Here is a 40,737-nt window from a genome sequence, read left to right as displayed (position 1 = left end):
TCTACTCAAACGGAACAAAACCTGGGGCACTTCACAGCGAAGCGTTGCTGTCGTCGATAGCGGCAAACCTCGCAATCGGTTTAGCTCGCATGCGCACGGAATTATGGGGCTCGACGGTGTGAACCCGGTGGAGTACTTGGAAAAGGGGCAAAGCGAGTTTCGTGCTTTCGGCGGCAATTACATAAAAGGCACTGTTGCCAAGCTTGAACCTGCCGAGGGCGGCGCATTGGGCTGGCGAGCTTTTACTGTTGAAGGTGATGAAATCCGTGCCAAACATGTCTTGGTCAGCACGGGTATTACGGATGAATTGCCAGATGTTCCCGGTGTAGAGGAGCTGTGGGGCCAACGAATTTTCCATTGCCCGTATTGCCATGGTTATGAAGTGCGTAATCGTCGAATCGCGGTTATCGGCGGCCTCAATCCGGGATTTACTGTGCGGATGGTGCACTTGCTGCGAAAGTGGAGCCCGAACATTACTTTCTTCCCGAATGGTCTTTCTCTTGGCGAAACAGACCTCAAGCAATTCGCCGCGCGTGGCATCGAGGTAAATAACAAGCCTGTGCAGCAGGTTGCCGCCGATCCTGATTTCTCTGAGGGGCTTATCCTCAGCGTGGATGGGGAAAAGATCCGGTTTGAGTCTTGTTTTGTGGGGCCGGCTTTCCACCCGAACCACCAGCTTTTGATTGAAGCAGGCTGTCAGTACGACGAGGACGGATGGGTTCAGCAATCCAACGGACGTACTTCCCAACAAAATCTGTGGGCTGCAGGCAATGTAACCAGTTCACCAGACCAAGTCCCACAAGCTATGGGAGCCGGAGCTGCCACCGCAATTGCGATCGACCAAGCAATGCTGACCGCTGAATTAAGCGAGCTGGTTTAAGTCAATCTTGCTGGTAGCCAGCTTTCGCTACGCGCTTCATGGCGGGGAAGCCGACCGGCGGGCGGCGGCGGAAAAAGAAAAAGGTCGCTGCTCTGTGTGAAGCAGCGACCATTTCTGTCAGCTTGTGCTGATTGTATTGGTCGGGATAACAGGATTTGAACCTGCGACCTCTTCGTCCCGAACGAAGCGCGCTACCAAGCTGCGCCATATCCCGGAAACCGTCTTAAGCGGTACCCGAATACTTTAACGCAGCCTGAGGGTGAACAACAAAACGCCAGATGAGCGGGGACTCTAGCCTGTGGCCAGGATGCGGCGCTAGTTGGCTTCGGTGATGCGCAGCAGCGTCGCGGAAGGTCGGCAGAAGATGCGCACAGGGGCAAACTTCGAGGTGCCGAGGCCGTTGGAAACGTGCATCTTCATCGGGCCGAAGTCATGCAGACCCTGGACACGAGCGCGGTCGATTCCGCAGTTAGTGACCAGTGCGCGGGAGCCCGGCAGACAGATCTGGCCGCCATGGGTGTGGCCGGATAGGGAAAGCTGGTAGCCGTCGGCAGCGAATTGCTCAAGTACGCGCGGCTCAGGGGCGTGGAGCAGTGCCAATGCCAGGTCCGCATCCGGGTTGGGGGCGCCGGCGATCTCTGAATAGTCATCAAGGTCGTGGTGCGGATCATCCACGCCAGCGACGGCGAGCTTGACGTCGCCCACCTTGAATTCCACGCGAGCCTGGTTGGCGTCGTGCCAGCCACGCTCAATGAATGCCGCACGCATGCCCTTCCATGGCAGGTCAACGTAGGAAGGCTCACGCTTGCGGCCCAACAGGTACTTGAATGGGTTGACCGGACGCGGCGCCCAATAGTCGTTGGTGCCGAAGACGAACAGGCCTGGTCGGTTCAGCAGCGGGCCGAGGGCGCGCAGCGTATCGGGCACGCCGCCCTGGTCCGACAGGTTGTCGCCGGTGTTGACCACCAAATCGGGATTCAGCTTATCCAGCGCCGCAACCCACTCAATTTTTGCTTCTTGCCCCGGAATCATGTGCAGATCCGAGATATGGAGGATGCGGAACTCTTCCTCACCGCGCAAAGTGCCCGCAGGCAGCAGCGGCAGCGTGTACTCTTTCAGCTCAAACTTGGTCAGTTCGGTGTAACCCCACGCCAGGGTGCCAAGGCCAGCGGCGGCAATGCCGCCCATAATCGGGAGAATCTTCACCTAATCAAGCCTACCTGGCGTAGATTGAAGTACATGAGCCAGCTTAAAGAAACCATTCGTGGAGATCTGAAGACCGCAATGAAGGCCCGCGAGAAGGAACGCACCAGCGCTATCCGCGCCCTGCTCGCTGCAATTCAGGCAGAAGAAACCAATGGCGCACGCCATGAACTAACCGATGAAGACGTACTCAAGGTCATCGCACGCGAAATCAAGAAGCGCCGCGAGTCCGCTGAGGTATACGCAGAAAATGGCCGCCAGGAGCTGGCCGACGCCGAGCTTGCCGACGTCCCTTACTTCGAGGCCTACCAGCCAGAGCAGCTTGACGACGCCGAGCTGGACACCCTCGTCGGCGAGGCCATCGCTGAGGTAGAAGCAGAAACCGGTGAGACCGTAACCATCAAGCAGATGGGTAATGTGATGAAGGTTGCCACCGCGAAGGCCGCTGGCCGCGCTGATGGCAAGCGCCTTTCCGCGGCTGTAAAGGCAAAGCTGTCTTAAGCCCTAAAAACGCGTACCGCTCTATGCAAATAAGGCGTTCAATCTCCGCGATCGGAGTGCCTTAAATACATAGAGCGGTATTTTTTATGCCCTTCTAGCTTCTCTAGAAGCTAGAGGCCGAAGAAGCTGCGGATGTCGTTAGCGACGGCGTCGATGTCTTCCTGACGGATGAGCGGCTCCGGCGCGGGTTGCTGCTGTTGCTGATCGCCGGAAGGGGCCGAGTTGGCACCGCCGGTGCCGGTCCGTGCTGCTTCGGCGCCTTGGCCGCTACCGTTGGAGGAAGGTGGAGGTGCGGCAGAAGTGCCGTCGGAAAGCTGCAAAGTGACCTCCGCACCCTTCTTGAGGCCCCTTGGCCCAGTAATCGCGCGGACCACGCGGCCATAAGGCACGCCGTTGCCCTGTACTTGCGAGACCTTTACCTCATAGCCCTCGGCCTCTAGCTTGGAGCGAGCCTCGCTTTCGGACTTGCCGCGGATGCTGTCGAAGAGCGAATTGACCTTGCCCTCGTCATAAGCCTTGTTGTAATTCGGAACCGTGCCCTGTGCTGCGGCCGGAATGCTAGAGGCCATCGCGTAGAAGGAACGCGCGGGCTCAAGGCCGCCGAAGAGATCGCCGTAACCACACTGGCGCACCGGGCTGGTACACAGCGAGGAGGTGTTGGTGCCGTCGTTGTAGATATAAGGGGCGGCAGATATAGCGGAGTTAAAGCCCAGGAATGCGGAGGACTGATTGGACTCTGTAGTACCAGTCTTTGCCGCAGCCTTGCCGTTAAAGCCCATCATCTGTGCGGAGGAAGAGGCAGTGCCCTTTTCGGTATCGGCCGTCATGTTGTTGGTTAGCGCATTGGCAATGTCCTTGTTGACGGCGCGCTCGCAATTCGGAACCTTGAGGTAGACCTCGTTGCCGTCCTTGTCCGTGATCTTGCTGATCGGGTTAGGCTCACACCACATTCCCTCCGAGGCCAAGGTTGCGCCGACGTTAGCCAGCTCCAGCGGATCTACGGCAGTCGGTCCAAGCGTGTAAGAACCCAGGTTGGATTCCTTGATGTGTTGGGCGATCGAGGTGTCCTTGTCGTAGCTGCCCTTTTCGCCATAGGAGCGCAGGCCCAGTTTTACGGACATATCTACTACGTGCTCCACGCCGACCTGCTCGATGAGCTTGATGAAGGTCGTATTCGGCGAGAACGCCAAGGCATCCTGCATGGTCATGGTCGCGGCGTAGTTGCCGGCGTTTTCCACGCAATAGCGGTTAGGTGGGCAGCCCGCGGCACCGCCGGAGCCCAAGCCCTCTGCTTCGTAGCGAGTTGGGACATCGAGCTGATTTTTGATGCCATAACCAGACTCCAGAGCGGCAGCGGCGGTAAAGACCTTGAAGACCGAGCCGGCGCCGTTGCCCACTAGGGAGTGCGGCTGCGGGAGCATGGTTTCGTTCTTGTCGAGGTCCAGACCATAGGTGCGGGAGGAGACCATGGCGAGCACTGGGCGGTTGGACTTGCTGGGCTCGACCACGTTCATTACCTCGGCGACACCGGGTGTATTGGGGTCTGTCTGAGAGCGCACCGCATTGAGTGCTTGGTCTTGTACGTCCGGGTTCAGCGTGGTGCGGATGGTGTAGCCGCCGCGGGCGAGCTGCTCGCGGGAGATGCCCTTTTCTTCTAGGTATTCGATGACGTAATCGCAGAAGAAGCCACGATCCTTGGCGCTGATGCAACCGTTAGGAAGCAGGGAAGGCTTATCGAGTACGCCGAGATCTTGCTGGGCGTACTTATCGGCCTCTGCCTGGGTGATGGAACCGCTATCTGCCATGGACTGCAGCACGAGGTTGCGGCGCGAGAGCACCTCGTCCTTATTGGTAAAGGGGTTGAGGTACTCAGAGGATTGGACCATGCCGGCCAGCATCGCTGCCTGTGGCACGGTGAGCTCAGAAGCATGGGTGCCAAAATAGGTGCGCGCAGCGGCCTCGACGCCGTAGGCGTGATTGCCGAAGGGGACGAGGTTCAGGTAATTGCTGAGGATTTCTTCCTTGTCCAGCTTCTTATCGAGGTCCGTTGCCATGCGCATCTCACGCAGCTTGCGCGGTACCGATTGCTCGATGGCGGCGGCGCGTTCTTCCTCCGTTTTGGCATTGACCAGCAGCAGGTAGTTCTTTACATATTGCTGGTTCAAAGTTGAAGCGCCCTGGGAGACGCCGCCGGAAGCCAAGTTGCTCCAGAGGGCACGGAAATTGCCTTGGAAGTCAACGCCCTCGTGCTCGTAGAACCGGCGATCCTCGATGGCGACGATTGCCTGCTTCATCGGTTTGGAAATCTTCTCGGCGCTAACAGGGTGGCGACGCTGCTCATATATATAGGCCAGGCTGTTGCCTTTGGCGTCCAAAATCGTGGATACGCCCGGGGCGTCGCCAGCAGTGAGATCTTGCAGATCTGACTGCATGGTGTCGTTGGTACGGGCAATTGCCACACCAGAAAGACCCGCAAAGGGGGCAATTACTACGGCGATGAGCGCCCCCACGAGAACCGTGGAGAGGGCAATTTTTCCCAGGGATTTGATGACAGTCACGAGAAACACCCTACGTGGTGAAACTGTGAGCGGGGAAGAATGAACTCCCCCCTAAAGTGTGACGTGTTAGACAAGTGCTTACGCGTGTGAATACACTTACCGTTGTTACATAATATTCCGCACTATGAAACATCTTACAAGCGGCTGCGCTGCTTGCATGGGGTTTCATAAAAATTATTCCCAAAGCCGCGGAATAGGTAGTAGAGGAAGGAGCTACCCAGTCATGACCGTAAGCCTGAAGGTAACGGGAGCGTCTAAGTCTGCAAGTGCGACCGAGCGCGGTGAATGGGTAACTCAAGCAAAGTGCCGTAACGGTGACCCAGACGCATTGTTTGTCCGTGGAGCCGAGCAGCGTAAGGCTGCTGTAATTTGCCGCCACTGCCCGGTGCTCAATGAATGCCGTGCCGATGCCCTCGATAACCGCGTGGAATTTGGCGTATGGGGTGGCCTGACTGAGCGCCAGCGCCGTGCGCTGCTGCGCAAGAACCCGCACATCACCAGCTGGGCACACTACCTAGCTGAGGGCGGCGAACTCATCGGTATTTAACCAAATCGCAGGGTTGGTTAACGCGCCATTTTTGCCCTTAGGCCGGTAGAATATGGTCTATGACTAAATGGGAATACGCTACCGCGCCTGTACTGACTCACGCGACCAAGCAGATCCTCGATTCCTGGGGTGAAGATGGTTGGGAGCTGGTTACCATCACTCCCGGCATGAATCCGGAAAATGTCGTGGCTTACTTCAAGCGTGAGGTGGAGCAGTAATGAGCCATCTCACGCGCCTGGCTGATCTTGGATATTCACTGCCCGAGGTGGCAAAGCCGCTTGCTTCCTACGTGCCTGCAGTTCGCGTAGGAGATCAGGTGTGGACCTCCGGTCAGTTGCCTGTAATTGACGGCAATCTGCCTGCCACCGGCAAGGTGGGCGCAGAGGTATCTGTTGAAGATGCGCAAGAATACGCCCGGGTGGCAGCGCTGAATGCTCTCGCAGCTATCGATTCTGTTGTTGGCTTAGACAACGTCTCGCGCGTGGTCAAGGTTGTAGGTTTCGTGGCTTCGGCACCTGACTTTGTGGAGCAGGCTGCTGTTATCAACGGTGCTTCTGACTTCATCGGAGAGCTATTCGGAGAGGCTGGCACTCACGCTCGCTCGGCTGTGGGCGTGGCCGTTTTGCCGAAAAACTCGCCCGTCGAGGTTGAAGTTATCGTAGAAATTTCTAAGTGATCGGATAGGCTTAGTAATCATGGAGCATCCTGCATACAGCCAATTGCGTCCCGTGACTCAATCCGTGGGCGTTGTTCTTTGTGACAACCCAAGCTACACGGCACTTGAGGGAACCAACACGTGGATCATTCGCGCTAACGAAGATTCCAGGGCCATCGTTGTTGATCCGGGCCCAGAAGATGAAGGTCACCTCAACGTCGTCAGCGCTAACGCTGGCGAGGTGGCGCTGATTTTGGTTACCCACCGTCACGATGATCACGCATCGGGTGCGCAGCGTCTTCGCCAGCTCACCGGTGCACCGATCCGCGCTTTCGACCCGAACTACTGCAATGGAGCAGAGGCGCTTGTCGACGGCGAAATTATCACCGTCGACGGAATCACCCCGCAGCTAGAGGTGGTCCACACCCCAGGGCACACTGCGGATTCCACCTCTTTCTTTGTGTGGTCTGGAGTTGCCAAGGATTCTCAGCTCGAGGGAATCATGACCGGTGACACCATTGCCGGCCGCCACACCGTCTTGCTGTCTGAGACCGACGGTGACTTGGGCGAATACTTGAAGACCTTGGACATGCTGGAAGAGCGCGGCAAGGACATCCCGCTGCTGCCTGGCCACGGCCCAGATTTGGATGATGTTTCCCAGGTTGCGCGCAAGTACATTGACCGTCGCTACCACCGTCTTGAGCAGATCAAGGAAATCCACGGCCGCTTGGGCGAGGACATTGATCTCAAGACTTTGGTCGATGAGATGTATGACGACGTTGACCCAGTTCTGCGGCATGCAGCTGAGCAGTCCACTCGTACTACTTTGAAGTACTTAGCTGCGCGCAAGTAGGCGGGGCAAATAAACTGCCTGAACAAAACCGCTAAAACTAAAAATAATCTCCCGGCCTCCTGAATAGGGAAGCTGGGAGATTACTTTTAGTTTTAAGGCTATTAGCGAGCGCGCTTTGCCAGGTGCTCGGTATCCACGATGAGGACGGACTTGCCTTCGAGGCGGATCCAACCGCGGTGCGCGAAGGTAGCTAGAGCCTTGTTGACGGTCTCGCGGGAAGCGCCGACCAGCTGGGCGATCTCTTCCTGGGTGAGGTCGTGGTTGACGCGCAGTGCGCCACCTTCCTGCACGCCGAAGCGGTTAGCCAGCTGCAGCAGGGTCTTAGCAACGCGGCCCGGAACGTCGGTGAAGATGAGGTCCGCGAGGTTCGCGTTGGTGCGGCGCAGGCGGCGAGCCAGAACGCGCAGCAACTGCTGGGCGATGGCAGGGTGATCAGCGACCCACTGCTTGAGCATCTCGGAGTTCATGGTGGCTGCCTGCACCTCGGTGACGCAGACTGCGGAGGAGGTGCGTGGGCCTGGATCGAAGATGGAGAGCTCGCCGAACATATCGGAAGGGCCCATGACGGTCAGCAGGTTCTCGCGGCCATCCGGAGCGTGGCGGGCCAGCTTAATCTTGCCCGAGGTGATGATGTAGAGACGGTCACCGGGCTCGCCTTCATCAAAAATGGTGGTTCCGCGCGGGAATCGGACGGTTTCCATCTGCTCAATGAGGTTCTGTACCGCGACGGGATCAACGCCCTGGAAAATGCCAGCGCGAGAAAGAATGTCCTGTACGCCTTCCACGATTTACTCCTTGAAGTCAATGGGGGGTAGTGGTGTTGAAATGCTCAGAACTCTTCCAAGCATTTGACGCGTGTGTAACGAAAACCTAGATGTGTTCTAGCGATACAGGCGCGCGCCCCTATGTAACTCATCTCATCCTACAGTGTAATTTGTCACTTTATCTAACCTCGTGAAAAATTGTCACAGCTTAGAGGAGGTCAGGGGCGTATGCGAAGAAATTTCTTAGTTTCCGAGGACCTTCGCCTCAAGCTTTTCCATGAGGATTGCAAACAGTGCGAGGGCGACGGGCACGATGATAACCAGTGAGACCATGCCCGCCATTCTACTAAGGTAGGAAAGATGTCTGAGTCATCGCCCGCTAGCCGTGCATCGCGCATCAATGACCTGCTAGCAACGGAGTACCCCGACGCCGAATGCGAACTAGATTTTCGCAATCCCCTAGAGCTGCTCGTAGCCACGGTGCTCTCGGCACAATGCACCGATGCCAGGGTCAACCAGGTTACCCCGGAGCTTTTTGAAGAGTATCCCTCTGCCGCGCATTATGCCGCGGCCCGAAGGGCCGACCTGGAGGCTGTTTTGCGCCCGCTGGGCTTTCAGCGCGCGAAGGCGGGGCACTTGCTGGGCATCGGCGAGAAAATCATGGCCGATTTCGATGGGCAAGTCCCTACCGGGATTAAGGAGCTGACCTCTTTGCCCGGCGTGGGCCGCAAGACTGCGCTGGTGGTACGTGGCAATGCCTTTGGGCTGCCGGGGATTACTGTGGATACCCACTTCGGAAGGCTCATGCAGCGCATGGCTTTGAGCGAATCCAAGACGCCGCTGCAGATTGAAAAGGACATAGCCCAGCTGCTGCCGGAGGAAGAATGGACGATGTTTTCGCATCGCATCATCTTCCATGGCCGCCGTGTTTGCCATGCGCGTTCCCCGCAATGCGGTGCCTGTGTAGTGCGTCATTTGTGTCCTACGGGCGCCGCACCTCCTGATGTCCGGTAGGGGCAGTAAGGTATTGCGCATGAACAGGCCCAACGTTTATGTCATCGGTTCGCTCATCGCAGCAGTGCTTGTTGCCTTGGTGGCCTTTGTTGGAGCACGCAGCCTTTTGGGCGCAGGCCAGGATTCCGCAAACAGTGCCTCAAACAGTTCCCAGAATGCGGCCCAGAATGCGGCCCAAGGCGCGGACCAGAGCGCTACTGCGGGTGTTGGCGCGAACGCGGACGTCGCCAAGCGCCCGGCGTGTCCGGAAGGGCCGGTCGCCGGAGTAGAACTTGAGTGCTTGGGCGCGCAGGCCAAGGGGAAGGCAAAGGATGTGCAGGTCATCAACGTCTGGGCCTGGTGGTGCGAGCCTTGCCGAGCTGAGCTGCCGTATGTGCGCCAGATTGCGGATGAGCATCCCGAATGGTCCGTCGTGGGAGTGCATGCGGATAAGAATGCAGCAAATGGCGCGGCCTTTTTGGAAGACCTCGGCGTGAATCTCGCAAGCTACCAAGACTCCGATAATTCCTTCGCCGGCACCCTGGGTCTTCCCGGCGTCATCCCGGTCACCGTCGTGGCCTATAAGGGCGAGGTGAAAAAGCAGTACGTCAAGCCTTTTAAGTCGGAGGAAGAGCTGGAGAAGGCCGTGGAGGAGGCCCTGCGATGAGCACGCGGGAACGCACGGTCTTTCCAGAACGAGCGCCGGGGTGGCTGCGTCCTGCCTTAGGCGTGGATGCGCGGGCGGTGCAGGAGCGAATCGGCAACCGGGATGCGGATCGCTTTACCCAAACCACACCACCGGTGCGGCGTGAGTCTGCCGTTTTGGTCCTGTTCAAAGGCTCTAGTTTTAAGGATGGGGAAGTGCTGCTCACACACCGTTCGCCCACCATGCGCTCTCATTCAGGCCAAATTGCTTTCCCTGGCGGACGGCGGGACCCAGAAGACGCCACGCTTGTCGACGTTGCACTACGCGAGGCCTGGGAAGAAACCGGGCTGGAGCGCGCGAGTGTGACTGCCCTGGAAGTGTGGGAGCAGTTGCATATTCGTGCAACGGGTAACCCTGTAAGCCCGGTCTTGGCCTACTGGCACTCCCCGGGCGAGGTCTGGGCTGCCAGCCCGGAAGAGACCGATGACGTGTTTTGGTATCCATTGCGTGAGCTCGCGGAGCCGAAGAATCGTTTGTTGGTGGGCTTCGGTCCGTGGCATGGCCCGGCCTTTTATACGAATGACTACCTCGTGTGGGGGTTTACTGCCGGAATTCTGGCAACAATATTGGAGCACGCTGGGTGGGAGCGCACATGGGATAACAATTCCGTGCATGATCTGCACGGCGCACTAAGCCGCTCCCGGAATAATGAGAAGATGTTTTAGCTTTCGCAGGCTACTTACGGCTCTTCTTAGACAATAGAAAAAGAAAGATTTTCCTCCCGTGACCCTGACCCTCGCCCTAGACCTCCTGATCATGGTCGCCGTATTGCTCGCCTTGGTGGCGGGCTGGCGCCAAGGAGCTATCTCTGCCGTGCTTTCCTTCGTGGGCATCGTGGCAGGCGTTGTGTTGGGCACGGTGCTGGCCCCCGTTGCCATGCAGCTTACGGACCAAGCGGCTTTGCGCTTCCTGCTGGCCATCGGCGTGCTTATTCTGCTCGTGGGCGTCGGCCAGCTCATCGGCGCAAGCATCGGTGCGCGCTTGCGCGATAGAATGCGGACCCGGCAAAAGCAGCGCGTGGATTCTTTCATCGGTGCCGGCTTCCAGGCAGTGGCTGCGATCTTTGTGATTTGGTTGGTTTCGCTGCCCTTGGCCTCCAATGTGGGCGGTACCCCAGGCAAGGCCTTGCGCGAATCACGCATTCTGACGGCGCTTAATGGGGTGGCGCCTACGCAGCTGGCTGCGTTGCCGAATGGTGTCGCGGCGATGCTGAATGAATCCGGCCTGCCGCCGCTGGTCTCGCCGTGGCAGACTTCCGACTCAGCCGTCGAGGTGGCCGCGCCGCCACAGGACGTGAACGATCCTGCGCTGGTAGAGCAGCTGCGTCCATCAATTATTCACGTGCTTGGCGACGCAGAGGTTTGCTCCCGCCGCTTGATGGGTTCCGGCTTCGTCGCGGCCGATGATTACGTGATCACTAACGCCCACGTGGTAGCCGGCACTGAGAAGGTGCACCTCGATACCGTGTTGGGGCTGCGCGAAGCGCAGGTGGTTTATTACAACCCGGACGTCGATATTGCTGTGCTGCACAGCAAGAACCTGGGAATTGCTCCGCTTGAGTGGGCTGAACAACCGGCAGATACCGGCGATGACGTAATGGTCATGGGCTTCCCGCACTCCGGGCCGTTCGACGCCGGCATGGCGCGGGTGCGCGAGCGCATCACCATTGCTGGGCCGGATATCTATTCCAAGGGCCGCGTCGAGCGTGATGCTTATACGGTGCGCGGCACCATTCGCCAGGGAAATTCAGGTGGCCCGATAGTCAATGACATGGGCCAGGTGTTGGGCGTGGTCTTCGGCGCTTCCGTGGATGATGCGGAGACCGGCTACGCTCTTACCGCCGACGAGGTAAAAAACCACATCGGCGATATCACGCAGCTGCGGAGCCCGGCAGACACCGGCAGCTGCGTTGCTAGCTAGCTTTTGGTCAGCCCCAAGTTGCTGCCCGTGCCAATCTCCAAGTGCATGCCTGGAACCGAGTTGATGAGGTTGCGGGTGTATTCCTCTTGCGGGTTGTTGAAGATGGCCTCGGAGGTGCCAGCCTCCATGACCTTGCCTTTGCGCATAACCACGACGTCGTCGGCAGTCTGACGCACCACGGCTAGGTCGTGGGTGATGAACAGGTAAGACAGCTTGAGCTCGGACTGCAGCTGCGCCAAGAGCTTGATGATCTGGTCTTGGACCAGCACGTCGAGTGCGGAGACCGCCTCGTCGAGAACAATGACCTCTGGGTGCAGGGCCAAGGCACGAGCGATGGCGATACGCTGACGCTGACCACCGGAAAGCTCGTTCGGGTAGCGGCGCATTGCAGAACGCGGCATTGCCACCATGTCGAGCAACTCTGCAACGCGGGCCTCGCGCTCTTTGCGGTTACCCACCTTGTGTAGCGCGAGTGGTTCTTCGATGCACTTGTAAATGGAATACATCGGATCCAAGGAACCATATGGGTTCTGGAAGACCACCTGCATCTTGCGGCGCAGCTGGAAAAGCTCCTTCTTGGACAGCTTCGAGGTGTCCTTGCCCTCGAACTCGATGGTGCCGGAGGTCGGGGAGAGCAGGCCCAGCACCATGTTTGCCACGGTGGACTTGCCCGAACCAGACTCGCCCACGAGTGCCATGGTGGTGCCGCGACGGATATCAAAAGAGACGTCGTCGACTGCCTTGAGCAGTTTCTTCTCGCCGCGCTGACCGCGGATATCGAATTCCTTATTCAGGTTGCGCACGGAGATGACGGCTTCATCTTCGATGTTGGCGCTGTGCGAAGCCGCGGCCTTGAGCTCTGTGCTTTCCACGCCTGCCTCTTGGGCAGCGCGGATGCGCGAGGAAGCCAAGGAAGGCGCTGCGGTAACCAGACGCTGGGTATATGGGTGCTCCGGATCGCGCAGAATCTCGCGCGAAGGGCCAGACTCCACGATGCGGCCGCGGTGCATCACGATGAGGTGCTCGGCGCGTTCTGCCGCCAAGCCCAGGTCGTGGGTAATAAATAGCACGGCGTTGCCCAGCTCTTCAGCGAGGTGACCCAGGTGATCCAGGATGGTCTTCTGCACGGTCACGTCCAGCGCCGAGGTGGGCTCGTCGGCAATCAGCAGCTTTGGGCGCGCAGCCAGGCCGATGCCGATGAGTGCGCGCTGGCGCATGCCGCCAGAAAACTCGTGTGGATACTGCTTGGCGCGACGCGCGGCGTCGGGAAGCCCTGCTTCCTCCAGGATCTGCACGACGCGCTTTTCGCGCTCGGAGCCCTCCAGCACGTTGTTGGCCTTCAGCGACTCTTCGACCTGGGTGCCGATACGCCAGACCGGGTTCAAGTTGGACATTGGATCCTGCGGAACCAAGCCGATCTTGTTTCCGCGCAGGGCCTCGAACTGCTTGTCGTTGTAGTGGGTGATGTCCTCACCCTCGAAGAGGATTTGTCCCTTCGTCACCTTGCCGGTGCCCGGCAGAAGTCCCAGGATGGACATCGCGGTTGTGGACTTACCGGAACCGGACTCGCCCACGATTGCCACGGACTGGCCTGGGTAGATGGTCATGTTGACGCCACGTACTGCCTCGACGGTGCCGGTGGAGGACTCGAAGGAGATGTGGACGTCCTTCATTTCAAGAAGTGGCTTATTCATTAGCGATTCCTTGCCTTCGGGTCGAGGGCGTCGCGGACGACGTCGCCCATCATGATGAAGCTCAGAACGGTCAGGCCCAGAGCGCCTGCCGGGTAGAACAAAACGGCTGGATTCATGCGCAGGGAGGCCTGTGCATCAGAGATGTCGCCGCCCCACGAGACGAACGTGGAGGGCAGGCCGATGCCGAGGAAGGACAGCGTGGCCTCGGCAACGATGTAGGTGCCCAGCGCGACGGTGGCATAAGAAATGATCGGAGCCGCAGCGTTCGGCAGGACGTGGCTAAACAGGATGCGGGCGTTGGAAGCACCGATGGAACGCGCGGATTGGACGAATTCCTCGTTCTTGATGGATACAACGGCACCGCGGGTGATGCGGGCGATGGATACCCAGCCGAACAAGCCAAGTACGAGAACCACAGTGATGATGGTGCGGTGCTCCTTGAACATCTGCATGACAACGATGGCCGCCAACACCAGCGGGATGGCGAAGAAGATATCGGTGATGCGGGAGAGAACAGCGTCAATCCAACCGCCGAAGAAGCCGGCTATGGCGCCCACTAGGGCACCGATGATGACCACGAGGAGGGTGGTCAAAACACCGACGATCACGGATGCGCGTGCGCCGTAGATAACGCGGGCGTAGATATCGCAGCCCTGGCGGTTAAAGCCGAATGGGTGGCCTGCCTCTGCTGGGTCGAGCGACTTGGAGAGCTCGCACATACGCGGGTCAGTATTGGTGAAAAGGCCGGGGAAGAGCGCGAGGAGAATCGCCAAGGTGATCATCACGGCGGCGACCCAGAACAATGGGCGGCGGCGCAGGTAACGCCATGCTTCGCCCCACTGGGAGGAAGGGGCGGATTCATCCTTGACAGCGTCGACGGCGCCGAGGCCGGTCTCGTCGACGTCGGAGATGAAGTGCTCCTGGCCTGGGTACTGGGTGGTCTTGTCGAGTTTAGGCATAGCGGATCCTCGGGTCGAGTACTGCGTAGAGGAGGTCAACCAGCAGGTTGGCGATGATGTAGATGATCACCAGCACGGTGGTGAAGGAGACGATTGTGGTCGGCTCGCCGCGCAGGATGGCTTGGTACATGGTGCCGCCGACGCCGTTGATGCCGAAGATTCCTTCGGTGACGATGGCGCCGGTCATCAGCGCACCGATGTCGGCGCCGATGAAGGTGGCAACGGGGATAAGCGAGTTGCGCAGCGCGTGTCGGCGGGTAACAGCCCCGCTGGAAAGACCTTTTGCGCGCGCGGTGCGTACGTAGTCAGCGCGTAGGTTCTCGGCCACAGACTGACGTGTCAGGCGGATGACGTATGCCAGGGACAGCGCACCCAGGACGATGGCCGGCATGAGCAGGGCTTCGAAGGAAGCCTTAGCGCCGACGGTTACGGGCAGCAGCTGCCATTTAATACCGATGAGGTACTGGAAGACGAAGCCAATGACGAAGGAAGGAACGGCGATAACCAAGAGGGACACGACCAAGACGGTGGAATCAAAGAAACCGCCGCGGCGCATGCCGGCGATGACGCCGAAGAGAATGCCGAAGACCGTCTCGAAGACGATGGCCATGAGCGTCAGCTTCACCGTGACGGGGAAGGCATTAGCCATGACCTGAGTGACCGGGACGCCGGAGAAGGTCGTGCCGAAGTCCAGCATGAAGATGCCCTTGATGTAGAGCAGGTACTGGACAATGAATGGCTTGTCGAGGTTGTATTCCGCCTCGATCCTGGCGCGAGCTGCCTCGGTGAGGCCGCGGTCGCCGCCGAGGGCTTCGACCGGGTCACCGGGCATCAAGAAAACCAGTGCGTAGATGAGCAGGGTGGCTCCGAAGAACACCGGGATCATCTGGAGCACTCGTCGCCCGATATAGCGCAACATAGTGTCGTCCTTTACTAGTTGTGTACATTCGCTTGCCGACGCCGCGTGGAACCTGGCGGGTCCGTGCGTATTTACGCTGTGGCAGAGGCTGCTTACGCGTTTATTAAAATCTGTCGCCTGTCTGGCTATAGGAAATCGTAGTTTGTGACCTATCTCAATGTGCAATATGCAGGCGTTATCGAATTATTAGAGGGGTAGTGCGCGGGGGCCTTGTCAATAACGGGCCTAGTCCGTAACAGAAACTGTGGGATGTGCAAACCGAGAAAGGGGCGGGCATGGCATTGCTCCGCCTCGAACGCGCCGAGGCGGAGCAGGTGCCATGAGCGGAAGGAGGGTTACTCCTTGGTGATTTCGTAGTAGACCGGTACGCCCTTCCAGCTGAACTTAGCGTCGCTTACGGCCTCGGAGAAGCCGCCGGTGGCGTTCGGGTACCACAGTGGGATGGCCGGCAGGTCCTCGAACAGGATTGCCTGGGCCTCCTTGTACTTGGCATTAGCCTCTTCTTGGGAGCTGGACTTTGCTGCCTCTACCAGGAGCTTGTCGAACTCTTCGTTGGAGTAGTCGCCGTCGTTAGAAGAGCCACCGGTCTGGTACAGCGGTGCCAAGAAGTTACCCGTGGATGGGTAGTCTGCCTGCCAGCCGGTGCGGAAGCCGGTCTTGATGGTGCGGTTGGTGACTTCATCACGCAGGGACTTGAAGTCCGGGTAAGGCGCGCCAACTGCCTCGATGCCCAAGGTGTTCTTGATGGAGTTGGAGACTGCGTCAACCCAGCTCTTGTGGCCGCCGTCAGAGTTGTAGGCGATCTCGAAGGAAGGCGAGGACCACTTGTTCATCTTGTCGGCCTTGGCCCACAGCTCCTTGGCCTTTTCTGGGTCATACTTCAAGACCTCATTGCCCTCGATGTCCTCGGAGTAGCCCGGCAGAACAGGGGAGGTGAAGTCCTTGGCTGGGGTGCGGGTGCCCTTGAAGATGGTCTCGGTGATCTCGTCACGGTTGATTGCGTAAGAGATTGCCTGGCGGCGTAACTTGCCCTCTTCGCCGGAGAAATGCTCAAGGTTCTCGCCGATGGTGAAGGACTGGAAGCCTGCGTAAGGCTGGTTGGATGCGCGCTCACCCAGGTCGGACTCGTAGACGTCGAAGGCGGCATCTGGGACGGCGTCGAGAAGATCCAGGTTGCCGGAGAGCAGATCGGCGTAGGCGGCGTCGTTAGAAGTGTAGAAGACGAACTTAACGCCGTCGTTAGCAGCCTTCTGGCCACCCTTGTACTCCTCGTTCGGAACGACGGTAGCGTCCTGGTTGTGGTTCCACTCGGCGAGCTTGTACGGGCCATTGCCGATTGGGTTCTGGCCAAAGGCCTCCAGGTCATCGAAGGCGGACTCGTGGAGCGGGTAGAACGCGGAGTAACCCAGCTGTGCTGGGAAGTCTTGTTCAGGGTTGTTGAGCTCGACGGTGAAGGTGTAATCGTCTTCTACCTTCAGGCCCTCGAGCTCCTTTACGCCCTCCTTGAAGCCCTTGATGTTGCTGAAGAAGGAAGCGTTGAGCTGATCGTTTGCCACTGCGTAGTTCCACGCGTCAACGAAGTTCTTTGCGGTAACCGGGGAACCATCGGAGAAGTTGGTCTTCTTGAGCTTGATGGTGAAATTGGTGTTGTCCTTGTTCGGCTCGATGGATTCTGCGATCTCGTTCTGCGCCTTGCCATCCGCGTCGTAGTACACGAGGCCCGAGTAGATGCTGTCAACGATGCGGCCGCCGCCGGTTTCGTTGGTGCTTGCCGGGATCAGCGGGTTCTGGGGTTCGCTGCCCCATGCGGTGATGTAGTTGCCGCCGGAGCCGTTCGCGGAGCCGTTATCGCTACCGCATGCCGCGAGGGCCAGGGTTAGGGAGGCTGCAGAAACTACAGCGAACGTCTTTTGATCGTCATAACGGGGAGAGACCTCCGAATTAGGTCGAGCCTTGAGTGAACATTGATGAACCTTGAAAGGTTGGAACTGAAGTTACACTGTGGCTGCGCGCACATTCAAGGATTTGAAAATTATAAGCGTGTGATGAAAACTATAAGTCGGCAGATAGTATTATCTGTACAGGACTTTTGTGCGAATACATAAAGAAAACGCCACCCCTTTGTGGGGTGGCGCTCTGAAAGTATTAATTGTTACTTATTTCGCAATTTGTTCCCTTAAGGGTGCAAGCCATTGCTGAAGGGTCTCGACGAAAACGCCCGGGGCCTCGATGTGTGGCAGATTCTTAGTCTGCGGAATGGTCTTTTCTTCGAAGGTACCAAGGCAGCGGTTTTTCGCGCGGCGAATAAGCGGGCGCCATAGTTGCTGAGCGGGATGAAAATAAAGAATGGGTGCTTCCACCGAGGAGTCGATCCAACTTAATGGCGGAACAGCAGTGCGCATGCGGTGGTTCCACAAGATGCCGCGGCGTACATTGCCGATTTGTGAGGCGGTAATGCGCAGCTGCGCAATCTGGTTGCGTGCGTCGTGCGAAAAGCTCGAGTCGGTGTTGAGGGCCAGCTCTTTTTCATAGCTTGAGGCATAAAGGAGAGGGTTGCGGCGGCTGAGTGGTCCGCCCAAGCGGCAAAGGGCGGCGCGCAAAAGGAGCCAGCCGAAGTCCCAGGGACGTGCCGCCATCGCGCGGCGCAGATCGACCGGGTGGGAAGAAGAGATGGAAACTAAGCCAAGCGTGCGTTCTGGGCGCTCGCTAGCTACCGCCCAGGCAATTGCGCCACCGGCATCTGCGCCAACCAAGAAGGCTGCATCGTGGCCCAAGGCTTGGATTACGCCGGTGACGTCGCCAACCACTGCGCGTATATCTTGGCCTGCTTCGACTGGCGGTTTATCGGAAAGGCCAAAGCCGCGCATGTCGAGGGAAGCAACGTGAAAGCCTTGTGCGGCCAAAGGGGCGATGGCGTCTTTGAAATCGAACCAGCCGCCGAAAGAGCCGTGTAGGAAAAGTACGAGCGGATCGCTTGGAGAACCTGCGGTTGCAACGTGGAGGCGAATGCCGCGGGTATGGATGTACTCGTGTTTGAATGGTCCGTCTAGCTCAACCACCGAGGGCGACAAGGGTGCTGGAGTCTGGGCCTTGAGATGTGGTTCCTTTCACCAGATGAGGCAGCTTGCAGCAAGAAGGGGTGGGAGAGACGGGGGCGGCGAAAAGCAAACTCGCCTATTAAATGCTAAACCCGCCCGAGCAAAAGCAAGCTCGGGCGGACTAAGCGAAGAAAAATCTCAAGGTAGAAGCTTTAGGTGTACAAACCGCGCTCGACGGACTTGGAAGCCTTGCCTGGAACCAGCTTCTTTAGTTCCTTGGTGGACTCGATGGTCTTCTCGGGTGCCTTGACCTTCTTGATGTTCTTAAAGCCGATGAAGCCAACGACGGCTGCGATCACCAGCATGATGAGGAAGACGATCAGGAATGCGGCCCAACGGTCGAGCCACTTGTCAAGCAGCTCGGCGAGGAAGAGGAAAAAGAAGAAAGAGCTATAAAGCGCAACGGTTCCGGCAACGCCGAACATGCCAGCACCGATGCCGCCCTTCTTAGCGGACTGAGCCAGCTCGGTCTTGGCGAGCTCGACCTCGGAGCGGACGAGCTGAGACATCTGCTCGGTAGCGTTGGAGACCAGTTGGCCAACGGAGGCCTCGCCGCGCTTCGAGCTATCGGCGTCGCTAAGCGGGATAGCGTTGACCTTTGGGGCGAACTGGTTCGCACCGTCAGTGAATAGTCCGTCGTTGCTCACGGTTAAATACTCCTAGCGTTTGTCTAAATCTGTATTGGCCATAGTAATGAAGCCTGACAGCTGCGTGTGTGAGGAATCGCAGTGGCCGCACAGGTCTATCCTAGAGGATATGGCAGAAAAAGACCCGTTGGCCCCGCTCTTTGCGTTACCCGGTGTGGGAAATTCAGCCGCGCGTGCGGTCGAGAAAATTTCTCGCGCGCACCGCCGTCCTGCTGGATTACGGAAATTTGATGTCATTTCTGCGGAATCGGCGATGCGGGGTGCACGTGCTGCGGTCTTTGTAGATGGGCTCAAAATTTCGCCCAATGTTGCGCCCGATCTATCCCCCGATCTAACTGCTGAAGACGCAATGGAAGGGCCGCTGGCCAATTCCATTAGCGCCTATAGTCTCTTGGCCCCGGAGGTTCAGGCAACCACGGTGCGTACCTTTGCCCGTGCCCCGTTGCAGGTGCTTGCGCGTCTCGACGTCGCGGCCGGCGGCACGGGAATGCCAAACAGCGCACAAGCAGCACGCGTACAAGCCCTTTCTCGTCTTGTAAGTGGAGGAAGCGGCGTTGCCTTCGACCGCCTGCTGCCCGTCGTGGTGCACGCGGAAATTGCGGCTTATGAGGTATTTGGCCCACGCAGTAACTTGATTGGAATGGTTGCCGCACGCCTGGCAGCCATCCATAGCGGATTCGATCCGCGTGGCTTCGCCGTACCGGAGACCTATTACAACCGCCATAGCGCGCAGTATTGGCAGGTCATAGGAGAATATTCGGAAAATCCCGGGCCCGCATTGGAGTTTTTGCTTGCTGCCTGGGCTGCCGGCGGCGTGGAGGCGGATGGAATCGCGCGCTCGGCCTAGAAGCTGGCACTAGGCGCTGGACTTTGGGGCACGCAGAAAATCCGGGTGCTGGTTGAGCCAGAGCCCTGCGGCCACAACCGCTGCGATGCCAGCGACGACGGCAGATCCAATGCCTACTTCTTTTGCGCCCGGCATCGTAAATAGCGGAACCGGATCCTTGAAGGTGCGGATATCCCAGCCATGTTCCAGGGCATGCTTTTTCATGTGGCGATCGGGATTGACCGCCACTGGGTGGCCAACCAGAGCTAGCATCGGGATATCGGTGGCGGAATCAGAATAGGCAAAAGAGACATCCAGGTCGATATCTAATTCCGCAGCGAAGTCCGCAATGGCCTGAGCTTTTGCTGCGCCCTTGCAGTAGTACAGAATCTTTCCGGTGAACTTGCCGTCCACCTCTTCTAGCTCGGTAGCGACTACGCGCTCGATGCCTAGCTCTTCAGCGATGGGGCGCACGAGCGTGGCAGCCGAAGCCGAGATGATGATTACCTCGTGGCCGGCTGCTTGATGGAAATCGATGAGTTCCCGGGCCTCTGCGTAGATGGCGGGCGTGACCACGTTGTGCATGGTCTCTTTGGCGATGCTGTGTACCTCCGCGACGGACCAACCGGCGATCATCGCGGCTAGTTGATCGCGAGTGGCGTCCATCTGCTGGCTGGAGTGCCCCGCGAACATGTAGCTTGCTTTTGCAATCGACATCTGCAGCGCCTCCGCTGGGGTAATGAGCCCGTTGTGCATGAACTCTTTGCCAAAGGCGAAAGCGGAAGATGTGGCGATGATGGTCTTGTCTAGATCGAAGAACGCAGCCACGCGTGCGTAATCGGCGGCCTGGTCTACGGGAGCCTCGCCGCTGCGGTGGTGGCTGGATGCATCATTCATGTTGTGGCCAATGTTAAAGGTGTTGCGTGGCTGCGGCAAGAGGATCGGTGCAATCCAACAAATGCAGGAAACAAGCTGGATTGCTGCTGTTGTCAACCTGTCTCTTACATGTCATAATGAGCCTTGCAAGGCCCCGATATACAGTGCGGCCTGCCCCGGCTCACCCCCCCGATGCCGGGTTACCGATGACCCGCGCACACCCCCCCGAGGCGCGGGTCATCATCTATTTACAGGCGGGATGCCCTAGAAACCACGCGTTCAGGAAAGTACCAACCGCACTATTTCCACAGTTTTTAGCTGATACGTCACCTTGAGTCGCGGTAGGTGCTTTAAAACCGGCGAGTTATCCACAGCCGCAAAATTGCCTCTAGTGCTGGGGATATCGCTTCACCAATGCTGGAGGCATGAGTTCATACGACGCCAGCATCGCTATCGCAGTGGGAGATTCCGCGCTGCGGGTGGAAGTAATCGCCGCGGCAGCGGCGACGAGCGCGCAGGTTACTGCGGTTGAGGACCCGCGTGACTTCGCGCGGTACCTGCCGAAAGCCACGGTCATCGTTGCGGATAAGCTCACCGCGGAATTAGTCGCCAGCCACAGTAGGGCACCAGTGCTTTTCGTAGCAGCAGATCCAGGACCCATTGATTATGAGGCCGCCATGAAGTGCCGCAGCGCCGAGGCCTTTATCATTCCGGCGGAATCGAAACAGCTTTTGAGCGCTTTGGCGGATCGAGTCCGGCCGCAGCAGACAAGCGGCAATAACTTCGCGTTGGCCATAGTTGGCGCGGCAGGGGGAGTAGGAACTTCGACTTTTGCTTATGCCGTGGCGAGCGTGGCAGGGGCCGGACTGCTTATCGACGCCACCTCTTACTCCGGTGGGCTTGACCTACTGGCAGGAATCGAGGAGGAGCCGGGAGCGCGTTGGCCGGACCTTGCGGCAGGTAGCGGAAGCGTAAACGCAGTGGATCTACATCGCGCGTTGCCGCGAGTAGGCGAACTGGGAATCTTGGCTGCTGCGCGGAGTGGCCATGCAGGCCAGCCGAGTATTAAGCCGGCGCGCCGGGAGGCTATTTTTCAGGCTGCCGCGATGCACCCAGCCGGGGCAGTTTTCGATTGCTCGCCCCTTGAAATCCCACAGGCCTGCGAGCATGTCGTAATCCTAACGGCTGCAGAGGTGCGCCCGACTGCCGCATGCGCCAAGCTCGTGGCGGAGCTGGAGGCCAAACAACAAAAATGCAGTGTAGTGGTGCGCTACAGGCAGTGGTCAGGCCTTTCGAAGGAAGACATCGCCAAAATTGTTCATCGCGATCCGATTGCCGAAATTCCCACGCTCCGGGGTCTTACCAAAGCTGCCGATACGGGTGGCCTACGGCGGCTGCCACGCGGGCTGCGGGTGGCTGCCGAAAACGTTGTCGGCGAGGTCCTGGCATGAGCGGCGGTGCAGGGATGAGCGAGATAAATCTCTTGGATAGGTTGCGCACGATTGTGGCCGCGTCGCCTGAGTTGGTGGCTGACACTACGGCGCTCGCGCGCCGGATTCGTCAGGAGGCAGGCGTTATCAGCGATGCAGACGTGCTGGATCTGCTGCGTCGCCTGCGGCATGATTCCCTGGGCCTGGGAGTCCTCGAGCCGATCCTGGCGCAGCCCGGGCTTAGCGACGTCGTGGTTAACGGCCCGCGCAGTTGCTTTATCGACCGAGGCAATGGGCTAGAACCCACGCCAGTTTCTTTTGTCGATGATGCCGAAGTCCGCCAGCTGGCCACGCGCCTGGCCGCAGTAGCAGGCGTGCGCCTCGATGATGCGCAGCCTTTTGCCGATGGTCGGCTTGCCCGTGGGGATGGCACTGCGTTGCGCCTGCATGCTTTGTTGGCACCGCCTTCGGCTGGCGGGACGTGCATCAGCTTGCGCGTGCTACGCCAGGCGCAGACGAGCCTGGAGCAGCTTGTTGCCAGCGGGAGTATCGCGAAAGAGGTGGAGCCGCTGCTGCGGGCCATCGTGGAAAAACATGCTTCCTTTCTCGTCATTGGCGGCACCGGTGCGGGAAAGACCACTTTATTGTCGGCGCTGCTGGGCACGGTGCCTAAGAATGAGCGCATCCTTGTCATCGAAGACACCGCGGAGTTGGCGCCGCTGCATCCGCATGTGGTGACTTTAGTATCCCGGCGCGCTAATGCAGAAGGCCGCGGTGAAATAACGATGGCTAAGTTGCTGCAGCAGTCTTTGCGTATGCGCCCCGACCGCATCGTGGTCGGTGAGATTCGTGGTGCGGAGGTCGTGGACCTGCTCGCCGCATTAAACACTGGTCACGATGGCGGAGCAGGAACGTTGCATGCCAACTCCGTGTGGGAGGTGCCAGCTCGCATGGAGGCACTCGCCGCACTGGGTGGGTTGGACAGGGCGGCGTTGCACTCCCAACTGGCCGCCGCAGTGCATGTGGTCCTGGCGATGGAAAGAGGGCCTGAGGGAAGGCGCCTGGCACACATTGGGGTGCTGGAAGGCAATCCGGTACGGCCGCAGCTTATCTGGAGCGCCGACACCGGGCCGGGGGAAGGCTTTAGTGAGTTTGTTGAGCGCTTAGGGGTGGCGCAATGACTTTTATACTTCTGGCTTTAGCTGCGCTTTTAGCGCAACCATCCGCCGCGCGGCGCTTGCATCAAACGGAAGGGCGCAAGCGTGTCCCGACGCTTTTGATTGGGCCAATCGTCTTTTGTGGTGGGCTGTGCTTTTACGTCTTTGGCCGCTTAAGCGTCGCCCTCGCAGTGCTCTGCGTCGTTGCCTGCGCGGTGTGGTACCTGCGGGATATCAACTCCGCGCGGAGGTCCCGGCGCGCCCGCGAAGAACTCGCCACGTTCCTGGGCACGGTCTCTGCGGATCTGCGGGCCGGTGCTACGACGGCCGGTGCCCTAAAGCGTGGCGTGGAAGCGCTACCTGCGGATTGCCCCGCCGCCGTGCTCGTGCCGCTGCGCACTGCGGCAGGCATGGCCGCCCACGGTGGGGCCATCCACGGTCCGCTCGTTGCGGCCACGGAACCGGCGGTGGTGCGGCTAGGCCACGTCATTCGGCTCTCTTCTTTGCACGGCGTGGCGCTGGCGGGGCTGGTGGAGCAAGCCCAATCCCAGTTGGATGCGGCCCGTCGGCATGCGCAATCCACGGAGTCTTCTCTGCAAGGTCCGCAGGCCACCGCGCTTATCCTGGCATGTCTGCCGTTGGCCGGCATCGCCATGGGAGGCGCGATGGGCGCGGATTCGCTGGGGCTGCTTTTAGGAGGCGGACTTGGTGGCCTTCTTCTCGTCATAGGGGTTGGCCTGGCCTGCGGCGGGTTTGCGTGGTCGCGCTACATCTTAAGGAGCGCGACGGCATGCTGACTTATCTTTGCCTGGCTCTTGCACTGTGCATTCCCACGAGCGCGCCGCTGCGTCGGCTCGTGCGGCCCAAGACTCCGCGGGATGGCCCCGGAAAGCAGCCGGCACCGCTCGATGTGGCCGCCGACCTAGAGCTCTTCGCCGCCTGCGTGGAGGCAGGGCTGTCGGTACGTGAGGCCTTGGCAGGCGTGGCGTCGACAAGCGCGTGCGCTGCCTGGAAGGAAGCGGCGACGCTGCTGGGCGTGGGCGCTCCGCTGGCCGCTGCCGTGGACGTGCTGCGTGCACAGCCGCAACTCGAAGATCTCGCCGGATTACTGGAGCTTTCCGGGGAATCGGGTGCGGCGATTGCCGCGGGCTGTCATCGCCTAGTCGAAACCTTGCGGGCGGAAGCCACAGCTCATGCAACCGCTCGGGCAGAGCGCGCCGGGGTATTCATCGCGCTGCCGCTGGCAGTGTGCTTCCTCCCAGCCTTCATAGTCCTGGGATTGGTGCCGGTGATTTTAAGCCTCGGCTCCCAACTGTTGTAACCGTAAACCACACATTTTTCACCTCAATTCACCCACAAGGAAAGGAAGAGAACATGCACAAGATTGCTGCTCAGATTAATACCGCTTTCAAGAATGACGACGGTATGTCCACCATCGAATACGCCATGGGTTCGCTGGCCGCTGCGGCCCTTGCGGCTGTGCTCTATGCCGTCATCAACGGCGGCCAGGTGCCAGACGCCATCGAATCCATCATCACTGACGCTTTGTCTAACACTCCGGGTTAAACAATGCGGCGCTGTTATCTTCATATCGTTCGGCGCCTTAGCGGCGACACTGGTTCGGTCACCATTGAGGCAGCCCTCGGGTTGAGCTCTTTGGTCATCGTTGCAGCCGGTGCCGTTGCGGGTGTCGCGACGATGGCGGCCCACCTGGCGGCTGTCGACGCCGCCGGTGCCGCTGCGCGTGCATATGCGATAGGCGAGGACTACTCCCAGGAGAAAGTAAGCGTCGACATCGCTGAAAGGGGTGGCCTCGTCACCGCACAAGCCACCGTGCGCTCGCCGTTGGGGGAGATGAAAGCGCAGGCAGTGTTTCCGGCCGAGATAGCGGGTTCGGCGGGAGGCGGGCAGTGATGTGCCGCAAAGACGCTGAGGCTGGCTATGCCACCGTGGTTAATGCGGGGATCATCGTTGCCATCGTCTCCCTCCTCTTGGTGGTTGTCACCGTGGCCAGCCGCGTGGCAGCGCGCCATGAGGCGCAGGTTGCCGCCGACATGTCGGCGGTGGCGGCCGCGTGGGAACACGCAAAAGGCCAAGACGGGTGTGCCGCGGCGCGGGAGACCGCGCAGCACAACAACTCCAGTGTTAGGCAGTGCCGCGTGATCGAGCGCGATGTCATCGTCACTGTCGCCGTGAGGCGCGTGGAGGCGGTGGCTCGGGCTGGTCCGGTCTAGGTCTCGGTGGGCATGGGCCCTGACTGCGTCATCGTCACCAGTGCACCAAGCAACTTAATGGCACCGGCCTTATCCAGCGGGTTGTTGCCGTTGCCGCACTTTGGTGACTGCACGCACGAGGGGCAGCCTGCCTCACACGGGCAAGAAACCACAGTTTCATATGTGGTGGCTATCCACTCCGGGAAGCGGCGGAAGCCTTCATCGGCAAAGCCGGCGCCGCCCGGGTGACCATCGTAAACAAAGACCGTAGGCAGACCAGTATCCGCATGCTGCGCCGTGGACACGCCGCCGATATCCCACCTATCGCAGGTAGCAATCAGCGGTAGCAGGCCAATCGCGGCGTGCTCCGCCGCGTGCAGAGTGCCCGGAGTATCGGCGGCGCTCACACCCATTGCTGCAAGCGCCAGCGGATCAATGGTGTAGGCCACCGCACGGGTGTGCAGGCGCTGCTGCGGCATGTCCAGTGGAATGTCATCGCCAACCGTGCCGTCGGGCAGGCGCACCTGGTAGCCGGTTACTTGGTCGACTACTTCCACTTCTACGTTGGCCACCCACAGACCCGGCGCATAGTTGATGAGCTCATCGGCCTCGCGCACGATGCGGATATCCGTAGTCGAGCGCGGGGTCGTTGTATATTCCGGCGTCTCCGGCATTGCCAGCGCCAGGTAGTCCGCGAAGTGCAGCTGCTCAATCACGAAGCTTTCGCCCTGATGCAGATACACCGCGCCGGGGTGGACCTGGCTGGCGGCGCGTCCAGCGTCGATGGTGCCAAGCAGGAGGCCGTCGGAAGAATCCACGATCATCACTTCCTCGCCTGCGCCGCCGCGCAACGATACCGCCGAGTGTGCGGTCTCTGGGGTGAGCTCTTCGCCCGCCGGGATGGGCGCTGCAAACCAGCCACGGTCGCGGCGTCGCAACAGCCCGCGCTCCGCCAAGGAATGGACAACCTCCTGCGCACCCAGCTGGGCGATCTCCGCATCTTGCAGTGGCTTTTCCACCGCCGCGCAATAGACATGGCCGAACAAGATATAGGGATTTGCCGGGTTAAACACGCTGGCCTCCACCGGCCTTCCCAGCAGGGCCTCCGGATGATTCACCAAGTAGGTATCCATCGGCTCGTCGCGCGCGACCAAGACCACCACGGAGCCTTGCCCGCGTCTTCCCGCGCGGCCTGCCTGCTGCCAGAAGCTAGCCACCGTTCCTGGAAAGCCCGCAATGACCACGGCATCAAGGCCGCCGACGTCAATGCCTAGCTCCAGCGCGGAGGTGGTGGCGACGCCGAGCAGCGTGCCGTCGTCAAGCGCGTGCTCTAACTTGCGCCGGTCCTCAGCTAAGTAACCCGCCCGATAAGCCGCGATGCGACGGGCGAAATCGGGCCGTCCGAGGGAACCAGATAGCTCCTCCGCGGTGCGCAAGGCCACCGTCTCCGCGGCGCGCCGGGAACGCACAAAGGTAAGAGTGCGGGCGCCTTCTGCCACCAAAGTCGCCATCATCCCGGCAGACTCGGTGGTTGCGGCATAGCGCACGGGAGCGCCATTTTCGCCCTCCGCACCATCGATGAACCCGGGCTCACAAAGAGCCACCGTCCGCGCACCCGTGGGAGCGCCGTCTTCTGTGACCGCAACCGTGTCACGCCCGGTAAGGCGCTGCGCATGCAGTGCGGGGTCCTTCATCGTGGCCGAGGCAGAAATCACCACCGGATGCGCGCCATAGTGTTCGCATAAGCGCAGCAAGCGGCGCAAAACCAACGCCACATTCGCGCCAAATACTCCCCGATAGGAGTGGCACTCATCTACGACGATGAAGCGCAAGTGCCGCAGGAAACGCGCCCAGCGCTGATGCGAGGCCAGCATCGACATGTGGATCATGTCTGGATTCGAAAAGATAAAGCGCGCATCGTCCCGGATGCCGGGTCTGGATTCGGTGGGCGAATCGCCATCGTAAGGCGCCGCGACCACACCGCGCAACTGCTCAACTTCGCGGCATATCTGCAAAACCGCGTGCAGCTGATCCGAGCCCAACGCCTTAGTGGGGGTGATATACAAAGCGCACGCGGTGGGCTCTTCCGCCAGCCTAGTCAGGACGGGAAGGAGATAACCCAAAGATTTGCCGGAGGAAGTGCCGGTGGCAACCACGACGTCGTTGCCCCGCCATGCTTCTTCGGCCACTTTAACCTGGTGCGAATAAAGCTTTGCCACGTCATGGCCCTGCAAATAGGTTTTAAGTCCCGGCAAAACCCACTCTGGCCACGGCCCGAACTGGGCAGGTTTTGCCTCTAAAGTGGTGACGGAAGTAAACGTTGTTTCATCGAAGCGGCGTTGCAGCAGCTCGACTAATTCTTGGCCGAGGGGGTTGGGCACGCTACCCCCTTTCTAAAAAGATTTACGTGGCGAGCTATCGCCAGCTAACCAAACGTGCCACACTGGGTGCTAGGCCGATAAATTCTTGGCTCAGTGTTTTTCTTTTGGTTAGTGCTGGCGAAGATTTGTTTTCCACAATCCATTTTGTCCACTACTAGTAGACCCTTACATAGAAGGTTAAACACCATGGCACAAGGCACCGTCAAGTTCTTCAACGCAGAAAAGGGCTACGGCTTTATCGAGATGGAAGATGGCTCCGGCGACATCTTCGTTCACTACTCCGAGATTCAGGGCAGCGGCTTCCGCACCCTGGAGGAAAACCAGAAGGTTTCCTTCGAGGTCGCCGAAGGTCAAAAGGGGCTGCAGGCCCAGAACGTCAACGCCCTTTAAAACGCGGCGTTTAAAAGCTCACACACGGCCCCTTTAAGCCTTTAAAGGCTTAAGGGGTTTCTGCATATCCGCGGCGGGTATCCCACCACTCGAGCACCGCATTCTGGGCCTTTTGTAGGCCAAAGCCGATGATGACGGCGGCGATGATGCTGACAATCATCGCCACGGCGGGAGAATCCGAGAAGGCCTTGCCGCCCACGAAGCCAATGGCCAACGCCTGCGCGGCCCAGATGCTGACGCCGATGATGTCGAAGAAGAAAAACAGCGGCCAGGGATAGCGCATCGAGCCCAACAGGATGGTCATGAAAAGGCGGGCCGAAGGGATAAAGCGGGCGATGATAATCGCCGCGCCACCGCCGCGGCGCATGTTGCGCTTGACCCAAGCCAGGCCCTCGTAGGCCTTGGTGCCCTTCTGGACGCGATTGACCAGCGTCATCAGGCGGGTGCCGAGCAGGAAGCACAGGTTATCGCCCACGATGGCGGCCAGAATTGCCACGAAGAACATCATGGGGATGTGCGGGTAGCCCTGCGAGGCCGACCATGCTCCAACCATGTTGAGCGGGATCTCTGAAGGCAGCACCGGGAAGAAACAATCGAGGAAAATCAATGTTCCTACCAGCGGGTATACCCATTGGGTTAGCATGACTACTTCGATCCATGCGGTGACGGATGCAACCATCATTCCTCCCCATCGGGTACGCGATTCGTGTTACTGTGCCTGTTACTGTGCCCAGTTACTGTGACAAAGCGTCCAGTATAACCGTGCATGTCGAAAGGCAGCAGGTAGGGCAGCGCAGCTGCCCTAATAAGTACAGAGTAAAAGAACTTCTGTACGCTATTGCTCAATTGCCTTTTGATCGTGCTCGTTTAACGTAGCGTCAACAAAGGGTGTTGTATAAGCGTTGTAAAAGCAACGTGTGAGCGACAACTGATCGCATCATCGAAAGGGATGAAGTCGAGTGTCAGAAGTAGCCGGGAAAACCCTGGTCATCGTCGAGTCGGCGACGAAGGCTAAGAAGATCCAGCCCTACCTAGGCGACAATTACATTGTTGAGGCCTCCGTGGGACACATCCGTGATCTCCCACGCGGCGCCGCCGACGTCCCGGCGAAGTACAAGAAAGAATCCTGGGCGCGCCTCGGCGTCAACCCCGAGGATGACTTCACCCCGCTCTATGTCATCAGCCAGGACAAAAAGAAGAAGGTCGCTGACCTTAAAGCCAAGCTGAAGCAGTGCGATCAGCTCTACCTCGCAACAGACCCCGACCGCGAGGGTGAGGCGATTGCGTGGCACCTGCTTGAGGTGCTTAAGCCAAAAGTGCCGGTACGCCGCATGGTCTTCAACGAGATCACCAAGTCCGCCATCTTGGAGGCGGCAGAAAACACCCGTGAGCTCGACGAGAACCTGATCGACGCGCAGGAAACCCGCCGCATCCTGGACCGCCTTTACGGCTACGAGGTCTCGCCGGTGCTGTGGAAGAAGGTCATGCCGCGCCTTTCTGCCGGCCGCGTGCAGTCCGTTGCCACCCGCGTCATCGTTGAGCGTGAGCGTGAGCGCATGGCGTTCATCTCCGCCGAGTACTGGGATCTTACCGCTCGCCTGCACAGCGAGAAGGCTGAGGCGAAGGAAGCTTTCGATGCTCGCCTGACCGCCATCGACGGTAAGCGCGTTGCCCTAGGCCGTGACTTCGATGATTCGGGCAAGCTCAAGAGTGACGAGGTGGTCGTCGTCAAGCAGGCGCACGCACAGGCGCTTGCCGACGCCCTGAAAGGCGCCGCTTTCTCCGTCACAAGCGTCGAGCACAAGCCATATACCCGCAAGCCTTATGCACCGTTTATGACCTCGACCCTGCAGCAGGAGGCGGGCCGCCGCCTGCACTACACCTCCGAGCGCACTATGCGCATTGCGCAGCGTCTTTACGAAAACGGTCACATCACCTACATGCGTACCGACTCGACCTCGCTGTCTAAGCAGGGCCTGAACGCGGCGCGTGGCGCGGCTAGCTCCATCTTTGGCGCGGAGTATGTCGCTGATTCCCCGCGTATCTATGACCGCAAGGTGAAAAACTCCCAGGAGGCCCACGAGGCGATCCGCCCGGCGGGGGAAAAGTTTGCCACCCCGGGCGAGCTGTCGAGCCGCCTCGATGCCGAAGAGTTCAAGCTCTACGAGCTGATTTGGAAGCGCACCGTGGCCTCCCAGATGGCAGATGCCAAGGGAACCTCCATGAAGGTCACGGTGGCTGCGAATGCGAAGACCACCGAGGGCGCGCAGGACGTTGAGTTCTCCGCCACCGGCCGCACCATTACCTTCCCGGGTTTCCTGAAGGCCTACGAGGACGTGGCTAACAAGAATTCCGACGGTGAGTCCCGCCTGCCGCACCTCGACGAGGGCGACGCGCTGGCCTCCCAGGAAGTTTCCGCTGACGGTCACTCCACCAACCCGCCGGCGCGCTATACCGAGGCCAGCCTGGTTAAGAAAATGGAAGATTTGGGCATTGGCCGTCCTTCCACCTATGCCTCCATCATCAAGACCATCCAGGACCGTGGCTACGTGCTCTCGCGCGGCAACGCCCTGGTGCCGTCTTGGGTTGCCTTCGCGGTCATCGGCCTGATGGAAGACAACTTCACCGAGCTGGTGGACTATGACTTTACTTCCTCGATGGAAGACGAGCTCGACGCGATTGCCACTGGTAACGAGAACGGTACCGAATGGCTCAAGGGCTTCTACTTTGGCAATGCTGAGGCCAAGGAGCAGAAGGCGGATTCCATCGCGCGCCACGGCGGCTTGAAGTCCCTTATCGATATCAACCTTGAGGCCATCGACGCTCGCAAGGTCAACTCCTTGCTGCTCTACACCGACTCGGAAGGCCGCGACGTCTTCGTGCGCGTCGGCCGCTATGGCCCGTACATCGAGCGCGTGGTGGGCACGGCCGAGGACGGCACACCGGAGTATCAGCGCGCCAACCTTTCTGAGACCACCACCCCGGATGAGCTGGGTGAAGAGCTCGCTGAGAAGCTCTTTGCCCCCCCGCAGGGCGGCCGCGAGCTGGGTGAGAACCCCGCCAATGGCCGCATGATCGTGGCCAAGGAAGGCCGCTTCGGCCCGTATGTCACCGAGCAGGTGCGCGAGGATGAGCGCGAGAAGGCTGAGGCCGAGGCCCTCGAGGTGGTCAAGCAGGAGCGCGAGGCTGAGGATAAGCAGCGCGCCGAGGAAGGCAAGCGCGCCAAGAACTGGGAGACCAAGACTGCGGAAAAGCAGAAGGAAAAGCGCATCGCCGAGTACATCGACGAAAAGCTCAAGCCTGGCACCGCTTCGCTGTTTAGCTCCATGGAGCCTTCTTCGGTCACCCTGGAGCAGGCCCTGCAGCTGCTTTCCCTGCCGCGTGAGGTGGGCGTGGATCCTTCCGATAACGAGGTCATCACCGCACAGAATGGCCGCTATGGCCCGTACCTGAAGAAGGGCAGCGATTCCCGCTCGCTGGCTAACGAAGAGCAGATCTTCTCCATCACCTTGGACGAGGCGCGCCGCATCTACGCGGAGCCGAACCGCCGTGGCCGCGCCGCCGCGCAGCCGCCGCTGAAGCAGCTGGGTGACAATGACGTCTCCGGCAAGCCGATGTCCGTCAAGGATGGCCGCTTTGGCCCGTACGTCACCGATGGCACCACGAATGCTTCGCTGCGCCGCGGCGACGATCCCGCAACGCTTACCGACGCCCGTGCCAACGAGCTGTTGTCCGAGCGCCGTGCCAAGGAAGCCGCGGATGGTGGTAAGAAGAAGACCACCAAGAAGTCTGGTAAGAAGTCGACCAAAAAATCGACCAAGAAGTCCACAAAGAAGGCAACCAAGAAATCGGCGAAGAAGCCTTCGCCAGGCACTAAGAACGTGGTCAAGGCAGGCAGCCGCAAGTAGCGATGGACTTCCTGCAACGCACTGAACAGGGCGCCGCCGCGCTGTGGCGGGCGGTATATCCCGCAATCACCGATCCCGCCGGCCACCCCGCGCGCCTAGGGTTTCTAGCCGCCGGGGAGGCCAGCGCTTGGGCGCGCATCTTCGGGTTTGAGCCCCAGCTTCTCGACGCCGCGGTAATAGCTACTCTATGCACCCAAACGGCGAACCCGGTGCTGCGCGGTGGCCTTGCTGCCGGTTCGGTGGGCCAGTACTGCAAGCGCGGCGAACCGAATGCTCTAGGCATTGCCGCCATTGCCTTGCATCACGGGGCTTATCTGTATCTTTTGCGTGCGCAGCGCAACGATAAGCTGGGCTGGGGCCTGCGCATCGGCGCTTGGGCTGGCGGCCTTGCCATTTCTAAGGGTCGCTACCGAGCGGCCACCGCAGTGGCTGGTGCGGCTGTCGCCGCCACTTCGGCGCTCGCAGGGGATCCAGCCTTGCGCGCAGACGCCACGAAGGGCGCGAGCCACGGCGCCAACCTCATCCTCTTTTCAGAGGGGCTTACCCTCGCACGCACCCTGCCCGTCAACCCGCTGCGCGATAGCCGCCTGCTGGGCGCCGCCGAGGCCGCTAGCCGCGTGCTTGGACATTTCCTTCTGGTCGATGCACTGGAGCGCCACTGACGGGTGATTCAATGCCGCTAGGCAGTTGCCTTTTTAGTTCTGGCCGCATCGTCTTGCCATAAGAAATTCGGCGATGCAGCCACTCGAACGGGCCCGGCTTGCCAAAGTATTCGAGAAGGCAGGCCAGCAGCAGAGTGAGCAGCCAGTTGCCCACCGCCAACAAGGCCAAGCCGGAGGCATAGAACTGGGAGCCGATGTTCAAGGTGAACGGGAAAATCACCGCGAAGAAGATGATCGACTGCATGATGTAGCCGCTCATCGAGCGCTTACCCAGCGCACTAAATGGCCACAGCCACCAGGGCAGTGTCTGCACCTTCTCTAGCACCAGCGCGAGCATCGCCAGGATGCCCGGGCCGGTAATCACGCCGACGAAGGTGTTGAGCTGAAAGAAGGCCCCCTCGACTTCCGCGGGGAGCACGCCGATAGTAGCAAGGCCCCACGGCAGGCCCACGCCGAAGATGATCACTGCTGCAATGCCCGCCCAGATGCGCAGCTCGGTGCGGTGAGACGCGACGTCGGCAAGCGTGCCCTGGCGCGCCCACGTAAAGCCCACCAACATGATGGGTCCGTACATGAGCATGAACGGCCCAGCGCTAACAGCCTGCCCCAACAGTATCAATAATCCATCCAGCACCAACTTTCCATAGGATTGGGGAAGCTCGGAAAAGTTGACGTAATTCATGCCTAATTCCGGAACCAAAAGCGTCAACACAAACGCACCGATTCCAAGGACCGTAAGGATGGTCAGCAGGGTATAAGCGATCTTCTTGAGAGTTTTATCGTGCAGGGAAATAAACATGCTGATGACCAAAGCACAGCAGCCGTAGAAAAACATGATGTCGCCATAGAAGATAAACACCAGGTGGATAATGCCGAAAAGGGCCAGGAAGCCGTAGCGCTTGATGATGACCATGCGCGCCTGGCCGAGCGGGAAGCCGCGGCGCCAAAGGCTCAGGGTGATAAGCCCGATACCGAAGCCCAGGAGCGTGGAGAACATCGGCAAGCCGCGGTTATGCGCGAACATCGCGGTAAAGAGCACAGTTGCTTTATCCCACACATTGCCGGAATCGATGCCGCCGAAGTACTGGCCGTCTGGATGGGAGGTGGTAATCCACCCAGTGCAGACGTTGGCTAGGGCGATGCCGAGAAGAGCCATACCACGAGCTACGTCGGGCACGATCATGCGAGGTCGAGACTGAGACACTGCGGAAGTCATGGGGCGCATGTTACAGATTTTATGAAATAAATTCTCGGTTACTGCGCCGCTATTGCTCCGCTATTGTTCCGCGCGTTCAGCAAGCGTGGAGCGGATAGGGCGTGCCAGGCGTGTCATGCGGCGTCGTCCGCGCAGCTCAATGGACTTCATCATGGTCCAGCGGGCTTGCTCTGCCTCGTTGGCACCGCGCAGCGTGGCGGAGTTGGTCAGGACCTGGCCCGGAGTGTCCTTGGCCAGCTCGGTCAGGCGCGCCGCCTCGTTGACGGCGTCACCAATGACGGTGTATTCAAAGCGATCCGCGCCGCCGATGTGGCCGGCCACTACGTGACCCGCCGCGACGCCGATGCCTGCCTGCAGCTCCAAGCCACGTAGCTCCTGACGCAGCTCGCGCGCCGCCTGCAGCGCCATGGAGTTAGCGTCGTAGACGTTAAGCGGAGCGCCGAATACGGCCAGCGCGGCATCGCCCTGGAACTTGTTGATGATGCCCTTGTTGCGGTGCACCACTTCGACTACGTGCTCGAAGAACTTGTTGAGCTCTTCGACGACCTCCTCTGGGGTGTGGTTGACCGCGAAGGTGGTGGAGCCGATGACGTCGATGAAAAGAACGGCTACCTTGCGGTCCTCGCCGCCCAACTCGGGGCGTTCCTCCAGTGCGCGCTGGGCGACCTCGATGCCGACGTAGCGGCCGAAGATATCGCGCACGCGTTGACGCTCGCGCAGGCCGCGCATCATTTCATTAAAGCCTGCCTGCAACACGCCCAACTCGGAACCGTCATAAATATCGACCTGCACATCATTTTCGCCGCGGCGCACGCGGTTGATTGCATCCTGTAGCTCGACGATGGGGTCAACCACGCTCATCATCGCGAAGACGGTACCGGTAAAACCCGTTCCCAGGGCGGTCAGCGCTAGGGCGATGACCGCGGGCATGATGTCGTTGGCGTTATCCGTGAACATGCCGGTGCGCTGGCCCACGAGCACCAGTGCGATTCCGACGAGCGGAATGCCGGAGGTCATCACCCAGGTATAGATGAGGCGGTACTTAATCGGCGGCTCCAGAGTGGAGTCCTCGAAGCGGCGGGCCACTGCCTGCGCCGCCACGGGGCGCACGAGGCGTTCTGCCTGCAAGTAGGTAAGCAACACCACCAACAGGCCGGCCAAGGTCGTGGAAACTCCCACGACTAGGCCCAGACTGCCGGAGGATTGGGTGGCGATGATGATGGCCAAGACGATGCCAATGATCCACACCAGGCCTGCCACTGCGGCTTGGTAGCTGGGGATGCGCAGCACCAGGTTGCGCACCATGTTTGGATCGTGAGCTTCGGGATTGCGCTGCCAGTCCAGTACCGGCCGGAAGAGTAACAGGGTTACCGAAATGCCGATGAGCACGGCAAAGGAAACATATAGGACGCCGATTAACGCCAAGTGCGGGACGTCGGAAGTAAAGTCCTTAATCTCCGGCATCGGCAGGAAGAAGACCACGAAGGTCATGATCGCCACGGCGCCTAAGATGTTGGATCCCAGAACGAGCGTGGCGTACATCGGCCATTGGGTGCCCATGAGCCAGCGGGCGCCACGCAGTAGTCTGTTCATGATTTATTACTTTAGTTATCCCAGTAGGCTAGGGCGAGTGAATACCGGAAGCGTTGCGCAACGATTGGCAGATACCCCAGCAGTGGCCCAGACCATCTTGGCCGCAGCCCGCGCCGCCCGAGGCGAGGGGGATCTGCGGGCGATGAGTCATTCTTGGCTGCTTACGGGTCCTCCTGGGGCGGGCCGCTCTTTGGCGGCGCTGTGCTTTGCGGCGGCGTTGATGTGCACGAGCAAGGATGAAAACGGGGACCCCGGTTGCGGACAGTGCGCGGCCTGCCGGGCGGTATTGGAACAACAAAAACACACCGACCTAGTTTTCGTCGACCCTAAGGAACAATTCATCACCGTCGGCGAGGCCCGCGACGTCATCGGCCGTGCGGCGAGCCTGCCCAGCGTGGCGCCGTGGCGCGTGGTTATCTTCAACAAAGCCGACCGCCTGCGCAACGAGGCCGCCAACGCTTTGCTGAAAACAGTGGAGGAGCCGCCGGAGCGCACCGTCATCGTCATGGTGGCTCCCTCCGCGGACCCACAAGATTTCTCCCAGACCCTGCGCTCGCGGTGCCGCCACCTATATATTCCTTCGCCCAGCGTGGAAGGCGTGGTCAAACAGCTCGTCGCCGAGGGCGCCAGCGAACACGATGCTCGCTTGGCCGCCGTCACGAGCCTGCAGCACGTGGGCCGTGCCCGCCACCTGGTACAGGATGCGGGCGTGCAAAAGCGTCGCGCCATGGCCATCAACCTGGCCGAAGACGTCTTCCACGGCTCCCAGGCCTTCCAATCCGTTACCGCTCTGCTGAAGTTCATTGAGAAGGACGCCAAGGATTCTCACGCTGAATCCGAAGAAGCGGAGCGCTCCAAAATTGAGCAGTCCTTCGGCATCGGCGCCAAGGGTAAGGGAGCAAGCAAGGCGCAGCGCGACGCCCGCAGTGCCCTGAAAGAACTGGAGGAGCTCCATAAGAAGCGCGCTAAACGCCGCATCGCCGACGGCCTCGATATTGTCCTTGTGGATCTTGCCGGTATCTACCGCGATGCGCTCATGCTCAAAGTTGGCGCTGAGGTGGACATGACCCACCCGGACTTCGCCGGCCTGGCGGGCGAACTTGCCCAACGCGTGAGCGAGGATGGGCTGCTTGCCGCTCAGTCCGCCATCCGTACCTGCCGCGAGCAGCTGCCGCAGAACGTCACCCCGCAGGTGGCTTTCGACGGCATGATTGGCCGCCTGCGCCTGGCCTGTGGCGCGCGCTAACCAGCACGTGTGCTGCGTGCACACTACAGGTGATAGCCCGATTTCTTTATCAGCCCAGGCCTAGGCTAAACTCTCAGGCGGTGCATATACACACTGCATCGTGCCGCCTTAGCTCAGTCGGTAGAGCATCTCACTCGTAATGAGAAGGTCGCGGGTTCGATTCTCGCAGGCGGCTCCACTTAGACGTCGGATTTGATAAGTACCCTTTTGCGTTAGCGAGTATCGCTTAGGGGGGTGTGAAAAATCGCTTGCGTTAGCGGGTTTGGGTTTTGCGTTAGCGGGTATCTTGTTTGCCCTAGTAAAATGCGTATTCAGGGTTTAACGCGCTAACGAAGCGTTAAACCTAAGGCCGTTTCACGAGGAGGTGTGTGGTGAGATCGTATGCGTCCGGCGATGAACTAGCCGCAGAGATTACTAAGCGTGGCGAACTTTTTATCGGCGAGTTCGTAGGCGTTCCTGGCGATGGTTGGGACCGGCTGGTTGACGGTGTTGACCGCACGCCCCGGCAGATGATCGCCTACCAGCTTGGCTGGATGGAATTACTGCTCGGCTGGGAACGTGACGAACAAGCCGGTCTTGACGTGGTGACTCCGGCACCTGGTTTTAAGTGGAATCAACTGGGCGGATTGTATGAATCGTTCTACCAACGCTGGGAGCAGGTATCTACTGAGGATTTGATCGACAGGTTCAAGATCCTGCTTGGTGAGATAGTCAAAATGGTGGGCGGTCTAACCGAATCAGAATTGTTTAGTTCGGGTCAGCGTGCGTGGGCTTCTTCCACCCCGTCGGCGTGGCCGGTGTGGAAATGGGTGCATATCAACACCGTCGCGCCATTTACGACGTTTCGCACCAAAATCAGGAAGTGGAAGAAACTGGCAGCCTGCTAGCAATAGGCACGGTGATTTCAGTGCCGATTCTGAAGACGAACTGGATCTCGTTGGCTCCGATAACGGCATGGTCGATAAGCGCTGTCCACTGGGATGGTTGAAAATGCTGGATGGGCTTGTCGGCCAACTGGGTGTAGGCGGTTTTGATCGCAGTGGCCTTGGCACTCTTGGCAGCAATCTCGGCCTCGATGGCTTGTTTGCGGCCCAGGGTTTTCTGGTATCGCGCTTCTAGCTGGGTGTAGCGGGCGAGGTATTGGTCCTGGTCTTGCGCTACCCGCTGATTTTCTGCAACCAATGATTCAATCTCGCTGGCAAGAGCGCGGATTTTCTCGTCTAGGCGCTTGGACTCCGCTTCGAGCTGGTCTGTATTAAACATGGCGTCGATGACCTGTGGTAGGTGGCTTTGTCCGCGATATTGTTCAGCCAGCTGGTTTAGCGCGGCGAGGAACGCGGTCTGGATTTGCTCATCACGCAAGGTAGCGGTCTGGCAGGGACGGGGATGGTCGTATTTTTGGTTGCACCGCCAGATCGTGTGCTTGTATTTAGTGTTGGATGCCCAGGTTTTGCGTCCGTACCAGGATCCGCAATCTGCGCATTTGAGTCGGCTGGCAAATAGGCCGATTTTGGAGCTGTTGGTTGCGTGGCGGGTGGCCAACTCGTATTGAACCTGATCCCAGACGGGCGCATCAATAATCGGCTCGTGGTTTCCGGTGACGTAGTATTGCGGGACTTCGCCCTCGTTTACTTCGATTCGTTTGGTTAGGAAGTCAGCGGTGAACGTTTTCTGGAGCAGGGCGTCGCCTTTATATTTCTCATTGGTCAAGATGGAGCGCACGGTTGAGGTGGACCAGTTGGTTTTACCTCGCGGAGTCAAAATACCGCGACGCTGTAGCTCGGCACGGATTTCGGTGATCGATGAGCCGTCTAGAAACAGCTGGTAGATCAAGCGCACGGTCGGGGCTTGAGTCTCATCAATAGCGAGGTTACCGTCAGCGCCTTTCTTATATCCCAGTAGCGAGGAGTAGGGCACCATGACTTTCCCATCAGCGAAGCGTCTGCGATGTCCCCAGGTGACGTTCTCAGATATGGAGCGAGATTCTTCCTGGGCAAGACTACTCATGATGGTGATGAGTAGTTCGCCTTTAGAATCAAGGGTCCAGATGCTTTCTTTCTCGAAATACACCTCCACACCGGCTTCTTTTAGCTGTCGGACGGTGGTCAGGGAGTCGACGGTGTTACGAGCAAACCGCGAGACACTCTTGGTGAGGATCAGATCAATTTTCCCGGCTAACGCGTCGGCGATCATGGCTTGGAAGCCCTCACGGTGTTTGGTAGAAGTACCGCTAATGCCTTCGTCGGCATACATGCCAGCAAACACCCAATCAGCACGCGATTGGATGTGGACGGTGTAGTAATCGATTTGGGCTTGATAGCTGGTGGCTTGTTCTTCCATATCGGTGGACACCCTTGCGTAGGCTGCCACCCGGCGTTTGGAGCTAAAACCTGAAAGCGCGCTGTCGTGGATGCGTGTCTTGGTTGCTGGTATCGCGGTAACCGTAGCCACTGTTATTCTCCTTCCAGCTGGGCCAGCGCAATGACTGTCTGGCGCTGATCGTCATGGGTGAAGATCAACTTGTCTTTCATGACCGTGATGCAAGATAGGCGGGACATGATTTCTTCCTCATTCCACTTAGCCAGCGTGAGGATCTTGATTACTGTTTGTTTGAGTCGGGTTTCTTTGAGATCCGGCCCACAAGTATTGCCTTGCCCGAGGCATGCTCCCCAGCAACGCCAAATCTTGTAAGCACCAGCCTTTCGGTAGCGGGTTTTACGCTGATAATTCCTGCCACACGAGGCACACTTGATCCTGGAAGTAAAACAGCCCGTGGCAAGCGAAGGCGTGGCAGCAAGACCAAGCCTGCGGCGACGCGCTAACTCTGTTTGTACTTGTTGGAAGGTCTCTGTGTCGATGATGGCGGGATGGGAGTCTTCAACCCAGTAGCGCTCCAACTCGCCATTGTTTTTTACTTCTCGTTTGGCGCCGATAGCGGGGATGAAGGTTTTTTGAAGCATCTGGTTTCCGGTGTAGCGCTCGTTTTCAAGGATGCGGCGAGCAAGATTAGGCTCTAAGGGTTCACCGGTTAGAGAACGGAAACCTTCAGCGTTAAGTTGAGCCACAGTTTTCTCAGGCGATATCCCTGCCAGGAAGCTGGTGTAGATGCGTCTGATGGCTTCGGCTTCGCGCGCCTCGATGTGGAAGCGTTCTCCGTCCCAGCGGTAGCCGTAAAGCACAAACGAATTCGTTTTGCCTTGTTTGAAACCTTGCCTAATCGCCCACTTCACATTCGCTGACAAAGAAGCAGACTCTTCTTGGGCAAACGAGGCTAGCAACGTCAGCAGTAGCTCACCGTCAGCGGTGGCAGTGTCGATATGTTCACGCTCAAAACGGATAGAAACACCCAAGTTCTTGAGTTCGCGCACGATACGAAGCAGGTCGAGCGTGTTGCGGGCAAGCCTGGAGATCGACTCGCACAACACAATATCCACCCCGCCATTCCTGGCGAGCTCCATCAAGTCTGCTAGGCCTTGTCGGCCGCTGGTTTTGGTGCCAGTGATTCCCTCATCGGTGAAAACTCCCGCGTAGACCCAGCCGGGGGTGGATTGGATGAGTCGCGAATAATAAGAAACCTGGGCGGCGATAGAGGACAGCTGGCGCTCCCTTGCTGTGGATACCCGCGCGTATGCTGCGACATTCACCAGCTTCACTCTCACTGGCTTGGCTGGCGTCACCTGCTCGATCTTCGCCACTATTCCTCCTCACCTCTAAACTGATCGGTGCTTGTGTCTATACACGCTCTAAACATGGCGTTTATCCAGTCAAAACCAATAATTTTCGGCGCTGATAAACCGGCCGACACATCTCCGCCAGTTGGGCGTACAAGGCTTCGTGCTCGCTAGCACTGATCACCCTGTTCGTTGCAAGACAGGCAAGCATTGTGGCATCGCGAATAAAGCCAAGCTCTGAAGCGTCCTGGGTTTAGTTCCGCTTCTTTTA

General features: G+C 59.2%; 39 protein-coding genes and 2 tRNA genes. 24 read left to right on the top strand and 17 right to left on the bottom strand.

Going from position 1 to position 40,737, the window contains the following annotated elements:
* The coding region (locus HMPREF2935_RS00535; protein ID WP_246817745.1) for an NAD(P)/FAD-dependent oxidoreductase at positions 1–880 on the top strand (880 nt) is incomplete at its 5' end.
* 137 nt (positions 881–1,017) lie between these two features.
* Here HMPREF2935_RS00535 and HMPREF2935_RS00530 read toward each other — a convergent pair.
* Both HMPREF2935_RS00530 and HMPREF2935_RS00525 read right to left on the bottom strand, forming a co-directional pair.
* Positions 1,018–1,094, bottom strand: a tRNA-Pro gene (locus HMPREF2935_RS00530).
* Between the two features lie 101 nt (positions 1,095–1,195).
* Positions 1,196–2,068, bottom strand: a complete 873-nt coding sequence (locus HMPREF2935_RS00525; RefSeq protein ID WP_371326192.1) for a metallophosphoesterase — start codon at positions 2,066–2,068, stop codon at positions 1,196–1,198.
* A 51-nt stretch (positions 2,069–2,119) separates the two neighbouring features.
* Between HMPREF2935_RS00525 and HMPREF2935_RS00520 the strand changes: the two genes are divergently transcribed.
* The gene (locus HMPREF2935_RS00520) at positions 2,120–2,584 is read left to right on the top strand and encodes a GatB/YqeY domain-containing protein (protein WP_061920175.1); all 465 of its coding nucleotides are present in this window, start codon (positions 2,120–2,122) and stop codon (positions 2,582–2,584) included.
* 110 nt (positions 2,585–2,694) lie between these two features.
* Here HMPREF2935_RS00520 and HMPREF2935_RS00515 read toward each other — a convergent pair whose 3' ends face one another.
* Complete coding sequence (locus tag HMPREF2935_RS00515) at positions 2,695–5,142, bottom strand: transglycosylase domain-containing protein (protein WP_070731542.1); 2,448 nt, start codon at positions 5,140–5,142, stop codon at positions 2,695–2,697.
* 223 nt (positions 5,143–5,365) lie between these two features.
* Between HMPREF2935_RS00515 and HMPREF2935_RS00510 the strand changes: the two genes are divergently transcribed.
* The 4 genes from HMPREF2935_RS00510 to HMPREF2935_RS00500 are packed head-to-tail and all read left to right on the top strand — an operon-like array spanning position 5,366 to position 7,197.
* A complete protein-coding gene (locus tag HMPREF2935_RS00510) occupies positions 5,366–5,689 on the top strand; it encodes a WhiB family transcriptional regulator (protein WP_061920180.1) in 324 nt (107 codons plus the stop codon).
* A 59-nt stretch (positions 5,690–5,748) separates the two neighbouring features.
* The gene (locus HMPREF2935_RS12895) at positions 5,749–5,907 is read left to right on the top strand and encodes a Sp36 family protein (RefSeq protein ID WP_086892235.1); all 159 of its coding nucleotides are present in this window, start codon (positions 5,749–5,751) and stop codon (positions 5,905–5,907) included.
* Positions 5,907–6,365: a RidA family protein gene (locus HMPREF2935_RS00505; protein ID WP_061920182.1), complete on the top strand. Its 459-nt coding sequence runs from the start codon at positions 5,907–5,909 to the stop codon at positions 6,363–6,365. The genes HMPREF2935_RS12895 and HMPREF2935_RS00505 overlap by 1 nt, the downstream gene beginning before the upstream one ends.
* A gap of 19 nt (positions 6,366–6,384) precedes the next feature.
* On the top strand, positions 6,385–7,197 hold the full coding sequence (locus tag HMPREF2935_RS00500; protein WP_061920184.1) for an MBL fold metallo-hydrolase: 813 nt from the start codon (positions 6,385–6,387) through the stop codon (positions 7,195–7,197).
* 101 nt (positions 7,198–7,298) lie between these two features.
* Here HMPREF2935_RS00500 and glxR read toward each other — a convergent pair whose 3' ends face one another.
* Positions 7,299–7,982: a CRP-like cAMP-activated global transcriptional regulator GlxR gene (gene glxR, locus HMPREF2935_RS00495; protein ID WP_061920186.1), complete on the bottom strand. Its 684-nt coding sequence runs from the start codon at positions 7,980–7,982 to the stop codon at positions 7,299–7,301.
* A gap of 339 nt (positions 7,983–8,321) precedes the next feature.
* On the opposite strand from glxR, the gene nth reads away from it, so the two are divergent.
* The 4 genes from nth to HMPREF2935_RS00475 are packed head-to-tail and all read left to right on the top strand — an operon-like array spanning position 8,322 to position 11,580.
* Positions 8,322–8,975, top strand: a complete 654-nt coding sequence (nth, locus tag HMPREF2935_RS00490; RefSeq protein WP_061920188.1) for an endonuclease III — start codon at positions 8,322–8,324, stop codon at positions 8,973–8,975.
* A gap of 19 nt (positions 8,976–8,994) precedes the next feature.
* On the top strand, positions 8,995–9,621 hold the full coding sequence (locus HMPREF2935_RS00485; RefSeq protein WP_061920190.1) for a TlpA family protein disulfide reductase: 627 nt from the start codon (positions 8,995–8,997) through the stop codon (positions 9,619–9,621).
* Positions 9,618–10,325: an NUDIX hydrolase gene (locus HMPREF2935_RS00480; RefSeq protein ID WP_061920192.1), complete on the top strand. Its 708-nt coding sequence runs from the start codon at positions 9,618–9,620 to the stop codon at positions 10,323–10,325. The genes HMPREF2935_RS00485 and HMPREF2935_RS00480 overlap by 4 nt, the downstream gene beginning before the upstream one ends.
* A gap of 58 nt (positions 10,326–10,383) precedes the next feature.
* On the top strand, positions 10,384–11,580 hold the full coding sequence (locus tag HMPREF2935_RS00475) for a MarP family serine protease (protein WP_201040623.1): 1,197 nt from the start codon (positions 10,384–10,386) through the stop codon (positions 11,578–11,580).
* On the opposite strand, the gene HMPREF2935_RS00470 is transcribed toward HMPREF2935_RS00475, so the two are convergent.
* From HMPREF2935_RS00470 to HMPREF2935_RS00445, 6 genes are all read right to left on the bottom strand, one after another.
* Positions 11,577–13,274: a dipeptide ABC transporter ATP-binding protein gene (locus HMPREF2935_RS00470; RefSeq protein ID WP_061920195.1), complete on the bottom strand. Its 1,698-nt coding sequence runs from the start codon at positions 13,272–13,274 to the stop codon at positions 11,577–11,579. The genes HMPREF2935_RS00475 and HMPREF2935_RS00470 overlap by 4 nt on opposite strands.
* Positions 13,274–14,233: an ABC transporter permease gene (locus HMPREF2935_RS00465; protein WP_061920197.1), complete on the bottom strand. Its 960-nt coding sequence runs from the start codon at positions 14,231–14,233 to the stop codon at positions 13,274–13,276. The genes HMPREF2935_RS00470 and HMPREF2935_RS00465 overlap by 1 nt, the downstream gene beginning before the upstream one ends.
* Positions 14,226–15,152 (bottom strand): ABC transporter permease, encoded by a 927-nt coding sequence (locus tag HMPREF2935_RS00460; protein ID WP_070731541.1) that lies wholly within the window; start codon positions 15,150–15,152, stop codon positions 14,226–14,228. Before HMPREF2935_RS00460 ends, HMPREF2935_RS00465 begins: the two co-directional genes overlap by 8 nt.
* A gap of 335 nt (positions 15,153–15,487) precedes the next feature.
* Positions 15,488–17,026 carry a peptide ABC transporter substrate-binding protein gene (locus HMPREF2935_RS00455; protein WP_070731538.1) on the bottom strand — a complete coding sequence of 513 codons (1,539 nt, stop codon included), beginning with the start codon at positions 17,024–17,026 and terminating at the stop codon, positions 15,488–15,490.
* A 282-nt stretch (positions 17,027–17,308) separates the two neighbouring features.
* Positions 17,309–18,223, bottom strand: coding sequence for an alpha/beta fold hydrolase (locus tag HMPREF2935_RS00450; protein WP_070731537.1), 915 nt, complete (start codon positions 18,221–18,223; stop codon positions 17,309–17,311).
* Positions 18,224–18,402: 179 nt separating this feature from the next.
* Positions 18,403–18,897, bottom strand: a complete 495-nt coding sequence (locus HMPREF2935_RS00445) for a phage holin family protein (RefSeq protein WP_061920205.1) — start codon at positions 18,895–18,897, stop codon at positions 18,403–18,405.
* A 109-nt stretch (positions 18,898–19,006) separates the two neighbouring features.
* Between HMPREF2935_RS00445 and HMPREF2935_RS00440 the strand changes: the two genes are divergently transcribed.
* On the top strand, positions 19,007–19,744 hold the full coding sequence (locus HMPREF2935_RS00440; RefSeq protein WP_070731536.1) for an oxidoreductase: 738 nt from the start codon (positions 19,007–19,009) through the stop codon (positions 19,742–19,744).
* Between the two features lie 9 nt (positions 19,745–19,753).
* On the opposite strand, the gene HMPREF2935_RS00435 is transcribed toward HMPREF2935_RS00440, so the two are convergent.
* A complete protein-coding gene (locus tag HMPREF2935_RS00435) occupies positions 19,754–20,620 on the bottom strand; it encodes an HAD family hydrolase (protein ID WP_082785880.1) in 867 nt (288 codons plus the stop codon).
* A gap of 404 nt (positions 20,621–21,024) precedes the next feature.
* On the opposite strand from HMPREF2935_RS00435, the gene ssd reads away from it, so the two are divergent.
* From ssd to HMPREF2935_RS00400, 7 genes are read left to right on the top strand one after another with little or no spacing between them, the layout of a single operon-like run.
* A complete protein-coding gene (ssd, locus tag HMPREF2935_RS00430; RefSeq protein WP_061920209.1) occupies positions 21,025–22,050 on the top strand; it encodes a septum site-determining protein Ssd in 1,026 nt (341 codons plus the stop codon).
* Between the two features lie 14 nt (positions 22,051–22,064).
* Positions 22,065–23,210, top strand: coding sequence for a TadA family conjugal transfer-associated ATPase (locus tag HMPREF2935_RS00425; RefSeq protein WP_061920211.1), 1,146 nt, complete (start codon positions 22,065–22,067; stop codon positions 23,208–23,210).
* Positions 23,207–23,983, top strand: a complete 777-nt coding sequence (locus tag HMPREF2935_RS00420; RefSeq protein ID WP_070731535.1) for a type II secretion protein F — start codon at positions 23,207–23,209, stop codon at positions 23,981–23,983. The genes HMPREF2935_RS00425 and HMPREF2935_RS00420 overlap by 4 nt, the downstream gene beginning before the upstream one ends.
* The gene (locus HMPREF2935_RS00415) at positions 23,977–24,507 is read left to right on the top strand and encodes a type II secretion system F family protein (RefSeq protein ID WP_062042560.1); all 531 of its coding nucleotides are present in this window, start codon (positions 23,977–23,979) and stop codon (positions 24,505–24,507) included. Before HMPREF2935_RS00420 ends, HMPREF2935_RS00415 begins: the two co-directional genes overlap by 7 nt.
* 53 nt (positions 24,508–24,560) lie before the next feature.
* On the top strand, positions 24,561–24,752 hold the full coding sequence (locus tag HMPREF2935_RS00410) for a DUF4244 domain-containing protein (RefSeq protein WP_061920217.1): 192 nt from the start codon (positions 24,561–24,563) through the stop codon (positions 24,750–24,752).
* A gap of 3 nt (positions 24,753–24,755) precedes the next feature.
* Positions 24,756–25,100 carry a hypothetical protein gene (locus HMPREF2935_RS00405; RefSeq protein WP_061920220.1) on the top strand — a complete coding sequence of 115 codons (345 nt, stop codon included), beginning with the start codon at positions 24,756–24,758 and terminating at the stop codon, positions 25,098–25,100.
* Complete coding sequence (locus tag HMPREF2935_RS00400) at positions 25,100–25,420, top strand: Rv3654c family TadE-like protein (protein ID WP_062036140.1); 321 nt, start codon at positions 25,100–25,102, stop codon at positions 25,418–25,420. Before HMPREF2935_RS00405 ends, HMPREF2935_RS00400 begins: the two co-directional genes overlap by 1 nt.
* Here HMPREF2935_RS00400 and HMPREF2935_RS00395 read toward each other — a convergent pair.
* Positions 25,417–27,780, bottom strand: coding sequence for a DEAD/DEAH box helicase (locus HMPREF2935_RS00395; RefSeq protein WP_070731534.1), 2,364 nt, complete (start codon positions 27,778–27,780; stop codon positions 25,417–25,419). The genes HMPREF2935_RS00400 and HMPREF2935_RS00395 overlap by 4 nt on opposite strands.
* Before the next feature lie 186 nt (positions 27,781–27,966).
* Between HMPREF2935_RS00395 and HMPREF2935_RS00390 the strand changes: the two genes are divergently transcribed.
* Positions 27,967–28,170 carry a cold-shock protein gene (locus HMPREF2935_RS00390; RefSeq protein ID WP_062042554.1) on the top strand — a complete coding sequence of 68 codons (204 nt, stop codon included), beginning with the start codon at positions 27,967–27,969 and terminating at the stop codon, positions 28,168–28,170.
* A 49-nt stretch (positions 28,171–28,219) separates the two neighbouring features.
* Here HMPREF2935_RS00390 and HMPREF2935_RS00385 read toward each other — a convergent pair whose 3' ends face one another.
* Positions 28,220–28,849, bottom strand: coding sequence for a DedA family protein (locus tag HMPREF2935_RS00385; protein WP_062044397.1), 630 nt, complete (start codon positions 28,847–28,849; stop codon positions 28,220–28,222).
* 280 nt (positions 28,850–29,129) lie between these two features.
* On the opposite strand from HMPREF2935_RS00385, the gene topA reads away from it, so the two are divergent.
* Positions 29,130–32,078: a type I DNA topoisomerase gene (gene topA / locus HMPREF2935_RS00380; RefSeq protein WP_070731533.1), complete on the top strand. Its 2,949-nt coding sequence runs from the start codon at positions 29,130–29,132 to the stop codon at positions 32,076–32,078.
* Between the two features lie 2 nt (positions 32,079–32,080).
* Positions 32,081–32,740 (top strand): hypothetical protein, encoded by a 660-nt coding sequence (locus tag HMPREF2935_RS00375; protein ID WP_070731532.1) that lies wholly within the window; start codon positions 32,081–32,083, stop codon positions 32,738–32,740.
* On the opposite strand, the gene HMPREF2935_RS00370 is transcribed toward HMPREF2935_RS00375, so the two are convergent.
* Positions 32,688–33,965, bottom strand: coding sequence for a DUF418 domain-containing protein (locus HMPREF2935_RS00370; RefSeq protein ID WP_246817744.1), 1,278 nt, complete (start codon positions 33,963–33,965; stop codon positions 32,688–32,690). The genes HMPREF2935_RS00375 and HMPREF2935_RS00370 overlap by 53 nt on opposite strands.
* 51 nt (positions 33,966–34,016) lie before the next feature.
* Positions 34,017–35,549: an adenylate/guanylate cyclase domain-containing protein gene (locus HMPREF2935_RS00365; protein ID WP_070518621.1), complete on the bottom strand. Its 1,533-nt coding sequence runs from the start codon at positions 35,547–35,549 to the stop codon at positions 34,017–34,019.
* On the opposite strand from HMPREF2935_RS00365, the gene HMPREF2935_RS00360 reads away from it, so the two are divergent.
* The 3 genes from HMPREF2935_RS00360 (at position 35,548) to HMPREF2935_RS00350 (ending at position 37,682) form a co-directional block, all read left to right on the top strand.
* On the top strand, positions 35,548–36,795 hold the full coding sequence (locus tag HMPREF2935_RS00360) for a DNA polymerase III subunit delta' (RefSeq protein ID WP_083313145.1): 1,248 nt from the start codon (positions 35,548–35,550) through the stop codon (positions 36,793–36,795). The genes HMPREF2935_RS00365 and HMPREF2935_RS00360 overlap by 2 nt on opposite strands.
* A 102-nt stretch (positions 36,796–36,897) precedes the next feature.
* Positions 36,898–36,973, top strand: a tRNA-Thr gene (locus tag HMPREF2935_RS00355).
* A gap of 193 nt (positions 36,974–37,166) precedes the next feature.
* Positions 37,167–37,682, top strand: coding sequence for a ClbS/DfsB family four-helix bundle protein (locus HMPREF2935_RS00350; RefSeq protein WP_034969882.1), 516 nt, complete (start codon positions 37,167–37,169; stop codon positions 37,680–37,682).
* Here the strand turns inward: HMPREF2935_RS00350 and HMPREF2935_RS00345 are convergent.
* Positions 37,651–39,246, bottom strand: coding sequence for a recombinase family protein (locus HMPREF2935_RS00345; RefSeq protein WP_062036122.1), 1,596 nt, complete (start codon positions 39,244–39,246; stop codon positions 37,651–37,653). The two genes, HMPREF2935_RS00350 and HMPREF2935_RS00345, sit on opposite strands and share 32 nt — an antisense overlap.
* Positions 39,247–39,248: 2 nt before the next feature.
* Positions 39,249–40,490 carry a recombinase family protein gene (locus HMPREF2935_RS00340; RefSeq protein ID WP_070731530.1) on the bottom strand — a complete coding sequence of 414 codons (1,242 nt, stop codon included), beginning with the start codon at positions 40,488–40,490 and terminating at the stop codon, positions 39,249–39,251.
* Between the last annotated feature and the right edge of the window lie 247 nt (positions 40,491–40,737).

Source organism: Corynebacterium sp. HMSC076D02, from assembly GCF_001813815.1.
GTDB classification, from domain to species: domain Bacteria; phylum Actinomycetota; class Actinomycetes; order Mycobacteriales; family Mycobacteriaceae; genus Corynebacterium; species Corynebacterium simulans.
Note: the sequence above shows the minus strand (reverse complement) of the source record. Positions and strands in the feature narration are given on the sequence as shown.

Coding starts and splice junctions, on each gene's coding strand:
- HMPREF2935_RS00410 (WP_061920217.1), top strand. CDS start 24,561: ATGCACAAGATTGCTGCTCAGATTAATACCGCTTTCAAGAATGACGAC.
- HMPREF2935_RS12895 (WP_086892235.1), top strand. CDS start 5,749: ATGACTAAATGGGAATACGCTACCGCGCCTGTACTGACTCACGCGACC.
- HMPREF2935_RS00485 (WP_061920190.1), top strand. CDS start 8,995: ATGAACAGGCCCAACGTTTATGTCATCGGTTCGCTCATCGCAGCAGTG.
- HMPREF2935_RS00505 (WP_061920182.1), top strand. CDS start 5,907: ATGAGCCATCTCACGCGCCTGGCTGATCTTGGATATTCACTGCCCGAG.
- HMPREF2935_RS00500 (WP_061920184.1), top strand. CDS start 6,385: ATGGAGCATCCTGCATACAGCCAATTGCGTCCCGTGACTCAATCCGTG.
- HMPREF2935_RS00405 (WP_061920220.1), top strand. CDS start 24,756: ATGCGGCGCTGTTATCTTCATATCGTTCGGCGCCTTAGCGGCGACACT.
- HMPREF2935_RS00415 (WP_062042560.1), top strand. CDS start 23,977: ATGCTGACTTATCTTTGCCTGGCTCTTGCACTGTGCATTCCCACGAGC.
- HMPREF2935_RS00440 (WP_070731536.1), top strand. CDS start 19,007: ATGGCAGAAAAAGACCCGTTGGCCCCGCTCTTTGCGTTACCCGGTGTG.
- HMPREF2935_RS00465 (WP_061920197.1), bottom strand. CDS start 14,233: ATGCCTAAACTCGACAAGACCACCCAGTACCCAGGCCAGGAGCACTTC.
- HMPREF2935_RS00390 (WP_062042554.1), top strand. CDS start 27,967: ATGGCACAAGGCACCGTCAAGTTCTTCAACGCAGAAAAGGGCTACGGC.
- HMPREF2935_RS00375 (WP_070731532.1), top strand. CDS start 32,081: ATGGACTTCCTGCAACGCACTGAACAGGGCGCCGCCGCGCTGTGGCGG.
- HMPREF2935_RS00360 (WP_083313145.1), top strand. CDS start 35,548: ATGATTTATTACTTTAGTTATCCCAGTAGGCTAGGGCGAGTGAATACC.
- HMPREF2935_RS00370 (WP_246817744.1), bottom strand. CDS start 33,965: ATGCGCCCCATGACTTCCGCAGTGTCTCAGTCTCGACCTCGCATGATC.
- HMPREF2935_RS00400 (WP_062036140.1), top strand. CDS start 25,100: ATGTGCCGCAAAGACGCTGAGGCTGGCTATGCCACCGTGGTTAATGCG.
- HMPREF2935_RS00460 (WP_070731541.1), bottom strand. CDS start 15,152: ATGTTGCGCTATATCGGGCGACGAGTGCTCCAGATGATCCCGGTGTTC.
- ssd (WP_061920209.1), top strand. CDS start 21,025: ATGAGTTCATACGACGCCAGCATCGCTATCGCAGTGGGAGATTCCGCG.
- HMPREF2935_RS00420 (WP_070731535.1), top strand. CDS start 23,207: ATGACTTTTATACTTCTGGCTTTAGCTGCGCTTTTAGCGCAACCATCC.
- HMPREF2935_RS00435 (WP_082785880.1), bottom strand. CDS start 20,620: ATGAATGATGCATCCAGCCACCACCGCAGCGGCGAGGCTCCCGTAGAC.
- HMPREF2935_RS00520 (WP_061920175.1), top strand. CDS start 2,120: ATGAGCCAGCTTAAAGAAACCATTCGTGGAGATCTGAAGACCGCAATG.
- HMPREF2935_RS00480 (WP_061920192.1), top strand. CDS start 9,618: ATGAGCACGCGGGAACGCACGGTCTTTCCAGAACGAGCGCCGGGGTGG.
- HMPREF2935_RS00425 (WP_061920211.1), top strand. CDS start 22,065: ATGAGCGAGATAAATCTCTTGGATAGGTTGCGCACGATTGTGGCCGCG.
- HMPREF2935_RS00365 (WP_070518621.1), bottom strand. CDS start 35,549: ATGAACAGACTACTGCGTGGCGCCCGCTGGCTCATGGGCACCCAATGG.
- nth (WP_061920188.1), top strand. CDS start 8,322: ATGTCTGAGTCATCGCCCGCTAGCCGTGCATCGCGCATCAATGACCTG.
- HMPREF2935_RS00510 (WP_061920180.1), top strand. CDS start 5,366: ATGACCGTAAGCCTGAAGGTAACGGGAGCGTCTAAGTCTGCAAGTGCG.
- HMPREF2935_RS00385 (WP_062044397.1), bottom strand. CDS start 28,849: ATGGTTGCATCCGTCACCGCATGGATCGAAGTAGTCATGCTAACCCAA.
- HMPREF2935_RS00525 (WP_371326192.1), bottom strand. CDS start 2,068: ATGGGCGGCATTGCCGCCGCTGGCCTTGGCACCCTGGCGTGGGGTTAC.
- HMPREF2935_RS00470 (WP_061920195.1), bottom strand. CDS start 13,274: ATGAATAAGCCACTTCTTGAAATGAAGGACGTCCACATCTCCTTCGAG.